Source organism: Enterobacter sp. BIDMC 27, assembly GCF_000534415.1.
In the GTDB taxonomy this organism is placed as follows: Bacteria; Pseudomonadota; Gammaproteobacteria; order Enterobacterales; family Enterobacteriaceae; genus Enterobacter; species Enterobacter hormaechei_C.
In genome coordinates this window covers 1-57,671 of the sequence record NZ_KI973178.1, presented here as the reverse complement: position 1 = coordinate 57,671, position 57,671 = coordinate 1, and the positions used below count along the sequence as shown (strand labels likewise).

Annotated in this window: 46 protein-coding genes and 8 pseudogenes (1 of these 54 running past the window's edge); 31 read left to right on the top strand and 23 right to left on the bottom strand. The window is 54.9% G+C overall.

Annotated elements, in window-relative coordinates; genetic code table 11:
- The 5 genes in view from nudF to parE are tightly spaced (at most 28 nt apart) and all read left to right on the top strand, a layout consistent with a single transcriptional unit that may run on beyond the window.
- Nucleotides 1-498, top strand: partial view of an ADP-ribose diphosphatase gene (gene nudF / locus L463_RS22185; RefSeq protein ID WP_017384042.1) — the 3' portion only. It extends 135 nt beyond the left edge of the window; only the last 498 of its 633 coding nucleotides appear in the window; the start codon falls outside the window, past its left edge; it ends in the stop codon at nt 496-498.
- The gene (locus tag L463_RS22190; RefSeq protein WP_003862516.1) at nt 495-917 is read left to right on the top strand and encodes a DUF1249 family protein; all 423 of its coding nucleotides are present in this window, start codon (nt 495-497) and stop codon (nt 915-917) included. The genes nudF and L463_RS22190 overlap by 4 nt, the downstream gene beginning before the upstream one ends.
- Nucleotides 918-944: 27 nt before the next feature.
- Nucleotides 945-1,772, top strand: a complete 828-nt coding sequence (cpdA, locus tag L463_RS22195; protein WP_023314864.1) for a 3',5'-cyclic-AMP phosphodiesterase — start codon at nt 945-947, stop codon at nt 1,770-1,772.
- A complete protein-coding gene (gene yqiA, locus L463_RS22200) occupies nt 1,772-2,353 on the top strand; it encodes an esterase YqiA (protein WP_015571888.1) in 582 nt (193 codons plus the stop codon). Before cpdA ends, yqiA begins: the two co-directional genes overlap by 1 nt.
- Before the next feature lie 28 nt (nt 2,354-2,381).
- The gene (gene parE / locus L463_RS22205; protein WP_017384044.1) at nt 2,382-4,274 is read left to right on the top strand and encodes a DNA topoisomerase IV subunit B; all 1,893 of its coding nucleotides are present in this window, start codon (nt 2,382-2,384) and stop codon (nt 4,272-4,274) included.
- An 85-nt stretch (nt 4,275-4,359) separates the two neighbouring features.
- Here parE and L463_RS22210 read toward each other — a convergent pair whose 3' ends face one another.
- Nucleotides 4,360-6,489 (bottom strand): TonB-dependent siderophore receptor, encoded by a 2,130-nt coding sequence (locus tag L463_RS22210; protein ID WP_032103348.1) that lies wholly within the window; start codon nt 6,487-6,489, stop codon nt 4,360-4,362.
- A 384-nt stretch (nt 6,490-6,873) separates the two neighbouring features.
- On the opposite strand from L463_RS22210, the gene L463_RS22215 reads away from it, so the two are divergent.
- From L463_RS22215 to L463_RS22235, 5 genes are read left to right on the top strand one after another with little or no spacing between them, the layout of a single operon-like run.
- The gene (locus L463_RS22215) at nt 6,874-7,686 is read left to right on the top strand and encodes an ABC transporter ATP-binding protein (protein ID WP_017384046.1); all 813 of its coding nucleotides are present in this window, start codon (nt 6,874-6,876) and stop codon (nt 7,684-7,686) included.
- The gene (locus L463_RS22220; protein ID WP_032103347.1) at nt 7,683-8,666 is read left to right on the top strand and encodes a FecCD family ABC transporter permease; all 984 of its coding nucleotides are present in this window, start codon (nt 7,683-7,685) and stop codon (nt 8,664-8,666) included. The genes L463_RS22215 and L463_RS22220 overlap by 4 nt, the downstream gene beginning before the upstream one ends.
- Entirely contained in the window at nt 8,663-9,703 is a 1,041-nt protein-coding gene (locus tag L463_RS22225) for a FecCD family ABC transporter permease (RefSeq protein WP_032103346.1), read from the top strand. Before L463_RS22220 ends, L463_RS22225 begins: the two co-directional genes overlap by 4 nt.
- A gap of 9 nt (nt 9,704-9,712) precedes the next feature.
- Nucleotides 9,713-10,663, top strand: coding sequence for an iron-siderophore ABC transporter substrate-binding protein (locus L463_RS22230; RefSeq protein WP_023295451.1), 951 nt, complete (start codon nt 9,713-9,715; stop codon nt 10,661-10,663).
- Complete coding sequence (locus tag L463_RS22235) at nt 10,660-11,535, top strand: MurR/RpiR family transcriptional regulator (protein WP_015571883.1); 876 nt, start codon at nt 10,660-10,662, stop codon at nt 11,533-11,535. Before L463_RS22230 ends, L463_RS22235 begins: the two co-directional genes overlap by 4 nt.
- 41 nt (nt 11,536-11,576) lie before the next feature.
- Here L463_RS22235 and L463_RS22240 read toward each other — a convergent pair whose 3' ends face one another.
- Nucleotides 11,577-12,416 carry an AraC family transcriptional regulator gene (locus tag L463_RS22240; RefSeq protein WP_023295450.1) on the bottom strand — a complete coding sequence of 280 codons (840 nt, stop codon included), beginning with the start codon at nt 12,414-12,416 and terminating at the stop codon, nt 11,577-11,579.
- A gap of 166 nt (nt 12,417-12,582) precedes the next feature.
- On the opposite strand from L463_RS22240, the gene L463_RS22245 reads away from it, so the two are divergent.
- Genes L463_RS22245 through L463_RS22255 form a run of 3 tightly spaced genes read left to right on the top strand, consistent with a single transcriptional unit; the run spans nt 12,583 to nt 16,910 of the window.
- Complete coding sequence (locus L463_RS22245) at nt 12,583-14,397, top strand: DUF2264 domain-containing protein (RefSeq protein WP_032103345.1); 1,815 nt, start codon at nt 12,583-12,585, stop codon at nt 14,395-14,397.
- Nucleotides 14,398-14,428: 31 nt separating this feature from the next.
- On the top strand, nt 14,429-15,694 hold the full coding sequence (locus L463_RS22250; RefSeq protein ID WP_015571880.1) for an oligosaccharide MFS transporter: 1,266 nt from the start codon (nt 14,429-14,431) through the stop codon (nt 15,692-15,694).
- 28 nt (nt 15,695-15,722) lie between these two features.
- Nucleotides 15,723-16,910: a glycoside hydrolase family 88 protein gene (locus tag L463_RS22255; protein ID WP_032103344.1), complete on the top strand. Its 1,188-nt coding sequence runs from the start codon at nt 15,723-15,725 to the stop codon at nt 16,908-16,910.
- A gap of 32 nt (nt 16,911-16,942) precedes the next feature.
- Here L463_RS22255 and lysM read toward each other — a convergent pair whose 3' ends face one another.
- From lysM to qseB, 5 genes are all read right to left on the bottom strand, one after another.
- Nucleotides 16,943-17,383: a peptidoglycan-binding protein LysM gene (gene lysM, locus L463_RS22260; protein WP_014885249.1), complete on the bottom strand. Its 441-nt coding sequence runs from the start codon at nt 17,381-17,383 to the stop codon at nt 16,943-16,945.
- A 153-nt stretch (nt 17,384-17,536) separates the two neighbouring features.
- The gene (locus tag L463_RS22265; RefSeq protein WP_015571877.1) at nt 17,537-17,851 is read right to left on the bottom strand and encodes a putative quinol monooxygenase; all 315 of its coding nucleotides are present in this window, start codon (nt 17,849-17,851) and stop codon (nt 17,537-17,539) included.
- Between the two features lie 30 nt (nt 17,852-17,881).
- The gene (locus tag L463_RS22270; protein ID WP_015571876.1) at nt 17,882-18,463 is read right to left on the bottom strand and encodes an NAD(P)H-dependent oxidoreductase; all 582 of its coding nucleotides are present in this window, start codon (nt 18,461-18,463) and stop codon (nt 17,882-17,884) included.
- Nucleotides 18,464-18,567: 104 nt separating this feature from the next.
- On the bottom strand, nt 18,568-19,917 hold the full coding sequence (qseC, locus tag L463_RS22275; RefSeq protein ID WP_032103343.1) for a quorum sensing histidine kinase QseC: 1,350 nt from the start codon (nt 19,915-19,917) through the stop codon (nt 18,568-18,570).
- Complete coding sequence (qseB, locus tag L463_RS22280) at nt 19,914-20,573, bottom strand: quorum sensing response regulator transcription factor QseB (RefSeq protein WP_032103342.1); 660 nt, start codon at nt 20,571-20,573, stop codon at nt 19,914-19,916. Before qseB ends, qseC begins: the two co-directional genes overlap by 4 nt.
- Before the next feature lie 139 nt (nt 20,574-20,712).
- On the opposite strand from qseB, the gene L463_RS22285 reads away from it, so the two are divergent.
- From L463_RS22285 to L463_RS22305, 5 genes and pseudogenes are all read left to right on the top strand, one after another.
- On the top strand, nt 20,713-21,114 hold the full coding sequence (locus L463_RS22285; RefSeq protein ID WP_032103340.1) for a YgiW/YdeI family stress tolerance OB fold protein: 402 nt from the start codon (nt 20,713-20,715) through the stop codon (nt 21,112-21,114).
- Nucleotides 21,115-21,232: 118 nt separating this feature from the next.
- Complete coding sequence (gene parC / locus L463_RS22290) at nt 21,233-23,491, top strand: DNA topoisomerase IV subunit A (RefSeq protein WP_015571873.1); 2,259 nt, start codon at nt 21,233-21,235, stop codon at nt 23,489-23,491.
- 163 nt (nt 23,492-23,654) lie between these two features.
- Nucleotides 23,655-24,392, top strand: coding sequence for a 1-acylglycerol-3-phosphate O-acyltransferase (gene plsC, locus L463_RS22295; protein ID WP_003862497.1), 738 nt, complete (start codon nt 23,655-23,657; stop codon nt 24,390-24,392).
- A 61-nt stretch (nt 24,393-24,453) separates the two neighbouring features.
- Nucleotides 24,454-25,866: a cell division protein FtsP gene (gene ftsP, locus L463_RS22300; RefSeq protein WP_017692665.1), complete on the top strand. Its 1,413-nt coding sequence runs from the start codon at nt 24,454-24,456 to the stop codon at nt 25,864-25,866.
- 130 nt (nt 25,867-25,996) lie between these two features.
- Nucleotides 25,997-27,172, top strand: a pseudogene (locus L463_RS22305) (YgiQ family radical SAM protein); the annotation flags it as partial.
- 135 nt (nt 27,173-27,307) lie between these two features.
- Here L463_RS22305 and L463_RS22310 read toward each other — a convergent pair.
- The gene (locus L463_RS22310) at nt 27,308-27,943 is read right to left on the bottom strand and encodes a hypothetical protein (protein WP_012477419.1); all 636 of its coding nucleotides are present in this window, start codon (nt 27,941-27,943) and stop codon (nt 27,308-27,310) included.
- Between the two features lie 613 nt (nt 27,944-28,556).
- On the opposite strand from L463_RS22310, the gene L463_RS22315 reads away from it, so the two are divergent.
- The 10 genes and pseudogenes from L463_RS22315 to L463_RS24700 all read left to right on the top strand — a co-directional run bounded on the left by L463_RS22315 (nt 28,557) and on the right by L463_RS24700 (nt 39,247).
- A complete protein-coding gene (locus tag L463_RS22315; RefSeq protein ID WP_007897923.1) occupies nt 28,557-29,804 on the top strand; it encodes a tyrosine-type recombinase/integrase in 1,248 nt (415 codons plus the stop codon).
- A complete protein-coding gene (locus tag L463_RS22320) occupies nt 29,791-31,557 on the top strand; it encodes a hypothetical protein (protein WP_007897920.1) in 1,767 nt (588 codons plus the stop codon). Before L463_RS22315 ends, L463_RS22320 begins: the two co-directional genes overlap by 14 nt.
- Nucleotides 31,545-33,662: a hypothetical protein gene (locus tag L463_RS22325; protein WP_017384059.1), complete on the top strand. Its 2,118-nt coding sequence runs from the start codon at nt 31,545-31,547 to the stop codon at nt 33,660-33,662. The genes L463_RS22320 and L463_RS22325 overlap by 13 nt, the downstream gene beginning before the upstream one ends.
- 3 nt (nt 33,663-33,665) lie before the next feature.
- A complete protein-coding gene (locus tag L463_RS22330) occupies nt 33,666-34,094 on the top strand; it encodes a hypothetical protein (RefSeq protein WP_017384060.1) in 429 nt (142 codons plus the stop codon).
- A 90-nt stretch (nt 34,095-34,184) separates the two neighbouring features.
- A pseudogene (locus L463_RS22335) lies at nt 34,185-34,427 on the top strand (transposase); the annotation flags it as partial.
- Between the two features lie 228 nt (nt 34,428-34,655).
- A complete protein-coding gene (locus L463_RS22340) occupies nt 34,656-35,996 on the top strand; it encodes an IS110 family RNA-guided transposase (RefSeq protein ID WP_180242000.1) in 1,341 nt (446 codons plus the stop codon).
- Nucleotides 35,995-36,918: pseudogene (locus tag L463_RS0122440) on the top strand (IS3 family transposase); the annotation flags it as partial. The gene L463_RS22340 and the pseudogene L463_RS0122440, both read left to right, overlap by 2 nt.
- A 334-nt stretch (nt 36,919-37,252) precedes the next feature.
- A complete protein-coding gene (locus L463_RS22345; protein ID WP_017384068.1) occupies nt 37,253-38,386 on the top strand; it encodes a glutathione-independent formaldehyde dehydrogenase in 1,134 nt (377 codons plus the stop codon).
- 165 nt (nt 38,387-38,551) lie between these two features.
- Nucleotides 38,552-38,827: an IS1-like element transposase gene (locus tag L463_RS24535; protein WP_000179213.1), complete on the top strand. Its 276-nt coding sequence runs from the start codon at nt 38,552-38,554 to the stop codon at nt 38,825-38,827.
- Nucleotides 38,746-39,247: pseudogene (locus L463_RS24700) on the top strand (IS1 family transposase). The gene L463_RS24535 and the pseudogene L463_RS24700 overlap by 82 nt, the downstream one beginning before the upstream one ends.
- A gap of 14 nt (nt 39,248-39,261) precedes the next feature.
- Here L463_RS24700 and L463_RS0122435 read toward each other — a convergent pair.
- The 4 genes and pseudogenes from L463_RS0122435 to lacI form a co-directional block, all read right to left on the bottom strand.
- Nucleotides 39,262-39,402: pseudogene (locus L463_RS0122435) on the bottom strand (maltose acetyltransferase domain-containing protein); the annotation flags it as partial.
- Between the two features lie 65 nt (nt 39,403-39,467).
- Nucleotides 39,468-40,721, bottom strand: a complete 1,254-nt coding sequence (gene lacY / locus L463_RS22355; protein WP_003846917.1) for a lactose permease — start codon at nt 40,719-40,721, stop codon at nt 39,468-39,470.
- A 51-nt stretch (nt 40,722-40,772) separates the two neighbouring features.
- Nucleotides 40,773-43,847 (bottom strand): beta-galactosidase, encoded by a 3,075-nt coding sequence (lacZ, locus tag L463_RS22360; protein ID WP_007894989.1) that lies wholly within the window; start codon nt 43,845-43,847, stop codon nt 40,773-40,775.
- A gap of 121 nt (nt 43,848-43,968) precedes the next feature.
- Nucleotides 43,969-45,051, bottom strand: a complete 1,083-nt coding sequence (gene lacI / locus L463_RS22365) for a DNA-binding transcriptional repressor LacI (protein WP_007851507.1) — start codon at nt 45,049-45,051, stop codon at nt 43,969-43,971.
- A gap of 352 nt (nt 45,052-45,403) precedes the next feature.
- On the opposite strand from lacI, the pseudogene L463_RS22370 reads away from it, so the two are divergent.
- The 3 genes and pseudogenes from L463_RS22370 (at nt 45,404) to L463_RS0122430 (ending at nt 48,361) form a co-directional block, all read left to right on the top strand.
- Nucleotides 45,404-46,413: pseudogene (locus tag L463_RS22370) on the top strand (zinc-binding alcohol dehydrogenase family protein).
- A 403-nt stretch (nt 46,414-46,816) separates the two neighbouring features.
- Nucleotides 46,817-47,821 carry an IS110-like element IS4321 family transposase gene (locus tag L463_RS22375; protein ID WP_000427623.1) on the top strand — a complete coding sequence of 335 codons (1,005 nt, stop codon included), beginning with the start codon at nt 46,817-46,819 and terminating at the stop codon, nt 47,819-47,821.
- Nucleotides 47,822-48,082: 261 nt separating this feature from the next.
- The gene (locus L463_RS0122430; protein WP_007898884.1) at nt 48,083-48,361 is read left to right on the top strand and encodes an EAL domain-containing protein; all 279 of its coding nucleotides are present in this window, start codon (nt 48,083-48,085) and stop codon (nt 48,359-48,361) included.
- A 22-nt stretch (nt 48,362-48,383) separates the two neighbouring features.
- Here L463_RS0122430 and L463_RS23155 read toward each other — a convergent pair.
- The 11 genes and pseudogenes from L463_RS23155 to L463_RS24520 form a co-directional block, all read right to left on the bottom strand.
- A pseudogene (locus tag L463_RS23155) lies at nt 48,384-48,642 on the bottom strand (IS66 family transposase); the annotation flags it as partial.
- Nucleotides 48,643-48,691: 49 nt separating this feature from the next.
- Nucleotides 48,692-49,030 (bottom strand): IS66 family insertion sequence element accessory protein TnpB, encoded by a 339-nt coding sequence (tnpB, locus tag L463_RS22380; RefSeq protein ID WP_028018554.1) that lies wholly within the window; start codon nt 49,028-49,030, stop codon nt 48,692-48,694.
- A 53-nt stretch (nt 49,031-49,083) separates the two neighbouring features.
- Nucleotides 49,084-49,851 carry a Fe(3+) dicitrate ABC transporter ATP-binding protein FecE gene (fecE, locus tag L463_RS22385; RefSeq protein WP_004152282.1) on the bottom strand — a complete coding sequence of 256 codons (768 nt, stop codon included), beginning with the start codon at nt 49,849-49,851 and terminating at the stop codon, nt 49,084-49,086.
- Nucleotides 49,852-50,808 (bottom strand): Fe(3+) dicitrate ABC transporter permease subunit FecD, encoded by a 957-nt coding sequence (gene fecD, locus L463_RS22390; RefSeq protein WP_004118246.1) that lies wholly within the window; start codon nt 50,806-50,808, stop codon nt 49,852-49,854.
- Entirely contained in the window at nt 50,805-51,803 is a 999-nt protein-coding gene (gene fecC, locus L463_RS22395) for an iron-dicitrate ABC transporter permease FecC (RefSeq protein WP_004118243.1), read from the bottom strand. The genes fecD and fecC overlap by 4 nt, the downstream gene beginning before the upstream one ends.
- Nucleotides 51,800-52,702 carry a Fe(3+) dicitrate ABC transporter substrate-binding protein FecB gene (gene fecB / locus L463_RS22400; RefSeq protein WP_007898890.1) on the bottom strand — a complete coding sequence of 301 codons (903 nt, stop codon included), beginning with the start codon at nt 52,700-52,702 and terminating at the stop codon, nt 51,800-51,802. Before fecB ends, fecC begins: the two co-directional genes overlap by 4 nt.
- 44 nt (nt 52,703-52,746) lie before the next feature.
- Nucleotides 52,747-55,071 (bottom strand): TonB-dependent Fe(3+) dicitrate receptor FecA, encoded by a 2,325-nt coding sequence (gene fecA, locus L463_RS22405; RefSeq protein WP_022652364.1) that lies wholly within the window; start codon nt 55,069-55,071, stop codon nt 52,747-52,749.
- Between the two features lie 86 nt (nt 55,072-55,157).
- Nucleotides 55,158-56,111 (bottom strand): ferric citrate uptake sigma factor regulator FecR, encoded by a 954-nt coding sequence (gene fecR / locus L463_RS22410; RefSeq protein ID WP_023304425.1) that lies wholly within the window; start codon nt 56,109-56,111, stop codon nt 55,158-55,160.
- Nucleotides 56,108-56,629, bottom strand: a complete 522-nt coding sequence (fecI, locus tag L463_RS22415) for an RNA polymerase sigma factor FecI (RefSeq protein ID WP_016151347.1) — start codon at nt 56,627-56,629, stop codon at nt 56,108-56,110. The genes fecR and fecI overlap by 4 nt, the downstream gene beginning before the upstream one ends.
- Before the next feature lie 370 nt (nt 56,630-56,999).
- Nucleotides 57,000-57,375 (bottom strand): annotated as a pseudogene (locus L463_RS24525) (IS1 family transposase).
- A gap of 44 nt (nt 57,376-57,419) precedes the next feature.
- Nucleotides 57,420-57,671 (bottom strand): IS1-like element transposase (locus tag L463_RS24520; protein WP_029039627.1); only part of this gene is annotated, 252 nt, incomplete at its 5' end.

Here is a 57,671-nt window from a genome sequence, read left to right as displayed (position 1 = left end):
AGCGGTGAAATCAAACGCGAAATTTTTGAGCGCGGGCATGCGGCTGTGTTGCTACCCTATGACCCAGTGCGTGATGAAGTGGTGCTGGTCGAACAGGTGCGTATTGCGGCTTATGATACCAGCGATACGCCGTGGTTGCTGGAGATGGTGGCCGGGATGATCGAAGAAGGTGAGTCGGTCGAAGACGTCGCTCGCCGTGAGGCGCTGGAAGAGGCGGGCCTGGCGATCGGCCGGACGAAACCGGTGTTGAGCTACCTGGCAAGCCCGGGTGGGACAACGGAACGTTCATCTATTATGGTGGGCGAAGTGGACGCCAAGACAGCGGAAGGGATCCACGGTCTGGCAGATGAAAACGAAGATATTCGGGTTCATGTGGTGAGTCGGGAGCAGGCTTACCAGTGGGTAGAAGAGGGGAAAATCGACAACGCAGCGTCTGTCATCGCCCTGCAATGGCTACAGCTGCATTATCAGACATTACGACACGAGTGGAAAAAATGAAGCGTTATACACCTGACTTCCCAGAAATGATGCGCCTGTGCGAAACCAATTTCGCCCAGCTGCGCCGCCTGCTGCCGCGAAACGACGCGCCCGGCGAAACGGTGAGCTATCAGGTGAGCAACGCGCAGTATCGGTTAACGATAACAGAATCAACGCGCTACACTACGCTGGTGGAGATTGAGCAAACGGCGCCGAGCATCAGCTACTGGAGCCTGCCGTCGATGACGGTACGTCTTTATCATGACGCGATGGTCGCTGAAGTGTGTTCAAGCCAGCAGATCTTTCGCTTTAAAGCGCGGTATGATTACCCGAATAAAAAGTTGCATCAACGCGACGAAAAGCATCAAATTAACCAGTTTTTAGCCGACTGGCTAAGATATTGTTTAGCACATGGAGCAATGGCGATTCCGGTTTGTTAGCGTCATAAACCTACCTAAGGACACCATTTGGAAAGCCTGTTGAACCTGACTGTTGCTGGTGGGGCGCCAGTCAGGATATTACAAATCACCGACACCCACCTTTTTGCCGAAAAGCATGAGACGCTTCTGGGCGTGAACACCTGGGAGAGTTATCAGGCGGTTCTTGACGCGATCCATGCTGAAAAGCGGCCATGCGATCTGATCGTCGCGACGGGCGATCTGGCGCAGGATCAATCCTCCGCAGCCTATCAGCATTTTGCTGAAGGGATTGCGAGCTTTAGCGTGCCTTGCGTCTGGCTACCGGGCAATCACGATTTTCAACCCGCTATGTACAGTTCGCTTCAGGATGCGGGGATTTCACCGGCAAAATGTGTCTTTGCGGGGGACCAGTGGCAAATTCTGCTCCTCGACAGTCAGGTGTTTGGCGTTCCGCACGGTGAGTTGAGCGACTATCAGCTTGACTGGCTGGAGACAAAACTGGCCGCCGAACCGAATCGCAATACGCTGCTGTTGCTGCATCATCACCCGCTGCCGGCGGGCTGTAGCTGGCTCGATCAGCACAGCTTACGCAACTCTGCGGCGCTGGACGGCGTACTGGCGAAATTTCCGCGCGTGAAAAATTTGCTGTGCGGGCACATTCACCAGGAACAGGATCTCGACTGGAATGGTCGCCGCCTGCTCGCGACGCCCTCTACCTGCGTGCAGTTTAAGCCGCACTGCGCCAACTTTACGCTGGATACCATCGCACCGGGCTGGCGTTGGCTGGAGCTGCATGCCGATGGCTCGCTGACCACCGAAGTTTGCCGTCTGGCTGGGGCTCAATTCCGCCCGGATACCGCTTCGGAAGGCTATTGATGTCGACGCTTCTCTATCTGCATGGGTTTAACAGCTCACCGCGATCGGCGAAAGCGACGCAGCTTCGCCAGTGGCTGAGCGCGAATCATCCTCACGTGGAGATGATTATTCCGCAGTTGCCCCCTTATCCGGCGGATGCGGCAGAGATGCTGGAATCAATCGTGCTTGAACACGGCGGCGAATCGTTTGGCGTTGTCGGGTCGTCGCTCGGCGGCTACTACGCCACCTGGCTGTCGCAGTGCTTTATGTTACCCGCTGTCGTCGTCAACCCGGCGGTCCGGCCATTTGAGCTGTTAAGGGACTTTCTTGGCGAAAACGAGAACCCCTACACCGGCCAACAATATGTGCTAGAGTCACGCCATATTTACGATCTCAAAGTTATGCAGGTCGACCCGCTTGAAGCGCCCGATCTTATCTGGCTGCTGCAACAGACGGGAGATGAAGTGCTGGATTACCGCCAGGCAGTGGCGTATTACGCATCCTGCCGCCAGACTGTAGAAGAGGGCGGTAACCATGCTTTCACGGGCTTTGAAGATCATTTCACCCAGATTGTCGATTTTCTTGGACTGCACAGCCACTGACAATCAATGCGAATTGCTAGCTTAAATCATGACGCAAACCTACAACGCTGATGCCATTGAGGTACTCACCGGGCTTGAGCCGGTTCGCCGCCGCCCGGGGATGTACACCGATACGACGCGCCCAAACCACCTGGGCCAGGAAGTAATTGATAACAGTGTGGACGAAGCGCTGGCAGGCCATGCCAGACGCGTGGACGTTATCCTGCACGCCGATCAGTCGCTGGAAGTTATCGACGACGGCCGCGGCATGCCGGTAGATATCCATCCGGAAGAGGGTGTTCCCGCCGTTGAGCTGATCCTCTGTCGTCTGCACGCGGGCGGTAAGTTCTCCAACAAAAACTACCAGTTCTCCGGCGGCTTGCACGGCGTGGGGATCTCCGTGGTTAACGCCCTGTCAAAGCGCGTGGAAGTGAACGTTCGTCGCGATGGCCAGGTGTATAACATCGCGTTTGAAAACGGCGAAAAAGTGCAGGATTTGCAGGTCGTCGGGACGTGCGGTAAACGCAACACCGGCACCAGCGTCCATTTCTGGCCTGACGAAAGCTTCTTCGACAGCCCACGCTTTTCCGTTTCTCGCCTGACGCACCTGCTGAAAGCCAAAGCGGTGCTGTGCCCGGGCGTGGAAATCACCTTTAAAGATCACGTAAACAACACCGAACAGAGCTGGCGCTACGAAAAGGGTCTGAACGACTACCTGTGCGAAGCGGTTAACGGCCTGCCGACCCTGCCGGAAAAACCGTTCGTCGGGAATTTCGAAGGTGACACCGAAGCGGTGGACTGGGCGCTGCTGTGGCTGCCGGAAGGCGGTGAGCTGCTGACGGAAAGCTACGTCAACCTGATCCCAACGCTGCTCGGCGGGACGCACGTCAACGGCCTGCGTCAGGGGCTGCTGGATGCGATGCGCGAGTTCTGCGAATACCGCAACATTCTGCCGCGCGGCGTGAAGCTTTCCGCAGAAGATATCTGGGACCGCTGCGCCTACGTGCTCTCCGTGAAGATGCAGGATCCGCAGTTTGCCGGTCAGACTAAAGAGCGCCTGTCGTCACGCCAGTGTGCGGCGTTCGTCTCCGGCGTGGTGAAAGATGCGTTTACCCTGTGGCTGAACCAGAACGTTCAGGCCGCAGAAATGCTGGCTGAAATGGCCATCTCCAGCGCCCAGCGTCGCCTGCGCGCGGCGAAGAAAGTGGTGCGTAAAAAGCTGACCAGTGGCCCCGCGCTGCCGGGCAAGCTGGCGGACTGTACCGCCCAGGATCTCAACCGCACCGAGCTGTTCCTGGTGGAAGGGGACTCGGCAGGCGGATCGGCCAAGCAGGCGCGCGATCGTGAATATCAGGCGATCATGCCGCTCAAGGGTAAGATCCTCAACACCTGGGAGGTCTCGTCTGATGAAGTGCTGGCCTCGCAGGAAGTACACGACATCTCCGTGGCGATCGGCATCGATCCGGACAGCGACGATCTGAGCCAGCTGCGCTACGGCAAGATCTGTATCCTCGCGGATGCGGACTCCGATGGTCTGCACATCGCCACGCTGCTCTGTGCGCTGTTCGTGAAGCACTTCCGCACGCTGGTGAAAAACGGTCACGTCCACGTGGCGCTGCCGCCGCTGTACCGTATCGACCTTGGCAAAGAAGTCTACTATGCGCTGACGGAAGAAGAGAAAGCGGGCGTGCTGGAGCAGCTCAAACGCAAGAAGGGCAAACCGAACGTTCAGCGCTTTAAAGGGCTGGGCGAGATGAACCCGATGCAGCTGCGTGAAACCACGCTGGATCCGAACACCCGCCGTCTGGTGCAGCTGACCATCAGCGATGAAGACGAACAGCAAACCAACGCCGTGATGGACATGCTGCTGGCCAAGAAACGTTCTGAAGACCGACGTAACTGGCTACAGGAGAAAGGCGATATGGCGGATATAGAGGCCTGATGTCCCCTCACCCTAACCCTCTCCCACAGGGAGAGGGTTAGGATCGTAGGCCCGGTAAGCGTTAGCGCCACCGGGCTTTTTTACGTCAAAACTCCATCTTCACCGTAAACTGCACTTCACGCGGGTCGCCAATCTGGTTGCCCAGGTTGTTGGTCGCAATCGACGACGTGTAGTAGGTCTTATCGAACAGATTCTTCACGTTCACCTGTAGCGTCACCGGATATTGCAGCTTCATTTTGTACGCCGCAAATGCATCCGCCACGAAATAGCCCGGCAGATAATAATCCGCACCGTTAGTCGCTGAGCGGCGGCTTACGCCGTGCCCGCCGCCGCCAATTGTCAGCGTATTCCCGGCAAACGCATTGTGAATATCGTACGTCAGGAACAGGGAGCCGGTATGGCGCGGTACGTTCGACAGCGGTTTGCCCGCGTAGTCCGGGTCTTCCAGCACCTTCGCATCGGTATAGCCGTAGCTGGCGATAATGTTGGTGTTCTCGGTCAGCGATCCGGCGAGATCCACTTCGACACCCTGCGAGCGCACGCGGCCCGCGGTTTTGGCGACGGTTTCATCACCGACGCTCTCGGTGTACAGCACGTTGCGCTTGTGGATATCAAACAGCGCGATGTTGGCGGTAATGCCGTCGAACAGGTCGAATTTAGCGCCTATTTCATACGCGTTCGACGTTTCCGGCGGCAGGTCGCCGATGTAGCTCGCAATGGACGACTGCGGCATAAACGTCTGGGAATAGTTGGCAAACAGGGAGACTGCCGGCGTGAGCTTGTATACCAGGCCCAGCTTCGGCGTCCACTGGTCGTCGCGGCTGTCGGTGTTGACGTTAAACGGACGGCCTTTGCCCGCGTACTGGGTGTAATACTGGTAGCGCAGTCCGGCAACGGCGATCCATTTATCGGTCAGGTACAGCGCGTCCTGCGCGTAGGCGGAGTAGCTCTCCTGCTTGATGGTTTGATCGCTGTCGGCTGCCGAGACGGTGGTGCACTTGCCGAGGCTGCCGTAGCTCGGGTTGTAAATATTGAAATCCTTAACGTTCTTACAACGGATCATGTCCGTGCGCAGCAGATCGTAATTCTCATACGACACGCCGGTCAGGATCTCATTGTAAAAGCCCGCGATGTCCACGTTCCCCTGCAAATCTGCCCGCGTTGTGTGCATACGCTGGGTCGAACCCTGGGTCGCATCCACGCGGCGGGTCAGGTTGCCGGTTTTTGAATCGTAGGCCATCACGCGAGCCTGGTTATCGCTGTACTTATCCTGGCTGTAGCTGTAGTCGAACTTCGCGGTCCACTGGCTGTTGAGCCGATACTCCGCGTTAAGCTGAGCGAGGTCGGACTGACCGTCGGTCACGTTAAATGGCTCATCAAAGCGGGTTTTGCGATCGACGTCGACGGCCTTTTTGGTGTTGAGATCGAAGATCGTTCCGCGATCGAACGGCGTTTTATAGTCGCGATGCGAATAGAGCACGGTCACGGTGGCATCATCGCCGAACCAGGTCAAAGACGGGGCGATAAAGGTGCTGCGTTCGGTGCCGAAATTACGCCAGTAATCCTCGTCCTGATACTCCCCCGTCAGGCGATAGGCCAGACGCGTACCTTCAATTGGACCGGTGACGTCAAACTGTCCGCTACCGCCGCCAAAGCTGGTTGATGTGGCAGAAATCGAGCCGCCGAAGGTTTTCTCCGGGCGTTTGGTCACCACGTTAATCAGGCCGCCGGGGTCGAGAATACCGTAAAGGGTCGAGGCCGGGCCTTTTAGCACCTCCACGCGCTCGGTTGCGGCATTGAAGCTGCGCGGCAGCACGGTGCGCAGGCCGTTGGTCATGATCGAGCCATCGCGGTTTGCGCCGAAGCCACGGCGCACGAAGGCATCCTGCGTGCCGCCCAGGGTGTTGGTCTGCACCACGTTGCTGACGTTATACAGCGCCTCGTCTAGCGTGGTCGCGTTTTGGTCTTCCAGCACTTTATCGCTGACGGTATTGACCACCTGCGGGATGTCCAGCATCGGCATGTTGGTCAGCGTGGCGGTGGAGGTGTTCAGGGGCTGATAGCCGCTGGTGGCGTCGGTGGAAGCGTAAGGATCGGCAGTGACGGTAAGCGTCTCACCGTCTTTTGCTGCTGCGTGCACCAGAGGCGCCATGAACAGGAGTGAAAAGAGCGCGCGCCCTTTTACCCCGGCGAATGAAGGTGTGAACTTAGCCATTACATCTGTTTTCCCAAAATATCCTGCGATGAAATGCTCGCGGAAGAATGTGTGAGTCATTGCCCTTACGCTCTGTCCGTTAGCCTCTACGGCATCGGACTTGTAATTGAGAATCATTCAAGCATGAGGGCATGTAGTAGTAAATGGAATAAATAAAAATTTCGCTACAGAGGTTTCTCTCTGGCTAACACGCTTCGCTTTCTTCTTTAAGCTATTGAAAATAATTAATAAAAATGAATTTTGATTTGTGCGGTGACGCTCAATTATCCCTGGGATTTACAGGGTATATCTTCGCTTGACTACTACATGGAGCGGCGGCAAACTCACAAAAGAGAATGAGTTTTATTTTTATTTGTTGGTTTTTTTTCTTACGTTGGCGTTCACGTGGCTCACTACATCAAAAAGCCGGGACTGGTTCTTGAGAACCTCTCCGCGGGTTACCAGAAAAAAATCATCGTTGATGATATCTCCCTTGCGATCCCCCAGCAGAAAATGACTGTTCTGGTGGGCGCAAACGGCTGCGGAAAATCGACGCTGTTAAGTACCCTCGCACGGCTGCTTCAGCCGCTCGGCGGCAGCGCGGTGCTGGACGGCAAAGCCATCCACTCGCAACCAACCAAAGCGGTCGCCCGCCAGCTCGGGATCCTGCCGCAGTCTCCGCTGCTTCCAGAAGGGTTAACCGTATTTGAGCTGGTCTCGCGCGGACGTTTCCCCTGGCAGAACGTGATGCGCCAGTGGAGCGAGGAAGACGAGCGGGCCGTGGAAGAGGCGTTACGCCTGACCGGAACGGCAGAGTTTGCCCATCATCTGGTTGAAAGCCTGTCCGGCGGCCAGCGCCAGCGCTGCTGGATCGCTATGGTGCTGGCGCAGCAAACGCCCTATATCCTGCTGGATGAACCCACGACGTACCTCGATCTTCGCTACCAGGTGGAGATCCTCGAACTACTGCACACGCTGACGCGCCGGCACGGGCGCACCGTGGTGGTGGTTCTGCACGATCTCAACTTCGCCGTGAATTACGGTGATTCGCTGGTCTTTTTACGTCAGGGAAAGGTTGAGGGGGTACTGCATGAGGGCGACGCCTGCACGCCGGAGCTGATCAAAGCGGTGTTTGACGTCGACGTGCATATGTCGGTTAACCCGCTGACCGGCAAGCCGTTCTTTATGCCGTTCCGTCAGGCTGACGACAAACCATGATGCGCACATCTGTGGCCTTTATTCTCTTTACGCTGCTGCTTCTGGCAGGCGCGATTGCGCACCTGAGCATCGGGGCGCGCGTTATCGCCCCCCGGACGGTAGTAGACGCATTTTTCCACTTCGACCCGCGCAATTTTGAGCATAGCGTGATCGTCAGGCTGCGCTTGATGCGGCTGTGCGCCGCCCTGGTGGCGGGCGCGGCGCTCGGCGTCGCGGGCGTGCTGCTGCAATCAGTGATCCGCAACCCGCTCGGCGAGCCGCATATCCTGGGGCTGAATGCAGGGGCGGCGCTGGCGGTGGTGCTGACGAGTGCCCTCGGGCTGTCGCTGCCGTTTGGCCGCCCTCTGATAGCCGCAGCTGGCGCCGCCGCGCTCTTTTTGCTGGTGCTAACGTTCTCCTCATCCGGGCGTACCGGTCTCACGCCGATGAAGGTCACGCTGTGCGGCGTGGCAATGTCGGCATTTGCCTCATCGATAACCGCCACGGTGTTGATTCTGGATGAACAGACGCTGCTGGCCGTGCGGACCTGGCTTGCGGGGGATGTGGCGGGAGTCATCGGCGAGACGATCGCTAGCGCCGCGGGGGCCGCTGCCGTGGGTTTTGCGCTGGCGCTCTGGCTGTCGCCGTCGCTGAACATGCTGGCGCTGGGCGAGAGAATGGCGCAGGGGCTTGGCGTGTCGCTGCTGAAAACGCGCCTGCTCGCGCTGCTGGCCATCGCCCTGCTGTGCGGCGCGGCGGTTTCAGTTGCCGGACCGATCGGGTTTATCGGACTCGTGGTGCCGCAGCTGATTCGCCGTCTGGTATCGGTGGACCTGCGCGTGATGGTGCCGCTTTCAGCCCTCTGCGGGGCGCTGGTTCTGCTGATGGCGGATATCGCCGCCCGTACGCTGTTTACGCCGTATGAGCTGGCAACCGGCGTGATGACTGCGCTGGTCGGCGCGCCGGTCTTTATCCTTATGGCGTCAAGGATGTTCAAATGAACCGGGCTGGATTGAGGGCAGTACGATTTTTCTCCTTCTCGGCGCTGGTTCGCCCGAGGGCGCTGCTGTATCTGGCCGTATTATCGCTTGCCGCTCTCCTGCTGCTAAGTTTTGGCCTGACGCACGGTTCGCTGCCCATTCCTGCTTCCGCCATCGGACGTGCGCTGTTTTATCCTGAACGTCTGACGGCGGATGCGCATTACATTGTGATGGATATCCGCCTGCCGCGCCTGCTGATGGCGGTGCTGTGCGGCGCGATGCTCGGCATGGCGGGGGCGGCCATGCAGTCCATTACCCGCAACGGCCTTGCTGACCCCGGTCTTATCGGCGTGAAAGAGGGCTGTAGCGCGGCGGTGCTGCTGCTGATTTTTCAGTTTCCGGGATTGGGGCCGTACTGGCGTCCACTTATCGGCATGGCCGGTGGGCTGCTGACCGCGCTGCTGGTAGTGGCGCTGGCGCGTGATATCTCGCGCCCGCGATTCATCCTGATCGGCATCGGCGTGTCATGGGTGTTTTCCGCCGCGATGGGGGTCTTTATGACGACCGCCGACGTGCGCGACGTCCAGACGGCGATGCTGTGGCTGGCGGGGAGCCTGCATGCAGCAAGCTGGACGCTGGTCAGCATCGCTGCTGCCTGGACAGTGCCGGCGTTTGCGCTGCTGCTCTTTACCGCACGCGCCGCAGACGTAGCCTTGCTCGGCAACCACACTGCGACGGGGCTGGGCGTGCGGACTTCACGCCTCGCTCTGCTGCGCGTGTTTGCCCCCGTGGTGCTCACCGCGGCCTGCGTCTCCTGCGTGGGGAGTATCGGCTTTGTCGGGCTGATTGCCCCGCACATGGCGCGCCTGCTGCTGCGCGGAGGGCAAACGGCACTGCTGACGGGAAGTGCCGTACTGGGCGCGCTGCTGGTGCTGCTGGCGGATAACGTCGGGCGGCTGGCATTTCTCCCGTTGCAGCTGCCGGCGGGAATTGTCATTTCACTGATTGGCGGACCGTTTTTCCTGCTGCTGCTCTGGCAGCGTCGGGATCGATTTTAGGGGATAAAAATGCGCGTATTTTTTGCAATGCTGGTGCTGGTGGGTTTTGCTGTAGGAGCCGCAGAGCCAACGCAGACGTTTACTGACGACCTGAACCGCAACGTGGTGGTGCCGGTTAACCCGAAGCGGATTGTGTCCCTGCACGACCTGGATATCACCATTCCGCTGATCGAGCTTGGCGTACCGCCGGTTGCCAGCCATGGCCGCACCCGACCGGACGGCAGCCATTTTCTGCGTTCCAGCGGTATGCTGACGGGCATCGATTTTGATAATTCCGACATCACATTCATCGGCACCGCGGATATCGATATTGAAGCCATCGCCGCGGCGAAGCCGGATCTTATCATCACCGAGCCGACCCGCAACACGCCGGTCGAGCAGCTGGAAAAAATTGCCCCGACGGTGAGTATCGATCACCTCGACGGCGGTGCGCCGGAGATCTACCGCAAGCTGGCGCAGCTTACCGGGACAGAGGCGCGGCTGAAGATTCTGGAGCGTCGCTATCAGGAGCAGATCGAGGCGCTAAAGGCGACCATCGATACGAGCAAACTGACCGTCTCGGTGATTCAGGCCAATCAGGGCAAAATCAACGCCATGCACAGCTACCACTCGCTTGGGCGCGTGCTGCGCGACGCAGGGTTCAGGTTCCCGCCGCTGATTGAGAGCATCCCGGAGGGCGGGCGCATCGACGTCAGCGCCGAGCGCCTGCCGGAGCTGGATGCTGATTTTGTCTTTGCCACCTGGCGCGGGGACACCGGCGGAAAACCGCAGGACGAGCTGGCGGCGATGGATGCGGTGATGCCGGGCTGGTGTCAGTTTCTCAACGCCTGCCGAACCGGGCATTACGTGCTCATCTCCCGCGAGGAAGCGATCTCAAATTCATTTGCCTCGCTGGGGCTGATGGCCGCGCAGGTGCAGTCGCAGATAGTGGGCCGTCCGCTGCCGGAGGCCGCACGATGATCCGAAAAATTGATGTCTACGGCGACCGCCTCCGCTCGCGGGCGCACCAGCTGACGCCGCGTCTGCTGCAGGTGGCGAGCTATATCAATGAAAATCGTGAAGCGGTTATGGAGCAGACGGCAATGGAGATTGCCGCTGTGCTACACACCTCGGACGCCACCGTGGTGCGTGCCATTCAGGCGCTTGGGTTTGGCGGGCTGCGGGATCTCAAGCAGACCCTGGAGCAGTGGTTTGGCCCGGTGGTCACCTCCAGCGAGAAGATGTCCACCACGGTAAACACGCTTACCAGCGACGTCGACGCGAGCATCGATTTTGTGCTGGAAGGCCATCAGCACACCTGCGCGGTGTTGTCCGAACCGGGCAACCGCTACGCGATGGCGCAGGCCGTGTCACTGCTTGCGCAGGCGAGACAGGTCGCTATTTTTGGCATTGGCGCATCCGGCATTCTGGCTGAGTACACCTCGCGACTGTTTAGCCGTATAGGTCTGCCTGCGATCCCGCTCAACCGCACCGGTATTGGCCTCGCCGAACAGCTGATTGCCCTACAGCGCGGTGACGTGCTGGTAATGATGGCGCAAAAATCCGCGCACCGGGAGGGGCAGACCACGCTGCGCGAAGCGAAGCGCCTGGGTATTCCCACCATTTTGCTGACCAACGCCACGGACTCGCGCTTTAGCAAAGAGGCAAGCGTAGTGATCCACGTCCCGCGCGGCGGCGAGAAGGGCAAAATCCCGCTGCACGGCACGGTGCTGCTGTGCCTGGAGATGATTATTCTGTCCGTCGCCTCCACTGAGCCGCAGCGCACCATCAAGTCGATGAAGCGCATCAACGAGTTACACCGCGGATTAAAGCCGGGGAAGAAGAGCGGTTGATCTTCCCCCTCTCCCCGTGGGAGAGGGCGGGGGTGAGGGCGTCAAACCGCACGATGGTTCTTCCTGTACTGCAACGGCGTCTCGCCAATCCCCTTTTTAAATGCGCTGATAAACCACGTCACGTCGGAAAATCCCGCCTGTGCGGCAATGTCACGCACGCTCGAATCCGTGTGGAGTAAACACTCGCACGCCTTACGCAACCTTAGCGTGTTCAGGTAGTCGTGAATTTTTTCGCCCGTTTCCGCATGGAATCTTCGCGATACGTAACTGCGTGATTTACCCAGCTCTTCGGCCAGCGCATCCAGACGAAATTTCTCCTGATAATGCTCGTCGAGCCAGAACATTACCTGGCTGGCGATCCCCTGGCTGTTGCCCGGCTCACCGTCGCGATCGTCGGGGAGCATCGCGAACAGGCCGATCAGCAGGCTGGCGATGCTCTCGCCGTTCATCGGCGGTTTATAGCAGCTAAACAGATGGTCGATATGGTGGTGACAGTGGGCTAAATCGGCGACCCACGCTTCGCCGCCACGGCGTGACAGCCGCTCCAGGCGCTGCCGGGTCTGGGGAAAATCCCGCAGGATCTTCAGCACCGCGTGCTGGTCGAGATGAATAATGGTGCGGCGGTAAATTGCCTCCGCCTGTTCGTCCACCATGACCTTGTGCAGCGTAAAAGGCGGGAAGAAAAACAGTCGTCCGGGGCGCATGGTGTAGTGACGATTATCGACAATCGCCACGCCAAAGCCCTCTTCCACATAGAGGATCTCCAGACACTGATGCCAGTGATGGTAGCGCACCGTATTGGCAAACAGGCGGCTGAACGAGGCCACGGTATCATTCAGGGCGATCAGTTCCAGAAGGTCGGATGTCGGCGTGTCGCGCATAGTGCAATAAAACTCAACTTTTTCCCGTCTGATCGTCTTTATAAACCACCTTTTTAAATTTTCTCAACTGGAGGTTTATTCATCGTTCATGCCTGTGACATGGCTAACATTTCTGCCCCTTGCGGATTCACTATGCTTTGCCGCAGTTGATTACGAGGGCGAACCGATGTGGGCGGCAAACAAAGAAAAATCAAATCCGTTGTCTTCACGCCAGGAGGTAGTGGCGTCGTTGAATGCACTTTTACAGGCGCTGGACACGCAATTTCCGGCGAACCGTTCACGATTCCCGCTGGGCGACACCTGCGCCCATTACACAGCGGATATTGCGCAGATGGAGGGACTTTCTCGCGCGCTGTGGGGGCTGTTTCCGCTGATGGCATCTGGCGAAAGCACGCCGTTCAGCGAGAAGTACCTTACTGCCATTAAGCTTGGTACCGACCCGCAAAGCAGCGGCTACTGGGGTGAAACCGGCCCGTACGATCAACGTCTGGTGGAGATGGCGGCCTACGGTCTGGGGCTCGCTCTGCTGGGGGATAAACTCACCGCCCATTTAACCGGGCGCGAGGTGATGAACCTGCACGCGTGGCTCAACCAAATCACCGACGCGCAGATGCCGGACAGCAACTGGAACTATTTTGCCATTATGGTCCAGCTCGGCTTTAAGCGCGCCGGCCTGCCGTACGATCGGGCCGCCATTGACCACCGCTTTGCGCTGATGGACGCCTACTACCTCGGCGACGGCTGGTATTCCGACGGTCCCGGCCGCCCGAAAGATTACTACATCTCCATGGCTTTCCATTTCTACGGCCTGATTTACGCCACGCTGAGTGACGACGAGGCGAGGGCGAAGGTGCTGCGCGAGCGCTCGCGTCTGTTCGCGGAAGACTTTATCTACTGGTCCGCCGCCGATGGCGCCTCGGTGCCGTTTGGCCGCAGCCTGACCTACCGCTTTGCCATGGTTGCCTTCTGGAGCGCGGTGGCCTTTTCTCAACTGGACGTCTTCACCCCGGGCATCGTGAAGGGCATTGTGCTGCGGCATCTGCGCTGGTGGCAGCAGCAGTCGATTGTCGATCGCGACGGTATTCTTACCCTGGGGTTTGCGTATCCGAACCTGGCGATGTGCGAGGATTACAACTCCCCCGGTTCACCGTACTGGGCGCTGAAAACCTATCTGATCCTGGCGCTGCCGGAAGCACACCCGTTCTGGCAGGCGGAAGAACAACCGCTGCCCGCGCTTGCTGAAAAACATGTGATTCCGCATGCGCAGCAGATCCTGATGCATTCGAAAGATTCGCAGCACGTCGTCATGCTCACCGCCGGTCAGCTGGAGCTGAACAACTACGTCAACACCGAAGCGAAATACACCAAATTTGCCTACTCCAGCCGCTTCGGATTCACCCTTGAGCGCGGGCGTTTTGGCCTGAAGCATGCCGCCTGCGATTCCATGCTGCTGCTGGCGGACGGAGATGACTATTTCCGCGGTCGTCGCGAGTGCGACGAGGTTCGGGTGGATGAAAATTACATTTTCTCGCGCTGGTCGCCGTGGCGCGACGTGCAGATTGCGACCTGGCAGATCCCGTTCGGGGAGTGGCACCTGCGCCTGCACCGTATCAACAGCGCGCGCACTCTGCAAACCGTCGAGGGCGGCTTTGCGGTGATGAAAACCGCCCATCAGGTGCGCGAACGCGGTTGTTATCTGTTGGCTGAAAACGGCAGCAGCGTCATTGTCGATCTTTCGCCGATCATTCAGCGCCAGCCAGACAGCATCGTCACGCCGCCGAACAGCAGCATTATGTTTGCGGAGTGCGCCTCCATTCCGCTGTTAAAAGCTGACCTCCCGCAAGGGGAAAGCTGGCTCTGTTGCGCCGTTCTGGCTGGCGGAAAACAGCCCGCTGCGGCGACGCCGCAGCTGAATATAACCCATAACCAGGTCGTGATTAGCGAACCCGGAAGCGAACGTAAGCTGTCGTTCACATTATAAAAATCTGGCCCTACACCCCGGCGAGGATGATATGAAAAGCACATCGACAACCAACAGAACTGAATATTACAAAATCAGCAGCTTTATCTTTCTCTATTTCTTTACCTGGTCTGCCAGTATTGGTCTGCTGGCGATCTGGCTCGGTCAGAAAGCCAACCTGAGCGGATCGGTGATTGGAACCGTCTTTGCGGTGAACGGGATATTCTCCGTTATTCTCAAGCCGATCTACGGCTATATTCTCGATAAGATCGGCATGAGCAAATATCTGCTCTATTTTGTGGTGATCATGTCGGCCCTGATGGCGCCATTCTTTATTTATGTTTACCAGCCGCTGTTAATGTCTAATACCCTGCTGGGGATTATTATCGGCGCGCTCTATTTAAGCTTTGCCTGGTACGCGGGCGTGGCGGCGTGTGAATCCTATTCCGACCGCTTTAGCCGTTTGAATGGCATGGAGTTCGGGCAGATCCGTATGTGGGGATCGCTCGGCTGGGCGGTGGCGTCATCTTTCTCCGGCCTGCTGTTCAACCTCTCACCGGCGTATAACTTTATTCTCGGCAGCGTGGCGTCGGTGGTGATGCTGATTGTCCTGCTGAGCCTGAAAGTGAACACTAACTCCGCTCACGCAGGCGAGGTGCTGACGAAAGAGAAAATTGCCCCGTCCGACGTTTACGCCCTGCTGCGTAACCGCAAATTCTGGGCCTTCTGCCTGTACGTGGCGGGCGTGGCGTGGATGATGTTTATCGCTGAGCAGCAATTCTCGCGCTATTTCGTCACCTTCTTCGATGATATTCATGAGGGCAACGCCGTATTCGGCTATCTCGGGACCGTACAGTCGGGCATGGAATTTGTCATGTATATGGTGGTCCCGCTGTTTGTGAACTTTATTGGCGCCAAACGCGGGCTGTTAATTGTCGGGCTGGTGGTTGGGGCGCGTCTGATTATTTCCGGCATGTGTGATTCACACCTGTTAATTTCAGTGCTTAAGCCGCTGTACGGTCTGGAAATTTGTCTCCTGCTGGTGTCGGTATTTAAATATATCGCCGAGCATTTCGACAAGCGCGTCAATGCCACCATGTATTTACTCGGCTATCAGGCGATGCTCTACGTTGGCAACGTGGTGGTCTCTTCCCCTGCCGGCTATATGTATGACCGTATTGGCTTTGAGCACACCTATATCATCATGGGCGCAACGGCGCTGACCTTTACCCTTATTTCTGCTTTTACGTTATCCGCCTGTCAGAGCAAATGGCGCGGGGCTCGTGCGCTGAACGTAGCAGAAACGTCAACTCGATAAATTACGCCGTCAAAGAAGGAACCGAAATATGTTAAGTCGTATCAAAGAAGAACGTCTGCCTGTTATCGCTGCGCCCGTTGACTCCCGCGCATTCAGCGATGAACTGAATTCGGCGCGCAGCCACGTTCTCGACCTGATTAGCCGTCATTTAACGGAGTTCGGCGACAAATTCCCGGCGGAAACCTGCCAGAACGGTTTTTATCCGCTGACTGACAACGTGGAGTGGACCACCAGCTTCTGGACCGGGCAGCTGTGGCTGGCATGGGAGATGAGCGGCGAGGAAAAATTCCGCGCGATGGCGGAAAAACACGTGCGCTCGTTTGGCCTGCGCATCGCCGGGCGCAACGACACCAACACCCACGATTTAGGCTTCCTCTACACGCTCTCCTGCGTAGCCGCGTGGCGGCTGACCGGAAACCGCGAGGCGCGCGGCTTCTCGCTGCTGGCGGCGGAAGCCCTGCTGGAACGCTTCCACGAGAAGGCGAAAATCATCCAGGCGTGGGGCGATCTCTCCGATCCGGAGCAGGCCGGGCGGATGATCATCGACTGCAACATGAACCTGCCGCTGCTCTACTGGGCAACGGAGCAGACGGGCGATCCGCGCTTTGCCGACGCCGCAAAAGCGCACGTCATGCAGGCCGCGACATACCTCATTCGTGACGATGCCTCCACCTTCCACACCTACTATATGGATGTGGCAACCGGCGCACCGCGCTACGGCAACACCCAGCAGGGCTACGCCGACGACTCCTGCTGGTCGCGCGGGCAGGCTTGGGGCATTTACGGTTTCCTGCTGAGCTATATCTATACCGGCGACGAAACGATGATCGCCCTGTCAAAACGGCTGGCAAACTACTTCCTCAATCGCCTGCCGGAAGACTACGTCTGCCACTGGGATCTGGCGCTGGTGGGCACCGACGCACTGCGTGATTCTTCCTCGGCGGCAATTGCGGTGTGTGGACTGCTGGAGCTGGTGAAACATCTGCCGGTCACAGATCCGGATCGCGAACGTTACCTCGAATGGGCGAAAGGGATTATGTCCTCGCTGACAAAGCACTATCTGATGGGCAAAGAAGAGAAGGGCAACGGGCTGCTTAAGCACTCGGTGTATCACCTGGCGAGCAATAAAGGCGTGGATGAGTGCGCGAGCTGGGGCGATTACTTCTACGTTGAGGCACTGGTGCGTTTTACGCAGAGCTGGAAACTGTACTGGTAAAAACAGTCGGGGGGTAACCCCCGACTTATCGATCACGCTTTCGGAATACGCAGCGTCTGACCGGGATAGATCTTATCCGGGCTGGAGAGCATTGGACGGTTAGCCTCAAAAATCTTATTGTACTGGTTGGCATCGCCGTACACGGTTTTAGAGATTGCGCTCAGGGTATCGCCGGATTTCACCGTATAGTAGGTGGCTTCATCTTTGGCATCTGTCGCGGTGATATTGTTCTCCACTTCGCTGACGCCCGCGATGTTGCCGACGGCGACCTGGATTTTTTCTTTCTGCTCCTGCGTCAGCCCGTCGCCCGTCACGCTGGCCTTGCCGTCAGTGACGTTAACCTGAACCTTATCGGAACCGGGAATGTTGAGTTTCTTGAGGTGCTCGGTGATTTTGTCGCCCTGACCTTTATGATCGGTCAGGTTATCCCACAGCTTTTCGCCTGCTTCTTTCACGAAGTTAAAAAGACCCATTCCATCCTCCTGTTAACAATGAAGTCAGAATAAGCATAGCAGTTAAGTATTAAGATGATACAAAAAGCCCGGTGGCGCTAGCGCTTACCGGGCCTACGAGTCAGGTTTTGTAGGCCGGGTAAACGCAGTGCCACCCGGCAAATTCCACGAACCTTAAACCCCTTGCTCCAGAATTCGGATATGGGTATCCAGCACGTCACCTTTTACCGCCTCACTCCACGCTTTCATGTGCGGAGTCTGCAAATGCGCTTCAAGGTGCGCGACGGTTTCCCACTGCTCAACCATGATGATGGAGTCTGGCGCGGTCGCCTGGAAGCTTGCGCTGGTGGCGGCGTCCACCATCGGCGCGTAGCCGTGGCAGCCTTCTTCTTTCAGTACGGTCGGGATGATCTTCGCGAACTCATCCAGTACCGCCTGGCGGTGATGTTGGCCAGGACGCGTACGGATTTCAGCAATAACGGTAAGCATAATTAACTCCTTCTAATTCCAGGCTACCAGTTAAGCAAAAATTTCCGCGAGATGCTTGCGATATTCTGCGATATAGCGCGGGACGTCCGGCATTTTAATCACGTCGTTGACGATAAAGGTCGGCAGCGGCTCCATACCCAGGAACTGATTCGCCTTGTGGAACGGCAGATACGCGCCGTCTACGCCCACGCCTTCGAAGAACTGATCTTGCTCAGTGAACGCTTCTAGCGGGGCATTCCATGTCAGGGAGAGCATGTATTTCTTGCCCTGAATCAGGCCGCCGGAACCGTATTTTTTAGACGCGTCTGAGCGGGTGCGGCCGTCGCTGGCATACAGCGAACCGTGACCTTCGGTAAACACATCGTCCATGTATTTTTTCACGGTCCACGGTGCGCCCATCCACCAGCCCGGCATCTGCCAGATAACCACGTCGGCCCACAGGAAGTTCTGCACTTCGGCCTTCACGTCGTAATCGCTGTCCGCGCGCACGACCTTAACATCATGTCCGGCGTCGCGCAGGAAACCATCCGCGACCTCGGTCAGGGTGTCATTGAGCTGGCCTTTAGAGTGCGCAAATTCTTTCGCGCCGTTGATAATCAGAATATTGCTCATTATTTGTCCTCGATGCTGAGAGTATGCCGGGTATTCTACGCGCGAGGACGGAGCGGAAAAATAAGCAAAATGTGCAAAGTCTTTTGCGCTCAGCGCAATAATGGCTACCAGCTGACGGTCACCTCAAAGCCCCCTTCCGGCGCATTGCCCAGCGAGACGCTCATCCCATGTAACGTCGCGATACGCTTGACGATAGACAACCCCAGACCGCTGCCGGTGGCGTCCTGGCCCGGTGGACGATAAAAGCGCTCGCCGAGACGCGCCAGCGCATCGGAAGAAATGCCCGGGCCGTTGTCGCGCACGGTAAAGCTTTGGGTATGCAGCGTCACGTCCACCACGCTGCCGCGCGGGCTGTAACGAACGGCGTTGTCCAGCAGGTTACGCGCCAGAAGGCTCAGCAGTAGCGGCTGTCCGTGACGCATCACCTCGGGCGCGTTGACGTTGAGCCGAATATCAATGCCCGCCTGCTGCGCCGGATGCCAGATATCCAGCACCGCGGATTGCAGCAAATCGGCCATCATCACGGGTTCGACGTCATCAAGATTATCCAGTGAATCCAGGCGCGACAGGGTGAGAAGCTGGTCCACCAGCCGGGAGGCGCGGTCGATGCCCGCATGCAGCTGCCCCAGCGCTTTAGACTGCGCCCCGGGATCGTCAAAGGAAAGCTGCGCCACGTCGGTTTGCACCTTCAGCGCGGCCAGCGGGCTGCGCAACTCATGGGCGGCATCCGAGGTGAAGCGGCGCTCGCGGGCCATCATCTCCTGCGTACGGGCGAAAAGATGGTTAAGCGCATCAAGCAGCGGGCGAACCTCCGTCGGCACGCCGTGGGTGGGCAGCGTATCGGTCGCATCCGGCGAGCGCGAGCGCAGGGTCTGCGCCAGTTTTTTCAGCGGTTTCAGTTCCCGGCTCAGCAGAACAATCAGCAACAGTAGCATTACGGGCAGCGCCACCAGCCACGGCGTCAGCTGCGAGCTGACCACGTCCAGCGCCATATCCTGTCGGTACTCCCACTCCTGGCCAACCACCACGCGGTATTTCCCGTCCGGAGAAGTCAGCCACAGGAAACGCCATTCGTCGTTGTCATCCTGCAAGCGACCGTCATCAAACCCGTCCCGGCGGTAGAGGTAAGGTATGTCGCGCCCGTTTTCGCCGTCGTTAAGCACCATGCTGCCGTCGGCGGTGAAGATTGCGAAGGCCAGCGCATCGTCGTCCAGATGGCCGTGTTTGGCTTTTTTCGGTACCTCGCGCATGCGTTCCGGGGCGCGGAGTTCGTCCACGTCCATCGTCAGCAGCCGTTTGGCAAACAGCATCTGCTGGGTATCGAACAGCTTATCGAGCTTGTCGGTCGTCTGGTGCCAGGCCACCACGCTTGCGGCAAACCAGGCCGCCAGGGACAGCAACAAAAAGAGGAGCGTCAGGCGCAGCTTCAGGCTCAGGCGTAGGGTCAGTTTCATGCGTCACCCAGGGTATAACCGATGCCGTGCACGGTGCGGATAAATTCGCTGCCGAGCTTGCGGCGTAAATGATGAACGTGGACTTCGACGGCGTTGCTGGAGACGTCATCATCCCAGTTGTAGAGTTTCTCCTCGATGGTCTTGCGCGGCAGCACGCGGCCCGCGTTGCGCATCAGCAGCTCCAGCAGGGCGAACTCTTTGGGTTTGAGCACCAGCGTTTCGCCCTCCAGCGTGGCGACAAGGCTTGCCGGATCGAGCGTGACCTTGCCGTGACGCAGCTCGCTGCGCGCCTGCCCGTGACTGCGGCGCACCAGCGCTTCAAGGCGGGCCGCCACTTCAATCAGCGCGAACGGCTTACACAGGTAATCATCCGCCCCCAGGCGTAACCCTTCGACGCGCTGATTCAGCGCATCCCGCGCGGTCAGGATCAGCACCGGTTCGCTCTTACCGCTTTCGCGCCAGGCGCGCAGGATCTCAAGCCCGTCGATTTCTGGCAGCGTCAGGTCCAGCACCACGGCATCATACGGCGCGGTGTACAGGGCCGACTGCCCGGTTTTACCGTCGGTAAACCAGTCCACGTTAAAGCCCATTTTGCTTAAGCCCGCTTTGATGCCGTCGCCGATGAGCCTGTCGTCTTCTACCAGTAAAATGCGCATATTTCCTCCTTGATGCCGTCAGTAAACCTTCTGCAAGCGCCTGCTGTACAGTAAAAATAAATAAATTTTCCCCTTAAGAAGTTGTTAAGGTTTACCCTGTTTAATGGATTGTGAAACGACATTAAAGGGAGAGATAAAGATGAAAAAATTCGCTGCAATTGCTGCCATCATGATGATGACCACGGCCCCTGTCTTTGCTGCACAGGGTGGTTTCTCTGGCCCATCTGCGACACAGAACCAGACGCAAACCCAGCAGGGTGGCTTTGTCGATAACAACGCCAACCTCACCCCCGCGGCTAAAGTGAAAGACCTGAAGGACGATGCCTGGGTGAAGCTGCGCGGGAACATTACCGAGCGCCTGTCCGATGACCGTTACACCTTCCGCGATGAGAGCGGCACGGTGGTGGTGGAGATCGACCACAAGCGCTGGAACGGCGTGACCGTCAGCCCGCAGGATAAAGTCGAACTCCAGGGTAAAATCGATAAAGACTGGAACGAGTTTGAAATCGACGTGAAGCAGGTTATCAAGCTGAACAAATAACCCGGAAAGGGCCGCTTATGCGGCCCTTTTTCTTTGTGACTCAACTCGCCAGATGAGGTAGTATCTGCGGCAATATTGCCTGAAACCCATCGGTTTCTGAGTTGAGGAATCACACGTAATGAGCGATATGGCAGAGCGCCTCGCGCTACATGAATTCACGGAAAACGCCTACCTGAACTACTCCATGTACGTCATCATGGACAGGGCGTTGCCGTTTATCGGGGATGGCCTGAAGCCCGTTCAGCGCCGCATCGTCTATGCGATGTCCGAACTGGGACTGAATGCTACCGCCAAGTTTAAGAAATCCGCCCGTACCGTCGGCGACGTGCTGGGTAAATACCATCCGCACGGCGACAGCGCCTGCTATGAAGCGATGGTGCTGATGGCCCAGCCGTTCTCTTATCGCTATCCGCTGGTGGATGGCCAGGGGAACTGGGGGGCGCCGGACGATCCGAAATCCTTCGCGGCAATGCGTTATACCGAATCCCGCCTGTCTAAATATGCCGAAGTGCTGTTGGGCGAGCTGGGGCAGGGGACGGTCGACTGGGTGCCAAACTTCGACGGTACGATGCAGGAGCCGAAGATGCTGCCTGCGCGTCTGCCGAACATCCTGCTGAACGGCACGACCGGTATCGCCGTGGGCATGGCGACGGACATTCCGCCGCACAACCTGCGTGAAGTGGCAAAAGCCGCCATCACCCTGATTGAGCAGCCGAAAACCTCTCTGGACGATCTGCTGGATATCGTGCAGGGGCCGGACTACCCGACCGAAGCCGAGATCATCACCTCGCGCGCGGAAATCCGCAAAATCTACCAGAACGGTCGCGGCTCCGTGCGCATGCGCGCGGTGTGGACCAAAGAAGACGGGGCAGTGGTGATCACCGCGCTGCCGCACCAGGTGTCCGGTGCGAAGGTGCTGGAGCAGATCGCCTCCCAGATGCGCAATAAAAAGCTGCCGATGGTGGACGACCTGCGCGACGAATCGGACCACGAAAACCCGACCCGTCTGGTGATCGTGCCGCGCTCTAACCGCGTGGACATGGAGCAGGTGATGAACCACCTGTTCGCCACTACCGATCTGGAAAAAAGCTACCGCATCAACCTGAACATGATTGGTCTGGACGGTCGTCCGGCGGTGAAAAACCTGCTGGAGATCCTCACCGAATGGCTGGCCTTCCGCCGCGATACGGTGCGCCGTCGTCTGAACCATCGTCTGGAAAAAGTGCTTAAGCGCCTGCATATCCTCGAAGGTTTGCTGGTGGCGTTCCTCAACATTGACGAAGTGATCGAGATCATTCGTACCGAGGACGAACCTAAGCCTGCCCTGATGTCGCGCTTTGGCATCAGCGAAACCCAGGCCGAAGCGATCCTCGAACTGAAATTGCGCCATCTCGCCAGACTGGAAGAGATGAAGATCCGCGGCGAGCAGAACGAGCTGGAAAAAGAGCGCGATCAGCTTCAGGCGATTCTGGCATCCGAGCGCAAGATGAACACCCTGCTGAAGAAAGAGTTGCAGGCCGATGCCGACGCCTTTGGCGACGACCGTCGTTCTCCGCTGCACGAGCGCGAAGAGGCGAAGGCGATGAACGAGCACGACATGCTGCCTTCCGAGCCGGTGACCATCGTGCTTTCCCAGAGCGGCTGGGTACGTAGCGCCAAAGGCCACGATATCGACGCGCCGGGTCTGAGCTACAAATCCGGTGACAGCTTCAAGGCGGCGGTGAAGGGCAAGAGTAACCAGCCGGTGGCGTTCATCGACTCCACGGGCCGCAGCTACGCCATCGACCCGATCACGCTGCCGTCTGCGCGCGGCCAGGGCGAACCGCTAACTGGCAAGCTGACGCTGCCGCCGGGCGCCACGGTGGACCATATGCTGATGGAGGCCGACGATCAAAAACTGCTGATGGCGTCTGATGCGGGCTACGGCTTTATCTGTACCTTCAACGATCTGGTGTCGCGTAACCGTGCTGGTAAGGCGCTGATTAGCCTGCCGGATAACGCACACGTCATGCCGCCGCTGATCATCGAGAACGAAAGCGACATGCTGCTGGCGATCACCGCTGCCGGACGCATGCTGATGTTCCCGGTCAGCGATCTGCCGGAGCTGTCGAAAGGGAAGGGCAACAAGATCATCAGTATCCCGTCAGCGGAAGCGGCAAAAGGCGTCGATGGCCTCGCGCATCTCTTCCTGCTGCCGCCGCAGAGCACCCTGACCATTCATGTCGGCAAGCGTAAAATCAAACTGCGTCCGGAAGAGTTGCAGAAGGTGGTGGGTGAGCGTGGACGTCGCGGCTCACTGATGCGCGGCCTCCAGCGAATTGACCGCGTGGAGATCGACTCGCCGGCGCGCAGCAAAGCGGACGACAGCGAAGAGTAACCTGTTTCATCCCCCCTCTTTCCGGAGGGGGAATTACCATAAAATTTCCCGTAAAAACGTTGTTAATTCGTGCGTTGCGATTAACAATACGCGCTCGTAATAAAGTCCTTACCTGGCCACAGGTGAAGTATAATTGTCAGCTGTCAGGGCTTCAGAGGTCGCTATGCTATACATTGTTCGTCTCATTCTTACCGTTATTTATTGCATTCTGGTCTGTATTTTCGGATCGATTTATTGCCTGTTCAGCCCGCGTAACCCAAAGCATGTCGCGACGTTTGGCCACATGTTTGGTCGTCTTGCGCCGCTATTTGGCCTGAAGGTTGAAAAGCGTCTGCCTGAAGGGGCGGAGAATTTCGGTAACGCCATCTATATCGCTAACCATCAGAACAACTACGATATGGTGACGGCCTCAAATATTGTTCTTCCGCCGACCGTAACCGTGGGTAAAAAAAGCCTGCTGTGGATCCCGTTTTTCGGTCAGCTGTACTGGCTCACCGGTAACTTACTGATTGACCGTAACAACCGCGCCAAAGCGCATGGCACCATTGCGGAAGTGGTGGATCAGTTTAAAAAGCGCCGGATTTCCATCTGGATGTTCCCGGAAGGGACGCGCAGCCGTGGTCGCGGCCTGCTGCCGTTTAAGACCGGCGCGTTTCATGCTGCAATTGCGGCAGGCGTTCCAATTATTCCCGTGTGTGTTTCCAATACATCGAATAAGATTAATCTTAACCGTCTGAATAACGGACTGGTCATTGTCGAAATGCTGCCGCCGGTAGATACCTCAAAATACGGTAAAGACCAGGTGCGCGAGCTGGCCACGCACTGCCGCGAGCTGATGGCTCAGCATATTGCGCAGCTCGATAAAGAAGTTGCAGAGCGAGAAGCCGCCGGTAAGATTTGACCCGGTGTCGTGTAAGGGAAAACGAATTCCCGCGTTGTTAGTCGTTTCAGATGGAGCTTATATGTCACTCAGTCGGCGTCAGTTTATTCAGGCTTCGGGTATCGCCCTTTGTGCGGGTGCGATGCCGCGGACAGCCAGCGCCGCCGGGCAGCAACAGCCGCTGCCTATTCCGCCGTTGATTGAATCCCGTCGCGGGCAGCCGCTATTCCTCACGCTTCAGCGTAGCCACTGGTCCTTTACCCAGGGAACGCGCGCGCAGGTATGGGGCATTAACGGACGCTACCTCGGGCCGACCATTCGCGTGTGGAATGGCGATGACGTTAAGCTCATCTACAGTAACCGTACGACGGAAAATGTCGCGATGACCGTCAGTGGTTTGCAGGTGCCGGGGCCGCTGATTGGCGGCGCGGCACGCATGATGTCGCCGAATGCCGACTGGGCGCCCGTCCTCCCGATTCGTCAGAGCGCGGCGACATTGTGGTATCACGCCAACACCCCGAACCGCACCGCCCAGCAGGTCTACAACGGCCTGGCCGGAATGTGGCTGATTGAAGATGAGGTCAGCAAAACGCTGCCGATCCCGAATCACTACGGCGTCGATGATTTCCCGATCATTATTCAGGACAAGCGGCTGGATAACTTCGGCACGCCGGAGTACAGCGAGCCGGGCAGCGGTGGTTTTGTGGGCGATACGCTGCTGGTTAACGGCGCGCAAAGCCCGTATGTCGAAGTGTCTCGTGGCTGGGTGCGCCTGCGTCTGCTGAATGCCTCTAACTCGCGCCGCTACCAGTTGCAGATGAGCGACGGCCGCGCGCTGCACGTGATTTCAGGCGATCAGGGGTTATTACCTGCGCCGGTGTCGGTAAAACAGCTGGCGCTGGCACCGGGCGAACGTCGTGAGATCCTCGTGGATATGACCAACGGGGATGAAGTGTCCGTGACCTGCGGCGAAGCGGCAAGCATTGTTGACCGTATTCGTGGCTTCTTTGAACCGTCGAGCGTTCTGGTCTCCACGCTGGTGCTGACGCTGCGCCCGACCGGCCTGTTGCCGCTGGTGACCGACAGCCTGCCGATGCGCCTGCTGCCGCAGGAGATTGTGACCGGCCCGGCAGTACGCAGTCGCGATATCAGCCTTGGCGACGATCCGGGCATCAACGGTTCGCTGTGGGACGTAAACCGCATTGATATCACCGCCCAACAGGGAACATGGGAGCGCTGGACCGTCCGCTCGGAGATGCCGCAGTCGTTCCATATTGAAGGGGTGTCATTCCTGATCCGCAACGTCAACGGGGCGATGCCGTTCCCGGAAGACAGGGGCTGGAAAGATACCGTCTGGGTGGATGGCCAGGTCGAACTGCTCGTCTACTACGGTCAGCCTTCCTGGCCGCACTTCCCGTTCCTGTTCCACAGCCAGACGCTGGAGATGATGGACAGGGGATCGGTAGGGCAGATGCTGGTGAATCCGGCACCATAAAACGCTTTCTCCCTCTCCCTGTGGGAGAGGGTTGGGGTGAGGGCAACAGCCCGCACAATACCCCTTCATTTCCCCCGGTAAACCAGCGTATAATCCCGCTCCTTTTGTCTATTTTTTCTTCGGAAGCATTATGAGCGCTATTTCCCTGATCCAGCCGGATCGCGACCTCTTCTCCTGGCCCCAGTACTGGGCAGCCTGCTTTGGACCGGCGCCGTTCCTGCCGATGTCCCGGGAAGAGATGGATCAACTGGGCTGGGACAGCTGCGATATCATTCTGGTGACGGGCGATGCGTATGTCGATCACCCGAGCTTTGGCATGGCGATCTGTGGCCGTATGCTTGAAGCCCAGGGCTTCCGCGTGGGGATCATCTCCCAGCCTGACTGGAACAGCAAAGACGACTTTATGCGTCTGGGCAAGCCTAACCTGTTCTTCGGCGTGACCGCGGGCAACATGGACTCGATGATCAACCGCTATACCGCCGACCGTAAGCTGCGCCATGACGACGCTTACACGGCTGACAACGTGGCGGGTAAACGTCCCGATCGCGCGACCCTCGTCTACACCCAGCGATGCAAAGAAGCATGGAAAGACGTGCCGGTGATCCTGGGCGGCATCGAGGCGAGCCTGCGCCGCACCGCACACTACGACTACTGGTCTGATACCGTGCGCCGTTCGGTGCTGGTGGATTCGAAAGCCGACATGCTGATCTTCGGCAACGGCGAGCGTCCGCTGGTGGAGGTGGCGCATCGCCTGGCGCAGGGTGAACCGGTCAGCGAGATCCGCGACGTGCGCAACACCGCGATCATGGTGAAAGAGGCGCTGCCGGGCTGGAGCGGGGTGGATTCCCGCATTATCGATATGCCGGGCAAAATCGACCCTATCCCACATCCGTACGGTGACGATCTGCCGTGCGCGGATAACAAACCGGTTGAGCCGAAGAAAGCGGAAGCAAAGGCCGTGGTGGTGCAGCCGCCGCGTCCGAAGCCGTGGGAAAAAACCTATGTGCTGCTGCCGTCTTACGAAAAAGTAAAAAGCGATAAAGTACTCTACGCCCACGCATCGCGCATCTTACACCATGAAACCAACCCCGGCTGCGCGCGAGCGCTGATGCAAAAGCACGGCGAGCGCTATATCTGGGTTAACCCACCGGCGATCCCGCTCTCTACCGAAGAGATGGACAGCGTCTTTGCTCTGCCGTACAAGCGTGTGCCGCATCCGTCATATGGCAACAGCCGTATTCCGGCTTACGAGATGATCCGTTTCTCAATCAACATCATGCGCGGCTGCTTCGGCGGGTGCTCATTTACTCTTGTTTTTATGTATTTAGAGTTAAACTCTACTTTTCTATTTTTAGAATTCAAGCTATTCATCGTAATTGAGAGATATCCTTTTAATGTTCAGCAAGCCTGTTAAAAGCACTTTATCTGAACCGCGTTTTGCCTAAATCCTGCTCAATATATACTCTCCCTGAGTTCTGAAATCCTCAAATTCCCCAATCTTAAAGCATTGATACATAGATGATGTCAGATAATGCGCAATCATCTCACCGCCAATATGGATCCGTTCCGGGTGTGGGTATGTCGCCTGTATAGCCCTTTGTTCATTCATCATTACAGGAATTGTCTGCAACAAATCCCCATCCAAGATTTGGCACTCAGGTTTTACTCCTGTTCCGTATTGTAATTGCTCTGATTCGAAATCATGGACTGAGCGATAGGCGAACGAAACGATATTTCCTGTTTCCTCGCAAATTGCGAACTGATAAACACTGGTTGTCACCGTTGAAGAAGAGGGAATTGCATGGTCATGCTTGTATTGTTTCCACAGCCTCCTTAGACAGGCCGATGTATGATAATTGAGATTTTGTATACCTGATACGACCATTCTGGTTGATGCTTCAAGCAACCAGGTGTTAGAAAATCCACCTGCCCCCGTTCCTGCTATGATGGTTCTTAGCTGGGGGATGTAACCTGCTTTGGAAACAAAAGATAACGGCTCCCCATTATCGGTGACGGCAAGGGTATCTGTTACAATCAGTGCTTGTGCTTCGTCTGTATAAAATATCAGTGATGACATATTTTCCTCATCCAGAAAAGACATTACATGAATCACAGAACAGGTCACTACAACCACGTGAAAGGGAGTCAGACCATTTTCCAGAGGTAAATATATTCTTGTGTTTGGACGCGTTGCGGTTCTCTGTAAAAAATATATAGCACAAACAAAAGTCCCCGCAGGGATAAATATAGTTATATGCGCTTTTTCTGCTGGCTTTTACAATTGAAAGTGACAGGTAAACGAAATGTGTTACAGGTTTCTTTTGCTTTTCGTTGGGTTCTGTATATGCGAATTTACCCTGTGTGTTATTTTTGCAATGGACTCAGGCTGTATTCAATCAATTAAGGTTTACTTCTGGCATTAAGATGTATCCGTTGCCTGTTTTTTAAGGGCACGGTTTGTGCCGGGAAATGAAAATCACATCTTAAGTTCTTCACTCAAAGGATTTGTGATGTTTATCACGTATGGTCCGGGTAACGTGTTGAGGTCAATGTATTGCATCGTGATGGTGTCGTTACATCTTTTACTTTCCTCCTGATTTGCATATTCACTCCCGGCAACCTGGTTGTTTGTTTTTTCTTCTTCCGGATTTATAGTGTAGGCATGAGGTGGCGTTTCAGGGCGACAGACTGTGAGGATAATCACTAACATTCATGCGCGTTATGGGCGTGTCAGCAAACTGGATGCAACAGAGCCGAAACTGAAATTTGAACCCGGATTTCTGTATGCTGAAATACCTTATATTAGCGGCATCCAGAATCGAAAACTGAGCCGATATGTACACTTTTATCTTATGGATAAAGCTATCCTGCAGGCCAGGGATTTAAAGCCTTTAGCCCGGGCATTTTTACGCTGGATAAGGTGGCTGGAGGATAACGGACTTGACCCTTTCACCCCGGGAACGTTGAAATACCAAAGCCCTACATATGGCTTCAGGGAGTATCTTCTGGGGGCCGTAAGGCAGGGGCGCATCGCCTCATCCACCGCGGCGGTGTACATCAGCGTTATCCGACGGTTTTACGTATTTCTGGGCAAGTGTGGTGAGCTGGCTGCCAGCTCATTTTTTACGTTGGTCGAAAAAGTCGTTGACGGGCGACGCAAGGTGATAAGTTCGGATCTTGCCATCAGGATAACCAGCACAACAAAAAGGACAATCAACCCACTGAATGATGCAGAGGTTCATATCCTGGATGAGGCACTGAAATCTGAGTCCGGGTTGTTCAGTTTAATGATTGTGCTGATGAAAAATTGTGGGCTACGGCTGGATGAAATGCTGACCCTGCCGTCGTCACTCTTTACTGAAGAGTACCTTGCCAGTGTCCCTGTATCTGAGTTGACCATCAGGGGGCTTCATATTGGTCCGAGATGCGGAGTTCATACGAAGTTTGGGATGACGCGAGAACTCTTCATCACCAGACGATTGTACGAGCAGGTTCTGGATTATCTGGCGGATGAGGAGTATGAAAAGAAGATCCAAAAATGGCGTGCACGACAGGGTGGGGAAGGGCGGCACGAGCCTTTATTTTTAATGGCAAACGGGAAACGGATGTCTGAAAAAGCCTTTTACTCCCGCTGGTACAGTTTTCGCCATCGCCTGGCCCGGTCTGCTCCGGGAAATGTGTTCAGACATAAACCCCATGATTTGCGGGCAACGTTTGCGACCCATTTTTTACGCTCGGCACTGAGTTGCTATCCCGATCAGGCCGCAAATGCGCTGGGTACAGTAAAATACTGGATGGGCCATAAAAGCGAAAATACGACGATGAAATACATCGTCTTTCTTCAGCAAAACCAGATTTCTGATGCAGTCGCCGGGGTCATGGACGCATTGATTGACGGTGCTGCAGGTCGCGATGGAGCCATATATGAGCCGGAGTGAAACGCAGATAACGTGGATGGCCGAAAATGTGCTGTCATGGGAGACGGTCAGCGGACACATCACTCAGCGGGATCTGAACCGATATTATTTACTTGACGTTTATCTTCAGGCTCATTTTTCAGATTATGTGTTGCTCCCCGGATGGTTTAGTGAACATTCGCATCTTGCCCGCCCTGAAAAACGCGATTTTATTGCCTCTCTGAAACGATTTCTTCTGTCTTACCGTCCCGCCGGAAGGTTAACCATTTTCCGTTATCTCAATATGTTTTTTATATGGCAGTCAGTCAATCAGTATGACTATGGCACGGCTGAAGGCGTTGAAATGTATATTAAACATCTCATGAACGATATTCGTCGGCGAAAAATTTCAGTCAGGATGGCAAGACACTACTTGTCCGTGGTCAACCGGTTTTTGCTTACGGGCGGGCAGATTCAGAGGCGGTATGAATATGAATTCTTACCGAAAGGAACGTATCAGCAGCAGGGAAGGGATAGCTATACCAGGAATGAACTTTCCGAGATCCTGAGGCAGTTGTCATCCATGAATGAGTTCCTTGCGGGATGTATCCGGGAGCATATCGCTAAATCGGAAAAAGGGGTGCGGCATTTCTCACCGTCTTTGCTGGCACCTGTTTATGAAGCGTATTTCCGGTATCCGGGAGAGAACGGGGTCAGCAGGGCAGAGATCATCATCAGGGACGTTCTGGAAAATTACTTTCTTACTTCTTTTTTTCTGTTCTGTTACCACACATGGGGAAACACCTCTCAGGTTCTGGGTCTGACGCGGGATGATATACATCTGGATGAAAAGGGTATCAGCACTGATTATGTTTATAAGGGGAGAGCGAATAAGTATATACGTCTGACGATAGGTAAATCGGAGTATGTGACCAAACGTGCGGGCTATTACTGGTTTCTGTCTTTTATCAGGCTCAGGGACGACATCGTTAACTATCTGGTTTCCGCAGATAACTTCCCTCCGGTACAGGCGCTGTTTCTGAGTGAGCCGCAGGTGAAATTCCGTAAGCTTTATTCTCTTAATCCCAGTCATCTGACTAAATTTTCTAACTCTGAGGGGGCGTGGGCCACGATGCGGCAGCTTAATCCCTCGCTTCCATCAATTACCGTTTCTGGCTTGCGCAAAACGTCTGAGCAGTATACGGACAGAACATTAAAGAATGGTCTGATTACGGCGGAAAAAGCACAGCATAACTGGGGCACTTACAGGCGGAATTATGCTGCAGGTAACCCACAGGGGGCGAAGGAAAACTTCAGTGCTGCACTTGATACGCTTATGAATCAGGGGATTGCGACACGTGCGTTATCCGAGCGGGTAAAAGTTGCTGATGAGCTGGGGATCGATCTGCGTGGAAGCGATGAGGGTGTGGATCTTTTATTGAATGGCCTGGGATGTCGATCGCAGGAGCCGCCTACAGATATTGAATTGCGCTTTATAAAAAAGCAAAAACGATTTGGCCGGACACCAAAGGCTTGTGCGGATTTTTCTCATTGTGTCGAATGTTCAAAAAGTTGCGTTGTGGAAACGCTGGAGTCTGTATGGCTCCTGCTGTCATTCAGGCATGCTATCGAGTATGGAAAACCGTTGTACATCGGTTCGGTCAATGCTGTGGAGCGTTATGAAACGTTACTCCTGAAGATTGATTTACGGCTTGGGCTGGTAGATGAGGCGACCCTGAAAAAAGCGCGCGTTAAACTTCAGCGAGAAGGTGTGGCTCCGGTATGGCAGATTTGAAGAAAAAAGAGGTAAGCCGTAGTCGAATGGCGGAGTTTCCTGCCGGAACGCCGCTTCGTTCAGGGGATGAGTTTCCGACTGAGGATATCATCTGTGAGGCACTAGAAAACAAAAGCTTTGAACGTCTGAATAACTGCCTGGTTATCGCCAGCTCAGATGAACATGATATGCGTTTTATCAATGAGGAGACGCTGAATATTTATTTCAGGGATGATGTCTGGACCAATCGCTATGTCAGAACCCATATTGGTGAAACGTTAAGAACCGTTAATTTTTCAGGCATACGGGATCCTGAACTGCGTCTTGAAGCCAAAATCATCTCAGCCAGCCTGCTCTGGATTGTCGGCAGGACCGCGAAGACGCAGTCACTGATCCGGAAATGTGCAAACATTGTGGCGGGAGCCCGTATTATTGAGTCTATGGGGTATCGCAGTCTGTTTCAGCTTCGTTTTCCGCTTGTCCGGAATGCTTTCATTGTAAAGATGAAGGAGGAGGATGAGCACGGCAGGAAGCGTTCTGAAAGAACATTACGTAATTACTTTATGGACCTGGCGGATATCTCGCTGACAGGTCATACCCGTCTTCGAAAATACGGTTACTTTCCTGATATTAGCTTCGACAGTTACAACAGTGTGGATGATTCAAACCAGACATATTGTATGCCTTTCAGTCTTATGATGTCTGTCTGGGAAGGGCTGATTACTGAACTGGATGCTGAAATCAGTGATTTCGATTTTGACGGGTTTTCCCGGCTGTGCGCTATCATAAACGGTTTTTATGATTCGCCTTACTATACGTCGATGCTGGAAGCCCGTAAAAGAGGGACAGCAAAAAGCATACCGGATTACCGGGCCGCGTATTACTACAATATTGTTGCCGGGGAAATTCGGGCGCTTTTCGCGACACTTGGCCCCGGGATGCAGGGCTGGTTCTCGGTACATAAAAATAAGCGCTGGAGATCTGATTTTATTGGCGTTGATCACATAAAGCTGAACACCTGGCATTTTGAGCTGACGTTAAAAGTCATGAATGTGATACAGGCCATGTCGGGGATGAGACACAGCGAAGTGCTTGGCGTGATGCACGGTTCACTGATTTATGATGGTGATATCCTGGGACTTCGTTCGGTGTTGCATAAGTTCGCCCCGGAAGGTGGAAGTCACGAAGACTGGGTTGTTTGTCGCTATGTGGAAAAGCCTTTTCAGCATTTACGCAGAATTAATCAAATCATGACAGGCCTGGACGGGAAGACGCTGGACAATGTTCCATTGTCTTTAAATATCAGGTCGTGGTTCTCGGAGCAAAAACTCTCTTTTATGGGGACGCAGCGCCAGACTGAGTGGGCAAAGAAATTTGTGAAAAGACACCATCTGTTCATCCGACGTGACCATATTGATGAGTTCAGGCTTTTAAATCCAAACATACGTGATGATGAACGCGTTGCGATGGAGATTCGGGAGGGGGCTTTCTGGCCATTGCGAACCCATCAGTTTCGCCGTTCACTTGCTGTACACCTCAGGCGTCTTGATCTGATTTCTACTAATGATCTTATCCGGCAGTTTAAGCACTTAATCAGAGGCATGACGGAGTGGTATATGTCCGGTGCACTCAACGCTTCGCATTTTAGCCGGGCGATCCCTCAGGCATTCGCTGCCGAGATTGAAAGGGTTGATACCGAACTCTCAGCTTCCAGGGCTGTTTCTTATCAGCATGAAGGCCTGCTTTATGGCGAAGGCGGGAAGTTACTGATGTCCCAGAGAGGTGGGCACTTACATCAGATGACGTTTCCTACACTGAAAAAAGCGATGAGCATGGCTAAACGAGGCGGGCAAAAACTGGTATCTCTTGGAAACGGTTTTTATTGCATGAATGGCCATGACTGCGAGTTTAAGGCGGTTGTTCAGTCAGCGTCCTGCAATCCGGGATGTGAGAACATGCTGGCCGGAGCTGATTCTGTTCCCGTGTGGAAACGCAGGATGGCTCATTATGACAACCTTCTGGAGATTGCCGTGCGAAATAATGCTCCTCAGGCTGACAGGGATTTTCTGATGCTTGAGAGAGATTTTTATGCAGATGCTGTCCGCTTTTTTGAAAAGGATGAATAGAGCATGACGAACGAACAGTCGGGGGTTAAAAAAACACAGGCAAGAGCAGAGCAGGCCCTGAGGGAACTGATGTTATCAGGGGAGCGTATCAGCCAGTATGCTGTGGAAAAACGAGCGGGGCTGGCAAACGGCACCCTGAATTATAACTGTCCTGAGTACAGGCAGGTCAGGGAGGCTATCCGCAGTCTGAAAAAAACGTGCCAGGGCACCGCGCCGGTTGATGAGCAGGGCATTGAGCAGCAGATCAAGCTGAAAGAAAAGTATCGCCGTCAGAGAAATGAGCTGAGGGAAGAAATCAAAAAGATGATGGCTGAAAATGTAGAGCTGTTACATAACCTTATACTTTTACAGCAGTATGTCAGGGAGCTTGAACGCAACACCGGGAGGGAGAAAGGGGACGTCATTCCGTTCTCGGGTGGTGTCAGGGACTGAGGCTATACTGAACGGAAGGACGCGAGGTGAATCGCCACGCGTTTAACAGACACCTCAGAGTCATTTAAGATGACTTAAAGAGAGGTGCCCATGAGCGGTAAGCGTTATCCTGAAGAGTTTAAAACTGAAGCAGTCAAACAGGTTGTTGATCGCGGTTATTCTGTTGCCAGCGTTGCAACACGTCTCGATATCACCACCCACAGCCTTTATGCCTGGATAAAGAAGTACGGTCCGGATTCTTCCACTAATAAAGAACAGTCAGATGCTCAGGCCGAGATCCGCCGTCTCCAGAAAGAGCTGAAACGGGTTACCGACGAACGGGACATATTAAAAAACTGTCCATGGGTCAAACCCTGTCCTGAGTCTCAGAAACTCCCCGGAGAAGTTGGCAGGCTAATTTAACGAAGGAAGCAGCCGTCGGCCTTTTGGTGGTATGACCCCGTAAAAAAACATGGTTCAGGGACTGTGGCGGATCCGACAGTGGTGACTTTGATCCCGTTCAGGAAGGTGATTTCTCCGTCGTCCCCTCCTTCGTTCATCGAAATGAGCAAGGAGATTTCCATGAAAAAATCCTCCCGAATGTCTATTGTCCATCCTCATGCTGCGGGCGTTGATATTGGCGCTGAATTCCACGTTGTCGCCGTACCGCCTGATGCTGACGCCGAGCCGGTCAGAACTTTTCAAAGTTTCACCGGCGACCTTCATCGGATGTCCGATTGGCTCAAAACCTGTCACATTACGACCGTCGCCATGGAGTCCACAGGCATTTACTGGTTGCCTGCTTTTGAGATCCTTGAAGCTGCGGGTTTCAATGTGATCCTTGTTAATGCCAGAGACGCAAAAAATGTTCCCGGTCGCAAGACTGATGTCAACGACGCACAGTGGCTGCAGAAACTGCATTCATTTGGTCTTCTCCGGGCCAGTTTCAGACCTGAACACGACATTTCCGTACTCAGGTCTTATTTGAGACAACGGGAACGCCTGACTGAATACCGGGCTGCGCATATCCAGCATATGCAGAAGGCGTTGATGCAGATGAATGTGCAATTACATCATGCCGTATCGGATATCACTGGCGTTACCGGTCTTTCAATCGTCAGAGCTATTGTCAGTGGTGAGCGCGATCCTTCAATATTGATCCAGTATCGTGATGTCAGATGTAAGAAGACGCCTGAAGTACTTCAGCAGGCACTGACAGGGAACTGGCAGCCTGAGCATCTTTTTGAACTTGAACAGTCGGTGGCATTTTTCGATTTTTACCAGGAAAAGATCTGTGAGTGTGATGATCAAATCGAAACTTCATTATTGCAACTCAGTACCGAAATTAAAGAGCCGGAAGGAGTATTGCCCCCCGCCAGACATCGTACAAAACAACCCAATCAGCTTTCCTTTGATGTCAGACCGTTACTCTGGAAAATTACCGGAGCAGACCTGACACAGATACATGGGTTTGGACCTTATCTGGCACTAAAATTTGTTGCCGAATGCGGTACTGACATGAGTCGCTGGCCGGATGCGAGCCATTTTACCTCGTGGCTATGTTTGTCTCCGGGGAACAAGATCTCCGGTGGAAAAGTACTGTCCTCGAAAACGCGTCGTTCATCCAGTCGAATCGCTGCCGCACTCAGGCTGGCAGCCACAACAATTGGTCGGAGCGATACCGCGTTAGGCGCTTTCTATCGTCGATTATCATCCCGTATCGGGAAAGCAAAAGCAGTCACTGCAACGGCAAGAAAACTGGCAATACTGTTCTACAATGCCCTGAAGTATGGTCAGAAATATGTCGATCCTGGCGCGGATTATTATGAAGAACGCTACCGTAGTCGCGTACTTGATGGACTTAAGCGAAGAGCAAAATCACTGGGTTACTCTCTCCAGCAAGATCCTGAATTATGCGTGTGAACCGGGAGTTTCTCAGGAAAGCCGCGGCGTACTTCGCAAAGCTGTCCGACTGAGGTACGCCTTTATCCGTGACAACTCCTGTTGCTGGCCTGTTCGCCTGCTCTGTCGGGTGCTGGATGTTCATCCCAGTGGTTTTTACGCCTGGCTTCAGCAGCCGCATTCACAACGCCATCAGGCAGACCTGAGACTGACAGGACAGATTAAACAGTTCTGGCTGGAATCGGGATGCGTCTATGGTTATCGCAAAATCCATCTGGATCTGCGTGACAGCGGGCAACAGTGCGGAGTAAACAGAGTCTGGAGACTGATGAAACGTGTCGGAATAAAGGCTCAGGTCGGATACCGAAGCCCGCGGGCACGTAAAGGCGAGGCCAGTATCGTGTCACCCAACAGGCTCCAGCGACAGTTCAATCCGGATGCTCCTGATGAGCGTTGGGTAACGGACATAACCTACATCAGGACCCACGAAGGCTGGCTGTATCTTGCCGTTGTTGTTGATCTGTTCTCACGCAAAATTATCGGCTGGTCCATGCAATCCCGGATGACAAAGGACATTGTCCTGAACGCACTGCTGATGGCTGTATGGCGGCGTAATCCCGAAAAACAGGTGCTGGTTCATTCGGATCAGGGCAGTCAGTACACAAGCCATGAGTGGCAGTCGTTCCTGAAATCACACGGCCTGGAGGGTAGCATGAGCCGTCGCGGTAACTGCCATGATAATGCGGTTGCAGAAAGTTTTTTCCAGTTGTTGAAACGTGAACGGATAAAGAAAAAGATCTACGGAACGCGGGAAGAAGCCCGCAGTGATATTTTTGATTACATCGAAATGTTTTATAACAGTAAGCGTCGGCATGGTTCTAGCGAACAGATGTCACCGACAGAATATGAAAACCAGTATTATCAACGGCTCGGAAGTGTCTAGATTATCCGTGGCGATTCACTAGGGTTACCTAATTCACCTATGTCTACTTCTGGCACAATGCAGAAATGAGATAGATTTACTTTATCCGCTTCTCGCTCAAAGCTGTCCGTAATCCCCTGCCTGCTTAAAAAAACCGGATTAACGTGTGATGTTTTTACGTTTTCCAGGCAGCCTTCATCGGTAAGTACCTGTCTTACAGACTTCAATGCACTTAGTTAAGAAACATCCTAATCGTCCTTTCGCCGATCGCGAGATCTGTTATGGCAGCTAAACTCGATTGATACCCCAATCCGCCGGGCAGCATTTCCTTTCCGCACGCAAGAAGGAGAAGATCATGAAAGCAGTAATTTACAACGGTCCTTATGATGTAAAAGTAAAAGACGTACCGGATGCGAAAATTGTCCGCCCCACGGATGTACTCGTCCGCATCACCACCACCAACATTTGTGGGTCGGACTTGCACATGTATGAGGGCCGGACCAGCTTTGAACAGGGACGGATTCTGGGTCACGAAAACCTGGGTGAAGTGGTCGAAATTGGCTCAGGCGTTGAACGTATTAAGGTGGGCGACTATGTTTGTCTGCCGTTTAACGTGGGATGTGGTTTTTGCGAAAACTGTGAAAAAGGTCTGACCGGCTTTTGTCTCACTACCAATCCAGGTTCGGCAGGCGCAGCTTATGGTTTTGCTGAAATGGGTCCCTGGGAGGGGGGGCAGGCGGAACTGCTTCGGGTGCCATTTGCCGACTTTAACTGCCTTGTTCTTCCCCCTGATGCGGCAGAAAAAGAAGATGATTATGTGATGCTCTCTGACATTTTTCCTACCGGCTGGCATGCAACAGAACTTGCCGGATTGAAGCCTGGTGAAAGCGTGGCCATTTATGGCGCGGGGCCGGTCGGTTTGATGGCAGCTCATTCGGCGATCATTAAAGGTGCTTCACAGGTGTTTGTGGTTGATACGCACACAGACCGGTTGGCTCTGGCTGAAAAAATGGGGGCGACGGGCATCAATGCTACTGGCGATGAAGCTGTACAAAAAATTCTCGACCTGACGGATGGACGCGGTACGGATTGTGGCTGCGAATGTGTTGGCTATCAGTGCTGTAACAAACATGGCCATGAAGATAACTCTGTCACCATGAACAGTCTTGTTGCGTCGACGAAAGCAACCGGGGGAATTGGTGTGGTTGGCGTCTTTATTCCTCAGGATCCGGGGGCTGAATCGGAGCTTGCCAGAGAGGGTAAGATGCCATTTGATTTTGGGAGTTTCTGGTTTAAAGGACAGGCAATCCGTACCGGCCAGGCGAACGTTAAGGCCTATAACCGTCAGCTGTCTCGCCTCATCCATCACGATAAAGCCAGTCCGGGCAAAATAATTTCTCATCGTCTTTCGCTTGAAGAGGCTCCTGCCGGATATAAGCACTTCGATGAGCGGGATGAAGGATGGACGAAGGTTATCCTTAAGCCTTAAATAGAGTTATCCGGTATGAGAAAGCAAAAACCGGGAAAGAATGTATGACTTTTGACAGGGTGCAATAAAATATCCTGTCAGGGCGTTATTATTCATACTTTCAGCTGCCAGGTGATGCTGCCAACTTACTGATTTAGTGTATGATGGTGTTTTTGAGGTGCTCCAGTGGCTTCTGTTTCTATCAGCTGTCCCTCCTGTTCAGCTACTGACGGGGTGGTGCGTAACGGCAAAAGCACCGCCGGACATCAGCGCTATCTCTGCTCTCACTGCCGTAAAACATGGCAACTGCAGTTCACTTACACCGCTTCTCAACCCGGTACGCACCAGAAAATCATTGATATGGCCATGAATGGCGTTGGATGCCGGGCAACCGCCCGCATTATGGGCGTTGGCCTCAACACGATTTTACGTCACTTAAAAAACTCAGGCCGCAGTCGGTAACCTCGCGCATACAGCCGGGCAGTGACGTCATCGTCTGCGCGGAAATGGACGAACAGTGGGGATACGTCGGGGCTAAATCGCGCCAGCGCTGGCTGTTTTACGCGTATGACAGGCTCCGGAAGACGGTTTGCGCACGTATTCGGTGAACGCACTATGGCGACGCTGGGGCGTCTTATGAGCCTGCTGTCACCCTTTGACGTGGTGATATGGATGACGGATGGCTGGCCGCTGTATGAATCCCGCCTGAAGGGAAAGCTGCACGTAATCAGCAAGCGATATACGCAGCGAATTGAGCGGCATAACCTGAATCTGAGGCAGCACCTGGCACGGCTGGGACGGAAGTCGCTGTCGCTCACAAAATCGGTGGAGCTGCATGACAAAGTCATCGGGCATTATCTGAACATAAAACACTATCAATAAGTTGGAGTCATTACCCTTTTTTCAACTTCTGATGGATGCGAGTGATTGAACTCATACATTAATGTTTTCCCACGAAGTCTTTTTTCAGGTAAGCCTTCGCACATATCGGTAAATAGCTTGCCTGCTTTTATTTTTTCTGTCATCGACATGTTCATTTTTAACATTCCGTCCTGATAAGTTGGTCGGATAAGGCGCTCGCGCCGTATCCGACATTAATTTCTTAAGCGACTTCATTCACCTGGCGACGCAGCAGAGAAAGTGGGCCGGGGCCGCTAAGCGTGAACACGGAAATTAAGGTGAAGCCCAGCGCCACCAGACCCAGCACCAGGTAAGCGCCCTGGAAACCGATGCTTTCATACATATTGCCCGCCAGAATAGACATAAAAATCATCGCCAGTTGCTTAAAGAAGCAGAAACAGACCAGATAAATCGTCGCTGAAAAACGCACTTCAAACTGGCTGGTAATATATTTAAAGCAGCCCACCAGCAGGAACGGTACTTCAAACATATGCAGCGTTTTCAGAATAACCACTTCCAGTGCTGAGGTAGCGAACGATGAGCCAATAATACGTACTGACATAATAGTGCCAGCCAGCAGCAGGGCGTTTTTCCCACCGATGCGATTAATGATCAGTGGCGCAAAAAACATAATCGAGGCGTTAAGTAATTCGCCCATTGTCGTTACGTAGCCAAATACCCGCGTACCCTGTTCACCGGTAGCAAAGAACGAAGTAAAGAAATTAGCAAACTGTTGGTCAAAAACATCGTAGGTGCAGGAAACGCCAATAACATACAGTGACAAAAACCACAGTTTTGGCTGTCTGAACAGTTCCAGCGCCAGCTTAAGGCTAAATGCCGAATGGTTGGCACCTACCGCATTGGCAACCGTGGCAGAAGAGGGCGCATCCGTTTTGGCGAAAAAGAGTAAAACGGCGAGGATGAATGCACAGCCAGAACCCAGCCAGAAAACAAACTGATTATTGATGGTGAACATGATGCCGACAATCGAGGCACACAGCGCCCAGCCAACACAGCCAAACATCCGCGCGCGACCATATTCGAAATTACTGCGACGGCTGACTTTCTCGATAAATGCCTCTACTGCTGGCGCACCGGCGTTAAAACAAAAGCCTAGATAAATACCACCAACAATCGATCCTACTAAAATGTTGTATTGTAACAGTGGCCCGAAGATAAAAATAAAGAACGGCGCAAACATCACTAACATGCCGGTAATAATCCACAGCAGGTATTTGCGCAGCCCGAGTTTGTCAGAAAGCAGACCAAACAGCGGTTGGAATAATAGCGAGAACAGAGAAATAGCGGCAAAAATAATACCCGTATCACTTTTGCTGATATGGTTGATGTCATGTAGCCAAATCGGGAAAAACGGGAAGTAGGCTCCCATGATAAAAAAGTAAAAGAAAAAGAATAAACCGAACATCCAAAAGTTTGTGTTTTTTAAATAGTACATAATGGATTTCCTTACGCGAAATACGGGCAGACATGGCCTGCCCGGTTATTATTATTTTTGACACCAGAGCAACTGGTAATGGTAGCTACCGGCGCTAAGGTGGAATTCCGCCGACACTGACGGGCTCCAGGAGTCGTCGCCACCAATCCCCATATGGAAACCGTCGATATTCAGCCATGTGCCTTCTTCCGCGTGCAGCAGATGGCGATGGCTGGTTTCCATCAGTTGCTGTTGACTGTAGCGGCTGATGTTGAACTGGAAGTCGCCGCGCCACTGGTGTGGGCCATAATTCAATTCGCGCGTCCCGCAGCGCAGACCGTTTTCGCTCGGGAAGACGTACGGGGTATACATGTCTGACAATGGCAGATCCCAGCGGTCAAAACAGGCCGCAGTAAGGCGGTCGGGATAGTTTTCTTGCGGCCCTAATCCGAGCCAGTTTACCCGCTCTGCTACCTGCGCCAGCTGGCAGGTCAGGCCAATCCGCGCCGGATGTGGCGTATTGCTCGCCACTTCAACATCAACGGTAATCGCCATTTGACCACTTCCATCAATCCGGTAGGTTTTCCGGCTGATAAATAAGGTTTTCCCCTGATGCTGCCACGCGTGGACCGTGGTAATCAGCACCGCGTCGGCAAGCGTATCTGCCGTGCACTGCAACAACGCTGCTTCGGCCTGGTAATGGCCCGCCGCCTTCCAGCGTTCGACCCAGGCGTTAGGGTCAATGCGGGTCGCTTCACTTACGCCAATGTCGTTATCCAGCGGTGCGCGGGTGAACTGATCGCGCAGCGGCGTCAGCAGTTGTTTTTTATCGCCAATCCACATCTGTGAAAGAAAGCCTGACTGGCGGTTAAATTGCCAACGCTTATTATCCAGCTCGATGCAAAAATCCGTTTCGCTGGTGGTCAGTTGCGGGATGGCGTGGGGCGCGGAGGGGAGTGTCACGCTGAGGTTTTCCGCCAGACGCCACTGCTGCCAGGCGCTGATGTGTCCGGCTGCTGACCATGTGGTCGCGTTCGGTTGCACTACGTGAACCGTTAGCCAGAGTTGTCCGGCGCTCTCCGGCTGCGGTAGTTCAGGCAGTTCAATCAACTGTTTACCTTGTGGAGCGACATCCAGAGGCACTTCACCGCTTGCCAGCGGCTTGCCATCCAGCGCCACCATCCAGTGCAGGAGCTCGTTATCGCTATGACGGAACAGGTATTCGCTGGTCACTTCGATGGTTCGCCCGGATAAACTGAACTGGAAAAACTGCTGCTGGTGTTTTGCTTCCGTCAGCGCCGGATGCGGCGTGCGGTCTGCAAAGACCAGACCGTTCATGCAGAACTGGCGATCATTCGGCGTATCGCCAAAATCACCGCCGTAAGCCGACCACGGATTGCCATTTTCATCATATTTAATCAGCGACTGATCCACCCAGTCCCAGACGAAGCCGCCCTGTAAACGGGGGTACTGACGAAACGCCTGCCAGTATTTAGCGAAGCCGCCAAGACTGTTACCCATCGCGTGGGCGTATTCGCAAAGGATCAGCGGGCGCGTCTCTCCAGGCAACGAAAGCCATTTTTTGATGGACCATTTCGGCACAGCCGGGAAGGGCTGGTCTTCATCCACGCGCGCGTACATCGGGCAAATAATATCGGTTGCGAAGGTGTCGGCTCCGCCGCCTTCATACTGTACCGGGCGGGAAGGATCGACAGATTTGATCCAGCGATAGAGTGCGTCGTGATTAGCGCCGTGGCCTGATTCATTCCCCAGCGACCAGATGATCACACTCGGGTGATTACGATCGCGCTGCACCATTCGCGTTACGCGTTCGCTCATCGCGGGTAGCCAGCGCGGATCATCGGTCAGACGATTCATTGGCACCATGCCGTGGGTTTCAATGTTGGCTTCATCCACCACATACAGGCCGTAGTGGTCGCACAGCGTGTACCACAGCGGATGGTTCGGATAATGCGAACAGCGCACGGCGTTAAAGTTGTTCTGCTTCATCAGCAGGATATCCTGCACCATCGTCTGCTCATCCATGACCTGACCATGCAGAGGATGATGCTCGTGACGGTTAACGCCGCGAATCAGCAACGGCTTGCCGTTCAGCAGCAGCAGACCATTTTCAATCCGCACCTCGCGGAAACCGACATCGCAGGCTTCTGCTTCAATCAGCGTGCCGTCGGCGGTGTGCAGTTCAACCACCGCACGATAGAGATTCGGGATTTCGGCGCTCCACAGTTTCGGGTTTTCGACGTTCAGACGTAGGGTGACGTGATCGGCATAACCACCACGCTCATCGATAATTTCACCGCCGAAAGGCGCGGTGCCGCTGGCGACCTGCGTTTCACCCTGCCACAAAGAAACCGTCACCCGCAGCTCATCGCGCAGCTCGCCGTACATCTGAACGTCTGCCTCCAGTACAGCGCGGCTGAAATCATCATTAAAGTGAGTGGCTACATGGAAATCGCTGATTTGCGTGCTCGGTTTATGCAGCAACGAGACGTCACGGAAAATGCCGCTCATCCGCCACATATCCTGATCTTCCAGATAACTGCCGTCACTCCAGCGCAGCACCATCACCGCGAGGCGGTTTTCTCCGGCGTGTAAAAATGCGCTCAGGTCAAATTCAGACGGCAAACGACTGTCCTGTCCGTAACCGACCCAGCGCCCGTTGCACCACAAATGAAACGCCGAGTTAACACCATCAAAAATAATTCGCGTCTGGCCTTCCTGTAGCCAGCTTTCATCAACATTAAATGTGAGCGAGTAACAACCCGTCGGATTCTCCGTGGGAACATACGGCGGATTGACCGCAATGGGATAGGTCACGTTGGTGTAGATAGGCGCATCGTAACCGTGCATCTGCCAGTTTGAGGGGACGATGACAGTATCGGCGTCAGGAAGATCGCGCTCCAGCCAGCTTTCTGGTACCGCTTCTGGTGCCGGAAACCAGGCAAAGCGCCATTCACCATTCAGGCTGCGCGACTCTTGGGAAGGGCGATCGGTGCGAGCCTCTTCGCTATTACGCCAGCTGGCGAAAGGGGGATGTGCCGCAAGGCGATTAAGTTGGGTAACGCCAGGGTTTTCCCAGTCACGACGTTGTAATACGACGGCCAGTGAATCCGTAATCATTGTCATAGTTGTATCCTGCGTGAATTGTTATCCGCTCACATTTTCGCATAACATACGAGCCGGACACATAGAGTGTAAAGCCTGGGGTGCCTAATGAGTGAGCTGACTCACATTAATTGCGTTGCGCTCACTGCCCGCTTTCAAGTCGGGAAACTTGTCGTGCCAGCTGCATTAAGGAATCTGCCAACGTGCGGGGAGAGGTGGTTTGCGTATTGGGCGCCAGGGTGGTTTTTCTTTTCACCAGTGAGACGGGCAACAGCTGATTGCTCTTCACCGCCTGGCCCTGAGAGAGTTTCAGCAAGCGGTCCACGCTGGTTTGCCCCAGCAGGCGAAAATCCTGTTTGATGGTGGTTAACGGCGGGATATAACACGAGCTGTCTTCGGTATCGTCGTATCCCACTACCGAGATATCCGCACCAACGCGCAACCCGGACTCGGTAATGGCGCGCATTGCGCCCAGCGCCATCTGATCGTTGGCAACCAGCATCGCAGTGGGAACGATGCCCTCATTTAGCATTTGCATGGTTTGTTGAAAACCGGACATGGCACTCCAGTCGCCTTCCCGTTCCGCTATCGGATGAATTTGATTGCGAGTGAGATATTTATGCCAGCCCGCCAGACGCAGACGCGCCGAGACAGAACTTAATGGGCCCGCTAACAGCGCGATTTGCTGGTGACCCAATGCGACCAGATGCTCCACGCCCAGTCGCGTACCGTCTTCATGGGAGAAAATAATACTGTTGATGGGAGTCTGGTCAGAGACATCAAGAAATAACGCCGGAACATTAGCGCAGGCAGCTTCCACAGCAATGGCATCCTGGTCATCCAGCGGATAGTTAATGATCAGCCCACTGACGCGTTGCGCGAGAAGATTGTGCACCGCCGCTTTACAGGCTTCGACGCCGCTTCGTTCTACCATCGACACCACCACGCTGGCACCCAGTTGATCGGCGCGAGATTTAATCGCCGCGACAATTTGCGACGGCGCGTGCAGGGCCAGACTGGAGGTAGCAACGCCAATCAGCAACGACTGTTTCCCCGCCAGTTGTTGTGCCACGCGGTTGGGAATGTAGTTCAGCTGCGCCATCGCCGCTTCCACCTTTTCCCGCGTTTTCGCAGAGACGTGGCTGGCCTGGTTCACCACGCGGGAAACGGTCTGATAAGAGACACCGGCATACTCTGCGACATCGTATAGCGTTACTGGTTTCACATTTACCACCCTGAATTGACTCTCTTCGGGTGCTATCATGCCATACCACGAAATGTTTTGCGCCATTCGGAGGGGGCACGCCGAAGTGAGATTCAAAATGCCGACGTCAGTTCACAGGTGGGTAATGATACCAACGTGTTGATTTCGTATTTTCACTGACACCAGGATCATCCTGATGTTACAAGGATTGAATGACTACAGATTAAAATAGTCATCAACAGGTTGACAGCATTACCCAGCGCCCGCTTTCCGCGTATTTTTCGATTTGCACTGCCGGGGGCACTGGCGGGTATCGCGTTCCGCACACTTTTACATTTATTTATCTGGTGACTGACCTTTTTAAGGAGACAGAATGAAAGCCGTTGGTTTCTGGCAACCCGGGAAAGTACATCCGTTATTGAAGATTTGTCGCTTCCCCACCCATCCATGCCCAAGGGGCGTGATCTTTTGATCAGAGTCAGGGCGGTCGCGGTTAACCCACGGGACCTGAAAAGCCGGCGAAACATCAGTCCCTCTGCAGGCAATCCGGTAGTTATGGGATACGACGCTTCCGGTGTTGTTGAAGCAACCGGACCAGAGGTGACGCTGTTCAGGCCAGGTGACCACGTTTTCTATGCCGGTGTGCTCGATCGCCAGGGAGCCAACGCAGAGTTTCAGCTGGTTGACGAACGCATTACGGGGATAAAGCCGGCAGCACTAAGTTTTGAAGCTGCAGCGTCGGTTCCTCTGACCGGTCTGACAGCCTGGGAAATGTTATTTGATCGTCTGCAGTTGTCAGTGAACGGAGATGCTGATCAGACCCTGTTGATGCTTGGCGGTGCGGGCGGAGTCCCTTGTATGGCTATACAGCTTGCCCGCACTCTGAGTCGGGTGAACATCATCGGGACTGCCTCCCGGCAGGAGAGTGTCAGAGCGGTTCGCGGGTTTGGTGCGCATTATGTCCTGGATCATTCATGTGCGCTTGCGCCACAGGTTGCCAGCCTTGCTGGACTCCCTCCCATTACCCGGATTTTCTCAACGTACACCACGCCATCTGCCTGGGAAAATATGGCCGAAATTATTGCCCCACAAGGCCGTATCGGACTCATCGACGACCCTGAACCACTGGATCTGTGTTTGATCAAATTTAAGAGCGTTTCTGTTCACTGGGAGGCAATGTTTACCCGCCCCATGCATGCTACTGCGGACATGTCTAAACAGCATGATATTCTTAACAAACTCTCATGCATGCTGGATTCCGGTAAGCTCAAACCTCCGTTGCTGGCAGAGTATGGCAGGCTGAATGCTAAAGCACTTCGCCGGGCTCATGAGGACATGGAAAATAAAAATGTGAACGGGAAAATTGTTTTTTCAGGGTTCTGATGAACAGGCCTGTCAGAGTAAAAAAAGATTCGGGTTCAGCACAATGCTGAATTCTGTCTGGCTATAGAGTAAGAATCGTACCGGAATTGAGCATTTACCCTCAGTACCTGCGGATGAAAAAGCAGTCTGCCCTGACATACTGAACAATCCCTTCTCATAAGATGCCTCTCTTTTGCTGTTTAAAGAGCTGAGCAGTCCGGGCGGAGACTGACCTCGTTCCGCTTTCCAAGCGACCCCCTTGTTGAAAGTGCGACAAAAGAGATAGGGCGAATGACTATACTTCGCTCATAGCTGCCCGCCATGCCAGCTCAAAAAACAGGCTTAACGTAGGATATTTAATGAGATGGTCACTCCCTCCTTCCCGGTATTATGCTGAGGACAGGCTTTCATTCGGAGAACTATCATGGAAAACATTGCGCTCATTGGTATCGATCTGGGTAAAAACTCTTTCCATATTCATTGCCAGGATCGTCGCGGGAAGGCTGTTTACCGTAAAAAATTTACCCGGCCAAAGTTGATCGAATTTTTGGCGACATGCCCCGCTACAACCATCGCAATGGAAGCCTGTGGCGGTTCTCACTTTATGGCACGCAAGTTGGAAGAGTTGGGGCATTCCCCAAAGCTGATATCACCACAATTTGTCCGCCCGTTCGTTAAAAGCAATAAAAACGACTTTGTCGACGCCGAAGCTATTTGTGAAGCTGCATCGCGTCCGTCTATGCGTTTTGTGCAGCCCAGAACGGAATCTCAGCAGGCAATGCGGGCTCTGCATCGTGTCCGTGAATCCCTGGTTCAGGATAAGGTAAAAACAACCAATCAAATGCATGCTTTTCTGCTGGAATTTGGCATTAGCGTTCCCCGAGGAGCTGCCGTTATTAGCCGACTGAGTACCATTCTTGAGGATAATAGTTTGCCTCTTTACCTCAGCCAGTTATTGCTGAAATTACAACAGCATTATCACTATCTTGTTGAGCAGATTAAAGATTTGGAATCCCAGTTGAAACGAAAGTTGGACGAAGATGAGGTTGGACAGCGCTTGCTGAGCATTCCCTGCGTCGGAACACTGACAGCGAGTACTATTTCAACTGAGATTGGCGACGGGAAGCAGTACGCCAGCAGCCGTGACTTTGCGGCGGCAACAGGGCTTGTACCTCGGCAGTACAGCACGGGAGGTAGGACGACATTGCTGGGAATTAGTAAGCGAGGTAATAAAAAGATCCGAACTTTGTTGGTTCAATGTGCCAGGGTATTCATACAAAAACTGGAACACCAGTCTGGCAAATTGGCCGATTGGGTCAGGGATTTACTGTGCCGGAAAAGCAACTTTGTCGTCACTTGTGCTCTGGCAAACAAGCTGGCCAGAATAGCCTGGGCCCTAACGGCACGACAGCAAACTTATGTAGCATAACGGCAGAAATACACCGGTTTAAAGAATTACTGATCTGGTTTTGCGAATACTGATATTGATGATACTAACGGCCCACCGGCCTGTTGAGGAACCTGTAAAACGGAAAGGCTCATTGAAGCCGTATATTTTCTGGAGGTTCATCAGGCGCGGAACTCATCAAGGCGCGGGAATAAAATCCCATTCAGACGCCGGATAGATTCAAGCAAGCCAACTTGTCGTCAAAATCGGTGTTGCAAAAACGGGAGTGACCATAGATTCCGTTTGCCAAGCGGCCCCCATATTGAATGGCTGACGGTACTGGATTTCGATGAGATAAAAATAGACCGTATTTTTATTGCCAATATTGATGACCCGGTGAAGCGAGCGCTACTTGTTTCTGTGGTGAAAGGGTTACGTGGTACTGGCAAACCACTGGTGTTTGAAGGGGTGGAAACGCCAGGACAGTTTGAATTCGTCCGTTCTCTTGGCCCCGGTTACCTAGTTCAGGGCTGGTATACCGGAAAACCCGAAACAATATCTGCGATGAATATTCAGGGTTAAAACGATACGGGGCCCGGCCCGTATCGGCAACCCGACCCGTCAGCGTATCGCTTTCTGTCTGAAGCCGGTTCAGGTCGGCTTCTATCTGCGCGATGCGGCGGGAGATTTATTCAGAACGACTGCCGAAGTTCATCCGGCGAATCTTATCCAGCTGCGCCTGCAGATGGTCTATTTCGCGCTCCCGGTCGGCCTGCTTTTCCAGCAGGGCGCGGTTCAGCGCTTCCTGTTCGGACAGGCGCTGTTTCAGCAGAAGGATGTCGTCAGGGGGAGGTGTTGTTCATAAGCCCGCATTTTACCAGGCTTATTCAACGACAACCAGGATAAAGAGGCCTACAACATGGTCAGGGACGTAAGCAGTCTTTTAGGCTGCCGCCAGTCGATGCCTTCCAGAAGCATTGCCAGCTGCGCCGGGGTCAGGAACACTTTGCCATCGCGGGCAGAGGGCCAGGCGAAGCGGCCGCGTTCCAGCCGTTTGGTCAGCAGGCACAGCCCGTCGCCGGTGGACCACAGCAGTTTGACCTTACTGCCGCTGCGGCCCCGGAAGATGAAGACATGGCCGGATATCGGGTCATCTTTCAGCATCGTCTGCACCTTTGCGGCGAGACCATTGAAGCCGTTGCGCATGTCGGTGATACCGGCAACCAGCCAGATTTTGGTGCCTGTTGGCAGGTGGTTATCACTTCCTTTATCTGTCCTGTGATGATCCTTATGACTTCGCCAGACTACTTCACCACACACATGGGTCTGCCAGATACCGGTTCGGGATGGATTTCCGCTTCTACGCTGAACACCGTCTTTAGAAGCTCTGGTTTCATCACTGCTTCCGGAGCACCTTGCGCCATCACGCGACCGCTTGCCAGTACCACCAGATGATCGCAATAGCGGCTGGCCTGATTCAGATCGTGGAGTACCGTCACTACGGTTTTCCCCTGCCTTTTGAGTTCAACCATCAGGCGCATCAGTTCAACCTGATGATTGATATCGAGGTAGGTCGTAGGCTCATCAAGAAGAATGAGTGGGGTATCCTGTGCCAGCACCATCGCCAGAAACGCACGCTGGCGCTGGCCGCCGGAAAGCTGGGTTAACCTGCGGTCAGCCAGATTGCGCGTCCGGGTCTGACTCATTGCCACGTTGACCCGCTCGTTGTCTTCCGCGGAGAGTCGCCCCCACAACGACAGCCACGGGCTGCGGCCGTAGGAAACCAGTTCCCGTACAGTGATCCCCTCGGGGGATAAATGGTGTTGCGGCAGTAAAGCCAGGCGGCGAGCCAGCTGGCGGGCGGAAAAACCGGCTATGGGTTTTTCATCAAGCAATATCTCGCCAGAGTCTGGTGTTAACAGGCGAGAAAAACAGTTCAACAGCGTCGATTTCCCGCAACCGTTAGGGCCGAGCAGGGCCGTGATTTTTCCGGCAGGCAGGGCGAGAGAAAGTCCATCCAGCACGGTTTGTGCGCCATAGCTGACGGTCAGATTTTCAGTACGTAATCTCATTTATCGCATTCTCACAAGCAGCCAGACAAACCACGGTGCGCCGATAATGGCGGTCAGCACGCCTGCCGGAAGCTCCAGCGGCGGATGAATGATTCGTGCCAGCAGATCGGCAATGACCAGCAACAACGCGCCCGTCAGGGCCGAAACGGGCATCAGCCAGCGGTGACGCCCGCCGGCGATCCTGCGCACCATGTGCGGCACGACGAGACCAATAAAACTTATCGGGCCACAGACGGCCACGCCGGTTGCTGTCATCGCGACAGCCAGCATCAGCCCCTGGAACCGGGTGCGCTGAACCGACACGCCGAGCGTGGCTGCTCGTGCATCGCCCAGCGCCAGCAGGTCGAGATCGCGACAAAAGCGCAGGCTCAGCGGCAAAAACAGAATGAGCAACGGCACGGCAATCTTCACAAAGTGCCAGTCGCGCCCCCATAAGCTACCCGTCAGCCACAGCAGGGCACTGTTTACATCCTGCGGGTGCAGGAGCATCAGGTAATCCGTCAGGCTCGCCCAGCAGGCGGAAAGCGCCACGCCGGTGAGCGCCAGCTTCATCGGCTGGTGGGTCTTTGCCAGCATCTTCAGCAAGATCAACCCCGCCATACCGCCCGCAAAGGCCAGCAGCGGCAGCACCATCACGGATAGTGATGGCATAAGAAGCAGTGCTCCCACAGAGGCAAGGCTGGCGGCATGGTTAATGCCGAGAATATCCGGTGATGCTAGCGGGTTACGCACAATCCCCTGTACCAGCACGCCCGCCACGGCGAGGGCTGCACCGACAAACAGTGCCAGCAGCAAGCGCGGCAGTCGGTACTCCATCAATACATAATAATGCTCGCGTCCGTCCTGCCAGTCGGTCAGCAGCGCGCGCCACGGCACGGGGATCACCCCCATATGGAGTGATAACAGCGCACAACCTGCCAGGGCAAGGGTGATGAAAATGACCAGCGCAATTTTCATCCTCGCCTCCTCACCAGCCAGACAAAGCAAGGACTGCCAATCAGCGCCAGCACTGCGCCTGCGGGCAGATCGCCGGGGAAGGCCAGCGCGCGTGCGAGTACATCTGCCATCAGCATCAGCGTGGCCCCCAGCAGCATGCTCACCGGCAGTACGTTGCGCTGATCGAAGCCTGCCCAGAAGCGCGCCAGATGTGGCACCAGCAGGCCGATAAACGCCACCGGACCTGCCACACTGACGCACGCGCCAACCAGAAGCAGCACTAACATATTGATGATCAAACGTAGTCTCGGCAGGTTCACTCCCAGCGTATGGGCGGTACTGTCGCTGACGTTGAGCAGGTTCAGTTGATTCGCCAGCAGCAACACGACAGGGACTGCAGTGACCACCACCGGCAAGAGCTGCCAGACATCCTGCCAGTGGGCGTGGGACACTCCGCCTGCCAGCCAGTAAAAGATGCCGTAAGCATGATCTTCGGCCAGCAGCAGGGTGATGCGGGTCAGGGCCATACAAAAGGCCGACAGCGCGATACCCGCGAGGATCAGTTTGTTTCTGTCCTGGGTATGACGAAACCCGCCTCCTGCGGTCATGACCAGCAGCCAGCTCACGCCGCCCCCGCATGCCGCGATGAACGACAGGGAATAGCCTGCAACCGGCGTCGGACTCAGCGCGCTGGTAAGCGCCATAGCCAGCGCCGCGCCGCTGTTAATGCCGAGCAGTGAAGGAGAGGCCATTGGGTTGTGGGTCAGGGTTTGCAGCAGCGTGCCCGCGAGCGCCAGGCTTGCGCCGATCAGAACGGCGACCAGGCTTCGCGGCAAACGAAGGTTTTGCACCAGCGCTTCTGGTAGCGTTGGCGTGTGTCCAGGCAGCAGGGCGCGGATTGCGTCTGCTCCGGAAACAGGAATGGCCGAGTAGCAAAACAGACTCAGCCAGAAAATAATAATAAGTACTGCAACGGGAAGCCCCCACAGCAGCACCGGGTGTTTTAGCGCGGTCATTTCACATCGGTAAGCGGCTGATGGTGGAAGATTTTTACCGTGTCAGCGGCAATACGCTCTGCGGCAAAAATACCGCGCATCCGCGCCCAGGCGTTACTGTCGACTGAAGCAACCTGCTGCTTCTGCGCGGCGGTTAATATCTGCCAGAGCGGATCTTGTTGCCAGCGTTTAACAATGCTCTCTTCGCGATAGTGGGCAACCAGCAGCCAGGCAGGATTGACCGCCAGCAGTTGCTCCAGGCCGATGGACGGCATGGACGCGCCCGCCATCGCAGCGGGAACGTTCAGCCCCAGAGAAGCCAGCACGCTGCCGGTCCAGGTCTCCTGGGTATGCAGGTTGAATAGCTGTTCGCGTGATGTGCCAAAGGCCACGCGTGTCCCTGTGGGAAGCTGGCTGGACCACTGCGCCATCTTCTCTTTATGTTGTTCCAGACGCGCCTGCATCTCTCGTTTTTTACCTACCACTTCGCCGATGATAGCCGCTGAGTGCAAATTTTCAGCGTAGGTTTCGTTGCGGGACTTAAGCAGCAGTACCGGCGCGATTTGCTGCAAGGCAGTGTAAATCCCCGCATGGCGACTGCTGTCGGCAATGATCAGGTCTGGTTTCAGGGCAGCAATGGCTTCCAGGCTCGGCTGCGCGCGCGTTCCGACGGACTGCCACGGTTTCAGGTGCGCACGCACTTCGGGCAGGATGCGTTTTGCATCGTTATCGTCGGCAATACCGATCGGGCTGACGTCCACGGCGGCCAGCGCATCGGCGAACGAGAGTTCCAGCACCACAATCCGTTGTGGCGTTTTATCGAGTGTAAACGTGCCGTGTTCGTCCTGAACCGTGGCGGCAAAGGCGTGGCCGATCACCAGCAGCAGGCCTGCAAAAAGAAAACGGATAAATGCCAACATAGTCACATTCCAGCTAAAAGCCCGGCAAGCCGGGCGTTAACACATCAGAACTTCAACGACCCCTGCATATACAGCGTGCGCGGCTGGCCTGCGTAGATGCCTTTGTTGTTGTCGTCATAAGAGCGGATGAAGTAGTCCTGGTCGAAGATGTTTTTCACACCGAACGCCAGGTTCAGATCTGCCATCTGCGGGCCAAAGTCATACGCCACGCGTGCGCCCCAGAGCATGAAGCCGGGAATGCGGCCGGTACTGCCGTCGGCGCTCTCTTTCACCGTATTGGCGTTATCCGCAAACTGGCTGGACTGGAAATCGCTGTTCAGATTGAACGTCCAGTTGCCCGGCTTGTAGTCCACGCCCAGCGTGCCTTTATGTTTCGGGGAGAATGGCACCTGATTGCCATAGGTGTCGCCTTTCTCGCGGATTTCCGCGTTCACATACGCATAGCTGGCGTAGACGGAAACGTTATCAAGCGTTGGCGTTAGCGTACCCAGGTCGTAACGTGCCTGCGTTTCCAGCCCGGTATGGCGCGTTTTGCCACGTGCAGTGACGGTGTCGTTGGTCTGGTTGGAGTCGTACTGATTGTTAAAGTTAATCAGGAACAGCCCCATTTCCGCCGTCAGCGCGCCGTCATCGTAGCGGGTACCGAGTTCCCAGGTTCGCGCTTTTTCCGGTTCCACATTGCCGCTTTGCACAGCCTTGCCAATCTGGCTGTACTGTACGGTGCCGAACGAGCCTTCAGTGTTTGCATAAAGATTCCAGCTATCAGTCAGGTGATAGAGCACGTTCAACGCCGGAAGCGGTGCGTTATAGCTCACCTCTTCGTGCGTGCCTTTGATGGCGTTGTTCTGGTATGACTCGATATGTTCGAAACGCATACCCGGCGTGATGGTCCAGTTGCCGATGTCGATTTTGTCATCCAGATACCAGGCGTGCGCCTCGGTGCCGGAACGCGTGTCGCGGTCGTAAGGGCTTGAGCCGGACGGCAACTGCCCGCTGCTGGTGGCGGTGTAGTAACGCATTTCATGCGTTGATTCATTCACATAGCGATAGCCCACGCCCACTTCGTGCGCGGAAGGGCCGATCATAAAGCTCTGGCTGTAGCGTGGCTCAATACCGCGCACCCAGTAGATACGCGGCGAGAGGGTGATGCGTTTGCCTTGCTCCAGGTAGCCGCTGCGCAGGGTTTGGGTGTAGAACCCCTGAATGTTGAATTTATGCTGGCTGTCCGGCTGGAACTGGTAGCCCAGGCTCGCCAGCTTGCGACGGCCCCAGAAGCGGTCATACGGGCGGGTGGATTGCCAGCGATCGGCGTCGTAATCCGCGCGGGACAGGCCGCCGGGCATGTCGGCTTCACCATCGTAATATTGCAGCAGGCTGTTGAAGGTGTGCACCTCATTCGGCGCATATTTGCTTTTCAGCATCAGGTCGTCGATGCGGGTGGCGCTGTGCTCGCGCCAGTCACTGCCGCGCGTGCCGGAGTAGAGCAGCGCGGTGCCAAAACCGTTGTCCGCTGTGCCGCCCACCATCAGGTTGTGCGTCTCTTTCGGGTTGTTTTGTGAAGAGGTTGGGCTGAGCTGACCTTCCACCCCCGCCTCGATACCAAAGTCCTGCGGAATGGCGCGGGTAACAAAGTTCACCACGCCGCCCACGCTCTGCGGTCCGTAACGCACCGCACCACCACCGCGCACCACGTCAATGGCATCCATGTTGCCGAGCGAAACGGGAGCCAGTGAAAGCTGCGGCTGACCGTAAGGGGCAAAGGGGACGGGGATGCCGTCCATCAGGACGGTCGAGCGGCTGGCGAGGCGTGGGTTCAGGCCCCGGATGCCAAAGTTCATCGCCAGGTCGTGGCTGCCGGTGCCGTTGTTTTCCGGCGCGCTGACGCCAGGGATGCGGTTAAGCACCTCACGCATGGTGGTTGCGCCGGTTTTGGCGAAATCCTCACGGCGGATCACGTCACGCGCGCCAGCATGTTCAAATACGTCGTTTTCACGCGCATCGCCCAGCCAGTCGCCGACCACGGTCAGGGCATCTTCTTTTGGCGCGGGCGCGGTCTCCAGCGTCCAGCTGTTATTTCTCAGCGGTTTTACCTGCAGTCCGCTGCCGTCCAGCAGTTGTTGCAGGCCGCTCTCGACGTCGTAATCTCCGTGCAGGCCGTTGCTCTGCTTGCCGCGCGTCAGGCTGGCGTCAACCGAGAGGGTAATTCCGCTGTGTGCGGCATACTGATTGAGCGCTTTGTCGAGCGATCCCGGTGCGATATCAACCTGTGCAGCAAAAGCGGAAAACGAGAGACCGGCCAGCGGCAGCAGGCTCAGGCGAATGGCGTTAACCAAAGGTGTTGTTTTACGAAAAACGCGTAACGGCGTCATACCTTCTCCATCATCATTTTTGTTGTGTTCAGCTATGAGTCGAACGAGAAGGGTAAAAAGGACAATCGAAATGAGAATTATTTTTCTTACAGCGGTGAAATGTTTATCCAGTACCGCGTAATAGACTGAATTTTAACGGGAAGCGTTTGAGCGATAACGTTCAGGATCGCATCGGTATTTTTCAGCGGGAACGTCCCGCTCAGGCGCAGCCCGGCAACGGCGGGATCGCAGCGCAGCACGCCGTTGCGGTAACGGCTTAGCGTGGCTATCACCTCACCCAGCGGTTTATCGCTGAAGCTCAGGATGCCCTTCGTCCAGCTTGTACTCTCGTCATCCAGCGGTTTCACTGCGCCAAACTCAGAGGCGCTGAACTGCAGGCTTTCACCAGCGTTCACGATGCGTTTTTGCGCGGGGGCACTGGCGAGAAGCACTTCCACGGCGTGCTGCTGCACGTCAAGCTGCGTGAAATTATCCTGCTGGCGGACGGTAAATTCTGTCCCTAAAGCGGTGAGTTGGCCCTGACGGGTCAGGACGCGGAAGGGGCGTTGCTGCGCATCTTTCGCGGTAGTAATGGCGATTTCACCGTACCAGAGCCGGACGGTGCGCTGATGCGCATCAAAACGCACATCCGCCGCGCTTTGGGTATTCAGCGTGAGCAGGGAGTCATCTTCCAGTTGCTGACGGCTGACTGCGCCTTTGGCGGTGCGGTAATCTGCCCGCAGACCTTCGCCGGTTTCCGACTGCCAGAGTTGCCAGCCTCCGCCAGCGCCGAGCAACAGCAGTAATCCTTTCATCACGTGACGGCGGGTGAGGCGGGTATCGTGCAGCGCCCGGCTGGCAACGTCGCCAGGCACACCGCCAAGCTGGTTGCGCAGGTTTTCAACCTGCTGCCAGGCCCACTGGTTATCCTGATCCTGTTCATACCACTGTTGCCAGCGCGCTTCCTGTTGTGGGCTGACGCGCTCGCCGCTTAGCACGGCATACCAGTGGGAAGCTGAACGCAGCGCCTGACGGCGGGAATCGGTTAACGAAGGATTCATAACCCATGCTCCAGACGAAACAGCAGGCAGTGCTCGACGGCTTTCGCCACGTATTTTTTCACGGAGCTGACGGAAACACCGAGTTTGTGCGCAATCTCGCTGTATGTCAGGCCATCCAGTTGCGAAAGCAGAAACGCTTCACGTGTTTTTCCGTTTAGCCCGTCCAGCATGCTGTCGACGAGTTGTAGGGTCTCGAGCTGGCTTTCGCGTTCCTCAGGTGAAGGCGCTACCCCCTCCGGCATAAGCGCCAGCATCTCCAGATACGCTTTTTCCAGCGCGTTTCGGCGAAACAGGTCCACCATCACGCGTTTGGCGATAGTGCACAGGAAAGAGCGAGGATCGCGGATCGTCGAGAGCGTTTCGCTGCTCATTACCCGCAAAAAAGTGTCCTGGGCAATGTCATCTGCATCAAAGGCAGACTGGAGTTTGCGCGTCAGCCAACTTTTCAACCAGCCGTGATGGGTGCCATAAAGCGACTCGAACGTTAAGGAAGCTGTGGAAGTGGCACGGTCAGACATGCGGAGTGCATCAAAAGTTAATTATCACGTAGCCATATTAATATGAGAATGGTTATCATTACAATTGGAAATAAAATTGTTTCCAATAAACATTTTTAACATGTTGTTTTTCTAAGTGTTATAAGGTAGGTATAAAATGGGATGGATCCTCTGCTTCTGGCATCTGTCGGTCAGAATGACATCATGATGTGGTCTGCTATTATTGACATCCTCCCCGCCCTTTAGGGCGGGGAGGATGTCAACTATGAGTGTTGCCTGAAATGTCGCCAGCCCCCGGTACAGCAGAAGTATCTCGGGCTTTCTGCGTTTGCTCCTGGTGGGTATGGCCCCCGCAAGCGGGGGTTATTGCTAACTGGGTAATGACTCAAAATTATTGATAGTGTTTTATGTTCAGATAATGCCCGATGACTTTGTCATGCAGCTCCACCGATTTTGTGAGCGACAGCGACTTCCGTCCCAGCCGTGCCAGGTGCTGCCTCAGATTCAGGTTATGCCGCTCAATTCGCTGCGTATATCGCTTGCTGATTACGTGCAGCTTTCCCTTCAGGCGGGATTCATACAGCGGCCAGCCATCCGTCATCCATATCACCACGTCAAAGGGTGACAGCAGGCTCATAAGACGCCCCAGCGTCGCCATAGTGCGTTCACCGAATACGTGCGCAAACCGTCTTCCGGAGCCTGTCATACGCGTAAAACAGCCAGCGCTGGCGCGATTTAGCCCCGACGTATCCCCACTGTTCGTCCATTTCCGCGCAGACGATGACGTCACTGCCCGGCTGTATGCGCGAGGTTACCGACTGCGGCCTGAGTTTTTTAAGTGACGTAAAATCGTGTTGAGGCCAACGCCCATAATGCGGGCGGTTGCCCGGCATCCAACGCCATTCATGGCCATATCAATGATTTTCTGGTGCGTACCGGGTTGAGAAGCGGTGTAAGTGAACTGCAGTTGCCATGTTTTACGGCAGTGAGAGCAGAGATAGCGCTGATGTCCGGCGGTGCTTTTGCCGTTACGCACCACCCCGTCAGTAGCTGAACAGGAGGG

Coding starts and splice junctions, on each gene's coding strand:
- L463_RS22220 (WP_032103347.1), top strand. CDS start 7,683: ATGATGCGCACATCTGTGGCCTTTATTCTCTTTACGCTGCTGCTTCTG.
- qseB (WP_032103342.1), bottom strand. CDS start 20,573: ATGCGCATTTTACTGGTAGAAGACGACAGGCTCATCGGCGACGGCATC.
- lysM (WP_014885249.1), bottom strand. CDS start 17,383: ATGGGTCTTTTTAACTTCGTGAAAGAAGCAGGCGAAAAGCTGTGGGAT.
- L463_RS22210 (WP_032103348.1), bottom strand. CDS start 6,489: ATGGCTAAGTTCACACCTTCATTCGCCGGGGTAAAAGGGCGCGCGCTC.
- L463_RS22375 (WP_000427623.1), top strand. CDS start 46,817: ATGGAAAACATTGCGCTCATTGGTATCGATCTGGGTAAAAACTCTTTC.
- fecE (WP_004152282.1), bottom strand. CDS start 49,851: ATGAGATTACGTACTGAAAATCTGACCGTCAGCTATGGCGCACAAACC.
- lacY (WP_003846917.1), bottom strand. CDS start 40,721: ATGTACTATTTAAAAAACACAAACTTTTGGATGTTCGGTTTATTCTTT.
- L463_RS22285 (WP_032103340.1), top strand. CDS start 20,713: ATGAAAAAATTCGCTGCAATTGCTGCCATCATGATGATGACCACGGCC.
- L463_RS22255 (WP_032103344.1), top strand. CDS start 15,723: ATGTTAAGTCGTATCAAAGAAGAACGTCTGCCTGTTATCGCTGCGCCC.
- lacZ (WP_007894989.1), bottom strand. CDS start 43,847: ATGACAATGATTACGGATTCACTGGCCGTCGTATTACAACGTCGTGAC.
- plsC (WP_003862497.1), top strand. CDS start 23,655: ATGCTATACATTGTTCGTCTCATTCTTACCGTTATTTATTGCATTCTG.
- L463_RS22330 (WP_017384060.1), top strand. CDS start 33,666: ATGACGAACGAACAGTCGGGGGTTAAAAAAACACAGGCAAGAGCAGAG.
- L463_RS22345 (WP_017384068.1), top strand. CDS start 37,253: ATGAAAGCAGTAATTTACAACGGTCCTTATGATGTAAAAGTAAAAGAC.
- parC (WP_015571873.1), top strand. CDS start 21,233: ATGAGCGATATGGCAGAGCGCCTCGCGCTACATGAATTCACGGAAAAC.
- L463_RS22325 (WP_017384059.1), top strand. CDS start 31,545: ATGGCAGATTTGAAGAAAAAAGAGGTAAGCCGTAGTCGAATGGCGGAG.
- L463_RS22340 (WP_180242000.1), top strand. CDS start 34,656: ATGAAAAAATCCTCCCGAATGTCTATTGTCCATCCTCATGCTGCGGGC.
- fecC (WP_004118243.1), bottom strand. CDS start 51,803: ATGACCGCGCTAAAACACCCGGTGCTGCTGTGGGGGCTTCCCGTTGCA.
- fecD (WP_004118246.1), bottom strand. CDS start 50,808: ATGAAAATTGCGCTGGTCATTTTCATCACCCTTGCCCTGGCAGGTTGT.
- L463_RS22245 (WP_032103345.1), top strand. CDS start 12,583: ATGTGGGCGGCAAACAAAGAAAAATCAAATCCGTTGTCTTCACGCCAG.
- L463_RS22270 (WP_015571876.1), bottom strand. CDS start 18,463: ATGAGCAATATTCTGATTATCAACGGCGCGAAAGAATTTGCGCACTCT.
- L463_RS22310 (WP_012477419.1), bottom strand. CDS start 27,943: ATGTCATCACTGATATTTTATACAGACGAAGCACAAGCACTGATTGTA.
- L463_RS22190 (WP_003862516.1), top strand. CDS start 495: ATGAAGCGTTATACACCTGACTTCCCAGAAATGATGCGCCTGTGCGAA.
- L463_RS22240 (WP_023295450.1), bottom strand. CDS start 12,416: ATGCGCGACACGCCGACATCCGACCTTCTGGAACTGATCGCCCTGAAT.
- yqiA (WP_015571888.1), top strand. CDS start 1,772: ATGTCGACGCTTCTCTATCTGCATGGGTTTAACAGCTCACCGCGATCG.
- fecA (WP_022652364.1), bottom strand. CDS start 55,071: ATGACGCCGTTACGCGTTTTTCGTAAAACAACACCTTTGGTTAACGCC.
- fecI (WP_016151347.1), bottom strand. CDS start 56,629: ATGTCTGACCGTGCCACTTCCACAGCTTCCTTAACGTTCGAGTCGCTT.
- fecR (WP_023304425.1), bottom strand. CDS start 56,111: ATGAATCCTTCGTTAACCGATTCCCGCCGTCAGGCGCTGCGTTCAGCT.
- L463_RS22230 (WP_023295451.1), top strand. CDS start 9,713: ATGCGCGTATTTTTTGCAATGCTGGTGCTGGTGGGTTTTGCTGTAGGA.
- L463_RS22265 (WP_015571877.1), bottom strand. CDS start 17,851: ATGCTTACCGTTATTGCTGAAATCCGTACGCGTCCTGGCCAACATCAC.
- fecB (WP_007898890.1), bottom strand. CDS start 52,702: ATGTTGGCATTTATCCGTTTTCTTTTTGCAGGCCTGCTGCTGGTGATC.
- qseC (WP_032103343.1), bottom strand. CDS start 19,917: ATGAAACTGACCCTACGCCTGAGCCTGAAGCTGCGCCTGACGCTCCTC.
- L463_RS22225 (WP_032103346.1), top strand. CDS start 8,663: ATGAACCGGGCTGGATTGAGGGCAGTACGATTTTTCTCCTTCTCGGCG.
- ftsP (WP_017692665.1), top strand. CDS start 24,454: ATGTCACTCAGTCGGCGTCAGTTTATTCAGGCTTCGGGTATCGCCCTT.
- L463_RS22320 (WP_007897920.1), top strand. CDS start 29,791: ATGAGCCGGAGTGAAACGCAGATAACGTGGATGGCCGAAAATGTGCTG.
- L463_RS22235 (WP_015571883.1), top strand. CDS start 10,660: ATGATCCGAAAAATTGATGTCTACGGCGACCGCCTCCGCTCGCGGGCG.
- L463_RS22250 (WP_015571880.1), top strand. CDS start 14,429: ATGAAAAGCACATCGACAACCAACAGAACTGAATATTACAAAATCAGC.
- parE (WP_017384044.1), top strand. CDS start 2,382: ATGACGCAAACCTACAACGCTGATGCCATTGAGGTACTCACCGGGCTT.